Raw genomic sequence first — 54,263 nt, forward strand, 5'->3', positions numbered from 1 at the left:
CCCAGTACGTTCACCGTTTTCGACAAAAATTTGTAGTAGTCAGCGGCATATTCATGAAGCCGGTCTCTGCGGTTTTTGAGCTTTCGTATAATCTCCTCGCCATGCAGGTCGAAGATTTGCTTTGGCCAAACTTTGAATGCTTGTTCAATCACTTCATCTGTGAGGGCTGCTTGTAGTTCTTTGGCCTGATTCACCCAGTCTTCTTCAGAAGGTTCCGTCATAAAGTACCTGTCGAACCACCGAATTCTATAAAAGCCGTAGGCAGGGGTATAGTCTATTTCATCATGAAAACCCCTTAGTGCAGGCTGAGCCCATTTGGAAGCGGCCAGTTTCTTAAAGACACCCTCACCGGCAAAGAATACCACATCGCGATCGCGGGGTATTGGTTTATACAGCTTCTTATCGTCTTTCAGGTCATATTCAACCCATCTCCATTGGTCATCGTGCCTGTCCCAATCGCCTAGCCACATGTCGAAGAGCCTGTTTCGCACCACAAATACCTGATCGACCTTTTCATCATTGTCGTCTCTGAGTTTTTCGTACAGGTCTATGCTCGACTCTACATCGTCTCCGGCTCCAAAAAAGGATTCTTCAATGTGTTCTTTATTGGCGCGTTCTTCAAAAATGGCCATAGTGTTGGCAAAGTCTTCGCGGTATATGCCAAAACGGGGATCGTCCGGTATAAAATAAACCTTAGGATTGGCGTGGAATATTCCTGCAGCTTCGGCCAGGGGCGGAATTACAAATGGTGCATAGGGGTGAGAAGAGGAGATGCCATCTTGAACAATACTTTTTATGAAGGTGCGTCTTAGTTCGGGAGGCAAGGTCAAAGCAGGGTTTTTGTCCATAGATCGTAAGACATACTGTTTGCCGTCTTGAGCCTCCAGTCTCAGAGAGGTGGTTTGGTGTCCGCCTCCCTTTTTTAATATTCTCAATCCTCCTTTTACACTGCCAATATCAAAAACCGGCAACTCAATTGGTGTGGCCCATTCCTGCCGGTAGTTTTCTCCAAAGAGTGCTTCGTGCAGAGCACTACGGTTGTGGTATTTTAAGCTAGCGGCAAATACAGTGTCTTTATCCTTGAATTGATCGGTATCGAACTCGGCCAATAAGTCTTTGGGCGAGGGCTGCCATTCTCGTTCGGAGAGAGTGGCCTCATATAATGTTTTTGCTTCACCGTTTTCAGGGGTAATGAACCGGAGTACGACTTTGCCGTTGTGCAGGTAGTCTATTCGTGCAAACCCCATGGTGTTTTGGGCAAACAAGGCATCGCCTTTCTGTTTTACATGAGCATTGTTTTTAGCACCTGAACCGCTTACTACAAAGTGCATTCCTTCTTTTGCAATGTGTTCAAGGGCGTGTTCATGGCCTGCTGCATGTATAACATCGGGGTGTTGTTGCATGAGTTGCACCAGCCCATCGCGAAACTGCTTGTAAATGGGGTGGGTATTGTCTTGAATATTGCCAAACACTTTGCGATAGAGCGGATAAATTGAGCCCAGCCCCGGTAAGGGGAGGTAAAAATTCTTGAGTCGTTTGGAGGCCGTAAGCGGAAATAGGTGGTCTTTAAGGCTGAACACTCCTCCATGAATACCATAGGTATACATAGGGTGATGAGAGACCACCACCAGCTTCTTGTGAGTATTTCTCCTAATAATATCCTGAAGTTGTTCTCCGGCCTCGGCCAAAGACGATACGCCACAGTCGTTGCTGTTTTCGGGCTTTTTGCCCTTATGAAGAAACCACTGAGTGTCTATGGCTACAAGTGTAATGCCCTCGGAGAGATTAATCTCTACAGGGCCGGGGCAACCATTGGGAGGCAGCCAGATATTAGTGTTGTTAAGCGCCTTTTCTACATACCGCTGCTGAATTTTAAGCTATTCCAACCCATAATCTTTTCCCTGAGCCCAATCGTGGTTGCCGGGAATAAAGATGGTTGTGCCTGCAAAGCCCTTTACAGCGTTAATTTGTCCATCAATGGCCTTCTCCGCTTCGGCACGAAGCGGATGGTCGGCCGGAGGCATGCCCTTTGGGTATATGTTATCGCCCAGAAAAACTACTCCTGCATTTTCTCCTGCTGCCGTTAGCTCTTGTCTGAGCAAGGTGAGTACCGGGTTTTCATATGGTTCTCCCGCATCGCCAATTAGAAATAAGGAATATCGCGGAGGTTGACTTTGAAAAGCACTGGCGGTAAAACCAGCCAGCAAAAAAAATAGAATGAGCAGTGGCCTCGACATGAATTTTGTTTTGGTGGCAACAGAAATGTACATCTAAAGGTTCTATTGGCTGCGCTAATTTAAAGATAAACAGGTCTTATTAACTTTTACAGCCGAAAGAGGCCCTGCGTTAATTGCCGTTATTCAGTTTAAACCAAAGCAACGTGCCTCCATCGCCCTCAACTTCATTGGAAATGAACAAGTCGCCATTGGGGGCAAAGGCAATTCCTTCCGGTTGAGGGAAAAGACTTCTTTTCAGTTCAGTTAGATTCTTGGGTTTTCCATCTGTGCCAAAGACCATAAGAGCCCTTTTGTGTGCAGAGAGTACATAAGCCTCTCCGGTGAGTGGGTGAATGGCTATGCCCGAAGGATGAAACTTAAAGTCTTTGCCCACTACCTGTTCTAGTTGCTTATGACTCACCGAATAAATAGGGAGCTTGATGAACTTCTCCTCCTTTAGATCGAAGCCGTAAATAGCCTTCCCTTTCACTTTTACTTTATCCACATCGCCATCGTCTTTTAAGGCAATGAGCAGCAAATGTTTTTGGGCATCGTAGCCCAAGCCTTCTACATTATTGCCTACATGAAAAGGAGTGCTTATTTCTTCCACAACCCCTTCTAAGCCCACATGAAAACGGTATAGTTTGCCATTGCTTTTAATCACATAAATGTGATCTCCTATGCGCTCAATTCCTTCAAAATCGCCATCACCTCCAAAACGCACACGTTGTACAACTTTTCTTTTTTCCAGGTCAAACACATACATTCTGCCATTCTCATCGTTGTGCATAGCAAGTTGACCCGGGGCATAGTAGGTGAGTCCGGAAACCTCTTCCAAATAGTCTGGGAGCCTGTATACGGCTGTTGGAGAATCTAAGGAATAGGGTGGTTTTTGATGTTTTTGAGCCCAAATGGAGGTTCCCAAACTTAGGAAAAGGAGAATGACAAAGCAGAGTTTAGTTGGCATGACGATGGAACAAAAATAAGCTTTTGATCATTCCTAATAAGTGTTGATTTTCAGGTAAATTCAGACAGAGCACATATATTTAGTTCATAATCCGAAAAAGTGGCAGAATCGCTCATAGCTAAAGTTCAATCGTATTGTAAGGAGTTGCTCGAAAGAGAGCTTCCTGAAAAGTTTGTTTATCATAACTACAATCATACAGAACGAGTGGTAGATGCCGCCCGAATGATTGGGCGTGAGTCAGGGCTGAATGAGAAGGAGCTGGAGACGGTAACCATTGCTGCCTGGTTTCATGATGTGGGGTATACGCATGGCTGCGATTACCACGAAGCCACCAGTGCCAAGTTGGCTCGTTCATTTTTGGAAAAAGAGAAGGTAGAGGCTGCAAGAATAGAGGCTATTGAGGGCTGTATAATGGCTACACGCATTCCTCAATCTCCTAAAAACCTGATGGAAGAAGTGCTTTGTGATGCCGATTTGCACCATTTGGCTTGTACTGACTATGAAATGATGTCGGAGCGTATGCACCGGGAGATTGAACACGTAAAAGGCAAAGAGATTGACCCTTCTTTGTGGAACGAGATGAATTACAACTTCTTCAAAGACCATGAGTATTTTACTGAATTTGCCAAAAAACACCTGCAACCCATAAAAGAAGAAAACCTGCAACAGATAAAGAAAGCCAAAAAGGGAGAGTCTGACAGTAAGTATGTGAAGAAGCTCGAAAAAAAGCTGGCTAAACTGGAGAAGAAGGCCGAACAAAAGCCGGATAGGGGTATTGAAACGATGTTTAGGACTACCTCTAAAAACCATTTGGAATTGAGTGCTATGGCCGATAATAAGGCCAATATCATGATTTCAGTCAATACCATTATTCTGTCGGTGGTGGTTTCAGTACTCATCAGAAAACTATATGAATATCCGAACCTGGTAATTCCTACCATTGTGCTTATTGTGGTTTGTCTTACCACCATAGTATTGGCCATTTTGGCTACACGGCCAAATGTATCTTCAGGTGTTTTTACCGATGCAGAGGTTTTGAGCAAGCGTACTAACCTTCTTTTCTTTGGTAACTTTCATAAGATGGATCTGGATCGATACGAGTGGGGTATGCGCGAAATGATGAAGGATGGAGATTACCTCTATGGTAGCCTTATCAAAGACATTTATTTTTTGGGTGTGGTGCTGGGTAAGAAGTACAAATTGCTACGGGCATGCTATACCTTTTTTATGATTGGCTTTGTTATTTCAATCATAGCCTTTGTATGTGCCATGCTTCTCTTTCCTCCACAAGAACAAACCGGCTTCTATACCTTTTAGCTTGATTTTCTTGAACTTACTGGCTAAATAGGTTCATGTTAAAGAGTTATTTTCTGGTAGCCTTGCGTACCATACGCAAGCACCCGGGTTATGCCGGGGTCAATATTTTTGGACTTACTCTCGGTATTTCATCCTTCTTATTCATTCTCCTAATTGTTCGGTTTGAGCTTAGCTTTGATAAATTCCATAGTCATTCCGACAGCATTTACCGAATAAACAATGAATTAAGGCTAAGCAGTGGTAACTACAAGTATCCTACATGCCCTTCGGCCGTAGCACCTGCCCTTACCAGTCAGTTGCCGGAAGTGTTGGATTTTACACGTTTAAGTGGAGGAGGTCAGCAATTAGTTATTGAAGTAGGAACTGAGCTTTTTAAGGAAGATGATTCCTTCTTTGCCGACCCGAACTTTCTGGAGTTTTTCAATTTTGAGCTGCAACAGGGAAGACCGGCCGATGTACTCAATGCTCCCAACCGAGTGGTACTCACGGAGGCGGCCGCCATAAAGTATTTCGGCACTACTCAGGCTGTAGGGAGAACTCTGAAAGTAAAAGGCCAAAATGAGACAGAATATGAAGTATCGGGCATACTAAAGAATCTTCCGGGCAATACTCATATTCAGTTGGATATGGTGTTTTCCAATCTTACCCTTCGCCAAATGAACAATGGCAACATACTCAATAGTTGGGGTAATGATGGGTTTTATTCTTACATAAGACTTGCCAGGCCAGAAGACGTAACAATCGTTTCTAATAAACTAGAAGAGCTGAAGATAGCCAATGTGGAGGAGGCCAGGCAGCACATGTTTAACCCTGATTTTACGGCTCTGGAAGATATTCATCTCAGCTCCAACTTGCGCAATGAGATTGCTGTGAATGGTAGCATGGATTTTGTCTATATATTTTCGGCCGTAGGCTTGTTTGTACTCATCATTGCCGGAATCAACTATATGAATCTGGCAACGGCCCGGTCGGCCCGAAGAGCCCAGGAGGTAGGTATAAGAAAAGTTTTAGGAGCCTATAAAAAACAGCTTATCGCTCAGTTTTTGGGCGAGTCGCTTGTTCTTTCGGTGATCTCCGCGCTCTTGTCTCTGCTCATTGTAGGGCTGTTACTGGGCTGGTTTGCCAATTTGGTTAACAGGCCGGTTAGTACGGATATGCTCTATCAACCGGAGGTAGTGTTAATTTTAGTGGCCATAGTGCTCATTATTGGTCTGGGTTCAGGGAGCTATCCGGCCCTTTTTCTCTCAGCTTTTAAGCCCGTAGTAGTACTCAAGGGTAAGCTTGTTCCGGGCATGGGCAGCTCCGGCTTTTTTAGAAAAGCACTGGTCGTATTTCAGTTTGTTATTTCCATTGTCATGATTATTGGTACGGCCATCGTTTACAAACAACTCAACTTCCTTACAAGTAAACCTTTGGGTTTTCAGAAAGAACATGTGCTAATGGTTTCCAATACCAACCAGGCTATTACCCCAAAGCTTGAGGCATTTAAGAATGAACTAATTAAAAGTCCCGATGTGGAGGCCGTTACGGCCACTTTTTCTAAACCCGGTGGCCTTCGGCCTATAGTTTTTGTGAAATCAGAAACGGTTTCGGAAGAAGTTGATGGACTCAATCTGGCCGGTATCAATATTGACCTTAACTACCTTGAAGTAATGGAGATAGAGCTTCTGGAAGGCCGCAATTTCGATCCGTCCATTCCAACCGATTCAACAGAGGCTATTATTATCAACAAAAGAGCTTCGCGAGAGCTCAATATGGAGAATGATGCTGTGGGAAGGTTTATCGATGTACAAAATTTTGGTGGTCAGTGGCAGCGTAAACAGATCATTGGAGTAATCGATGATATTAATTTTGAACCCTTGCAAAGAGGTACGGAGTCTTGCTTTTACGCTTATTTCTTTCCCAATTTTCAGTACGTTTTTGTAAAACTCAGGCCAGAGGCCTCTGGTCAGGTAATCGAACACGTTCGGTCGGTTTGGTCATCCATGGCTCCTTCCCAACCTTTCGAATATTCGTTTCTGGCCGATGACCTGAATACGTACTATGAAAATGAGAAAGAGCTGGGGCAATTGGTGATTTTCTTTGCCGCCCTAGCCATTGGAATAGCTTGCCTGGGGTTGTTTGGCTTGGCCTCCTACAGCACCGAACAACGCATAAAAGAGATTGGTGTACGAAAAGTGTTAGGGGCCTCAATTGGACAGGTGTTGTACCTGCTATCGCGCGATTTTGCTTTGCTCATTGTTGTGGCTTTTGTTATTGCTGCGCCTGCGGCATACTACCTAACCGGTTGGTGGTTGCAGAATTTCGCTTTTGCTATAACGCCTTCGATAATTACTTTTTTGTTGGCAGGTCTGGTGGCTATGTGTATTGCTCTGCTCACCGTAAGTTATAAAACCTATCAGGCCGCGCGCTCAAACCCTGTTCGGGCCCTTCGGTCAGAATAGCGTGTCAATAATGAACAAATGTGGCCGATATTGTACACTTTGTAGAGCTGATGAAGCTGCCAAATGGCTAAAATCAATATATTCGCTATTGGCATATCAATTGTTAAACCCATTAGGTCAAAACTTAAACTAATCAGATGATAAAACTTCGCGACATCGACAAGTTCGTTGATTCAAAATACCAGAGAACCTTCATACTTAAAGGCATAGATTTAGATATAGAACAGGGTGAATTTGTAACCATAATGGGCCCTTCTGGGGCGGGTAAGTCCACTCTTATGAACATTATTGGAATGTTGGATGAGCCATCACAGGGAGAGTATTACTTCTTCGATGAACCTATTCACCGCATGAAGGAGCGCAAGCGTAGCGATTTACATAAGCATCATATTGGATTTGTCTTTCAGGCCTATCACCTTATTGACGAACTCACTGTTTACGAAAACATTGAAACCCCGCTCTTATACAAAGGAGTAAAGAGCAAGGAGCGTAAAAGCTTGGTGGCCGAAATGCTCGATCGCTTTCAAATGGTTGCCAAGAAAGATCTCTTTCCGGAGCAGCTTTCCGGTGGTCAGCAGCAGTTGGTAGGGGTGGCAAGAGCCCTCATTGGGCAACCTAAATTGCTTTTGGCCGATGAGCCCACCGGAAACTTACATTCCGATCAGGCAGAAGAAATCATGAAGCTTTTTCAAAAGCTCAATCAGGAGGGAATGACTATTGTTCAGGTGACCCACTCCAAAGAGAATGCCGCCTATGGCAAGCGTACCATCAATTTAGTCGATGGAGCTATCGATAAAGACGATAGACACTAAAAGGCTTTTCTTAAATTCAAGGGGCTGTTTTAAAGGCTGTTATACGCAAAGGCTCACAGAGATATAGCATAGGCAGGCTTTGAGACAGCCTTTTATTTTTGCCTGGCCGCATAGTTTTCTTTAACCTTCCAGAGCATCCACCAAGGTGTGCCGGGTGAAGCATGGTGCTCATAATGATAGCCAAAAAAATAACAGCTAATAAACGCCCACACATGGTTTAGTCGCTGACTTCCCGATTTGTGAGGGTTTTCGGGAGCGTGTTCACCCCGGTGGGGCAGGTAGGTGCCAAAGTAGAAAAGCTGCAGGGTGGAAAGCACAGCCGGGAGCATCCAGTATACTATCAGCCTATCGGCAGGAATCCATAGCTTTAGTACATTGAACGAAATAGCCATGAGTACAATCTGTTGCCATGAAATGTACTGCCTCAAAAAGCTGAAGTACCAGGCAAGAAAACCTCCCCTGTGGTAATCAGGGTCTTGGTCTGTAGCTACATGTCGGTGGTGTAAGTGGTGTTTTGGAAACAGTCTGTTGTAGAAATTATAGCTAAACAGTAATGCGCTAAGGTGACCGATAAAGTGATTTATTCTACTGTTTTTGGCCACTGTTCCGTGCATGGCATCATGGGCTGTAATAAAAAGGCCGGTATAGAGATGTGTGAGAATGGCTATCAGCAAATAGGTGATGAGTGCACGTGAATTTACCGGTTGTTGCAAAGCCCAGGTCAGCACACCAAACCAAAGCGCTATAATGATTAGCGCCACGTATATGCCCCTATTGCTTTTGGGTGTGACCATAACCTAAAGTTAGTAATTATAGCTTTTCTAAGTGGTTTTTAACCTCTTCCATAAGCCACATGGGGGTAGAGGTGGCTCCGCAAATTCCTACAGTCTCGTTTTGAGCAAACCACTCGGTTTTTACATCGCTTATTGACGATACAAAGTGGGTACGCTGGTTTTGCTCGGCACATATCTTATACAAAACCTTTCCGTTGGAAGATTTGGTGCCACTCACAAATACAATTACATCGAATTTTTTGGCAAACTCCCGTAGCTCTTTGTCGCGGTTAGAAACCTGCCGGCAAATGGTGTCGTTGGATTTCACGGCTATACCATTGGTTTCAAGCACCTGATTTATCTCGTAAAACTTATGGGTACTTTTAGTGGTCTGAGAATAGAGGGTAATCTCCTTCGGGAGTGCTGCTAAGTCTAGTTCTTCCAGGTCTTGAAAAACCACTGCCTCGTTGTTGGTCTGGCCTAGAAGCCCTACTACTTCAGCATGACCATGCTTACCGTAGATATAAATTTTTTCCTCCTTGTCGTAGCTGGTTTTAATTCGGTTTTGAAGTTTGAGTACTACCGGGCACGATGCATCGATGAGCTCAAGATTGTTTTGCATGGCCAGTTGGTAAGTGCTTGGGGGTTCTCCGTGAGCGCGGATAAGTACTTTGGCATTTCGCAACGATAATAGCTGCGTATGGTCAATAATCCGAAGTCCCTTTTGCTCTAATCGTTTTACCTCTTCATCGTTATGAACAATGTCGCCCAGGCAGTAGAGTTGACCTTCTTCATCCAGAATTTCTTCGGCCATTTCTATGGCATACACTACCCCAAAGCAGAAGCCGGAATTAATGTCTATATCCACGCTGAGGTTGAACATAATACATAAACTTAGAAGGGGTTCTTATGTTTGAAAATGTGGGGTGCTTAAGAAAGATTTTTTTGTAGGGCCTAGATGGCGTGAATGCGGTGCCTGAAATATATGCCCAGTAGCATGGTAAGCTTGCGGGTGTCGGGTATGCGAATTCGCTCTTCCTTAATGCGCTGCGGAGGACAGGCTTTTATTTTCTTGAAGAGTTTAAGGTAATATCTATAGGCCAGGTAAACCCCAAGCCTTGCTTCTGCGGGTAGCTTTCTGATTCCCGCCAGCGCTTCGTCAAAATCGTGTTGAATGTCTGCTTCTATGGCTTCTTTGGCCGATAGGCTAAAGTCGTTAAAGTTGACTCCCGGAAAGTAAACGCGACCACGTTCTTCATAGTCGCTTTTGATGTCGCGAATAAAATTAACCTTCTGAAATGCTGCTCCCAATTTTTTGGCGGGGGGTACCAACTCCTCATACAGGTGATTGTTGCCATTGCAGAATACTTTCAGACACATGAGTCCAACTACTTCGGCAGAACCATAAATGTATTCTTCGTAGCCTTCCTGATTGTAACTTGTTTCGCTAAGATCCAGGCGCATAGAATGCAAAAAGGCTTTAATGAGCTGATGGTCTATTTGGTATTGGTTCACAACCAGCTGAAAGGCATGTAACACTGGGTTTAGACTTATCTTTTCAGAAATGGCCTCAAAGGTATCATGCTCGAATTTATCTAGTAGGGCCAGTTTATCTTTAGAGTGAAAAGTATCCACTATTTCATCGGCATACCTCACAAAGCCATAAATGGCATAAATAGGAAAGTGGAGCTTTTTGTGCAGGGTTCTAATGCCCAGGGTAAACGAAGTGCTGTAGCGCTGAGTAATCAGCTTGCTGCACTCCAGTGTGGTTTGATCAAATAGCTCCATAATTAAAGATAACTAAATATGAGGTAAGAGGTTTATGAAAAATCTTTGGCCACCTCATTGGCTACTACAATTCCTGAAATCAGGCTGGGAGGTACTCCGGGACCGGGTACTGTTAGCTGACCGGTGTAGTAAAGATTCTTGAGGTGTTTATTTTTGAGTGCCGGTTTTAATATGGCTGTCTGCCGCAACGTATTGGCCAGTCCATAAGCATTGCCTTTGAAGGAGTGGTAGTCGTTTACAAAGTCGGTATGGGCAAAGCTCCTCTTATAAACGATGTGCTCGGCTAAGGTTTGGCCACAGTAGTCTTCCATTCGTTTCAGGATTAGTTCAAAATAGTGCTCCCTTATGGTGTCGGTGTCTTGCAGCCCGGGGGCTACGGGAATAAGGAGAAACAAGTTTTCACAGCCTTCCGGGGCAACGGTTTCATCGGTTTTAGAAGTAACCGAAGCATAGAACAGTGGTTTTTCTGGCCACTGTGGGTTGGTGTATATGTGATGGGCGTGGGGAGAGAAATCCGTATCGAAAAAAAGGTTGTGGTGCAAAAGCCCTTCGAGCTTTTTGTCGAGCCCAACATAGTAGAGTAAAGAGGATGGAGCGAGAACACGCTTGTCCCAGTACTTATCGGAGTAATTTCTTGTGGAATCGTTGAGCAGTTGAGTATCTACATGGTGATAGTCTGCCCCGGCAACAACCACGTCTGCCTGAAAATTACCTTTGTTGGTTTCTACATGAGTTATTTTTTGTCCGTGACTAACAATGGAGGTCACCTCATAATCGGTTTTTATTTCAACACCAAGTTCGGAGGCTAAGCTGCCCAGGGCTTCCACAATCTTATACATACCACCTTTTGGGTACCATGTGCCTAAGGCCATGTCGGCATAGTTCATCAGGCTGTAGAGCGCTGGAGTATTTTGCGGTAAAGCACCTAAGAAGAGTACCGGAAACTCCATAAGCTGAACCAACTTTGGATGCTTAAAGTATTTTCTGACATGCCGGGCCATGGACTGAAACACATCCATTCTTACCACATCAAAAAGTAGTTTCAAGCTGGCAAATTCTTTCAACGATCGGCCCGGTTTGTATACCAGTTGGTTAATTCCCACTTCGTACTTATAGGCTGCCTGCCTCAGAAATGCTTCCAGCCGATCTCCCGCACCTTCTTCCAGAGAGTCGAACAATTTTTTAAGCGCGTCCATTTTTGCAGGTATAGGCATGGCTTGACCACCTTCGTAAATTACCTGGTAGGAAGGGTCGAGTCTTATCAGCTCGTAATAATCGGAAACTGACTTGCCAAACCGATTGAAGAAGGACTCGAACACATCGGGCATCCAGTACCAACTGGGGCCCATATCAAAAGTAAAGCCCGACTCGGTAAATTGTCGGGCTCTTCCTCCAATGGAGTTATTTTTTTCTAGAATAGTAACACTAAAACCTTTGTCGGCCAGATTAATGGCGGCAGACAGTCCGGCAAAACCAGAACCTATAACCAGTGCCTTTTTCCGATTCATTTAGGCTAAACTAGCACTAGCCTCTATATGTTCTAAGTTTTTCTTTCAATTGCTTTCTGGCAATATGAATTCTATTCTTTACCGTACCAATAGGAATTTCGAGTCTATCGGCAATCTCATGATACTTAAACCCTCTGAAATACATCATAAAAGGAGTTTTATACACATCGTCCAGCGAATCTATCGCATGGTTAATGTCTTTCAGTGCAAAATTTCCGTAGGCTCCATTTTCAATTTTAGTATTGCTAGAGTTAATAAAATGAAGATTGTCGGTAGTGTCAATAAAGGTGCCTCTTCTTACCATTCGTTGGTAATTGGTAATAAAGGTGTTTTTCATGATGGTATATAACCATGCCTTCAGATTGGTGCCTTCAGAAAATTTCTCCCTGTTCTTGTAGGCCTTCATGAGTGTTTCCTGAAGCAAGTCGTTCGCATCTTCAGAATCCTTTGTGAGCTTTAGTGCAAATGGTTTTAAGGACTTGGTCATTTGCGTAATGGTGTAACTATATTCCAGAGCAGTCATAGTGTTTGCTTTAATGTTGAACAAATATTGTAAAACGTTAAACAAAAGTCAAGTATATTTTGTGGAAATATTTATTTCAAACGTTAAACAAAAAAATACGTTACACTCGTTTTGATTAAAATTTGGTTCAGTATTGCCATGAATCATTAAACACTTTGTGTTTAAGGGTATGTACATATAAATATTTTTAGAATGCCGTAAGCCGCACTTTACATCCTGAGTGCCACAGTTTATATACGGTGTAGGGAAGTGTTAGAGATTGAGGTAACTCAAAACTTTTACCAAAGGGGTGGTATCTATCTTATAGAAGTAAACCAACAACATGAGTTACAAGCTTTGACTTAAGAGCGTCTTATAAGAGCCGTTTGTGAAGACACAAATAATGTCTAAACGTATGTTATACGATTTAACTAGCTAACCCTCTAAAAATATTGGAGAAACTATCGGCTAACTGAGTGTCCCTGCTGCTCTTCTATGAATTCAAGCAAATGATTGGGGTTGGCTATCTGAACAATATTTTCTTTCAATTCCAAATCTTGTCCAATTACCTGGCTGCCGGCCACCAATATGGGGGTATCCGAAAAATTATCGGCCAGATTGGCCAGGTATTCTTCCGTAGAAATGTTTCGGTCTTTGGTGGTCATAATGGTGAGAAGGTAGTCAGGTTTATAGGCGTTGAAGGCCACTTGTAAATCTTGGAAAGGCATATTTTGACCAAGGTAGACCACGCGATTGCCTCGAGCACGAATAAGGTAGTTGGCAAACAAAAGACTTAGTTCATGCAGTTCGCCTTCGGGCAGAAAGAGCATATACTTCTTGGCTTCTTCATCATAGGTTTCGTATTGCCCGTCTATGGCTACGATTACTTTTTGCCGAATGAGATTAGAAATAAAGTGCTCTTGAGCCGGGTTGATGGAATCGGTGATCCACATGATTCCTATTTTGGTGAGGAATGGATAAATTATATTGAGCATGGTGCGCTCAAAACCAATTTTAAGTGTATTGGATGAAATTATTTTTTCGAACCGTTGTTCGTCAAGGTCTATCATGGCCAGAGTGAGGCCATAAATCTGATCGGCAAAACTGGTGGCCTTGTCGGCAATTTCCAAAACGGTTTCATGCATCTCCTCTTTGCTCATTTGAGCGATTTTGGAAATTTTGAATCCGTTATCTTTCAACAAAGACACGTTCAATATCAATTTCAGATCGTCCTGATCGTAAAATCTGATATTTGTATCTGTTCTTTTCGGGTTGATGAGCCCATATCGTTGCTCCCAAATTCTGAGCGTATGCGCTTTAATTCCCGAAAGGTGTTCTAAATCTTTAATCGAATAATTTGCCAATCCCCTACTCTTTATTTCCTTCTTCCTTCAAAAACCTTCTCGGCACGACAAATAAGCCGAAAGACACAGCATTTTCTTTCTGTGTTTGATGATGGGCCTTATGGGCTTCTGCTATAGCTTTGAGGTATTTGTTTTTGGGTTTGTCGAACCATTTTAACCTTCGATGTATAAGTACATCGTGAAGCAAAAAGTACGACATTCCATAAAGACTAATACCGCAGCCAATCCAAAAACGATAGTCTAGCTGTTCTACTCCCAGAAGAATGAGCGCAATGGCCGTACCTCCGAAGATGCAAGTAAACACATCGTTGAGTTCAAAGAATCCTTTGCCATGGGTGTGGTGAGTTTTGTGAATATTCCAAAGTACACCGTGCATCAAATATTTATGAATTACCCATGAAAAGGCTTCCATCAAACAAAAACCCATTAATGTCCATAGAACTGCGTTCCACATTTGCTTTTCAAACTCTATGTATTATCAATTGTTTTAAACCCTTCAAATTAAATTGAGCACGGCAAAGAAACCGGCTAGTATAAATAAAAGCTTAATAGCCAGAGGATTGTTTGACCGGGGAGCAAGAAAATTAAAGAGGTATTGAAGCCCAAGGCTCAGCACAAACCAGCCCACGTAGTTGGTCATTGGAATTTCGCTGCCTTTCCATTGCCAGAAGTCGTAGGTAATGGCCACAGGTTCTATGAGTAGGTCTAGCAGAGTCATTATAAGGGCTCCGAGCAGTGCCGCCACATGCAGCGACTTGGTGAGCTTTTTGGACAGCATGCCTGCACAGTATACCAGTACCACCCAGTTTAATCCAATGGCAAGAGGAACGTCCAGCAATTTCCAGCCCAGAGTGTTTCCGTATGTGTAGTGGCCGAATAATAGGCCTGTTTTTACGCCCACAACCTCGGCAAAAAAGCCAATTCCAAAGGTGAGAATTATGAACAGGAAGTAGCCCCTTTTCTTTTGTTCTTCGAAGTGGAGCACAATGGCAGCCGTAGCCAGCAGATTGAAAGGGGTAAGGCTCTGGAAAAGCGATTGTGTGCCTTGAAAGTATAGTCCTACTGCACCGGCCAGGTGCATGGCCACCAAAAGCCACAAGGCATTTTTTTGATTGACAAAAGGAAGTTGGTCTATCTTGGCAAGCATAGGGAGAGAAACTCGGTTGGCTTAAAAAATGTTTGCTCAAAAATAAAGGTTAATTTTGAGGCCAAAGGACAAAAAATGATTCTATATAACGTTACAGTAGCGATCGATAAAAAAGTGGAGAAGGAGTGGGTAAAATGGATGAAAGACATTCACATACCGGAAGTGCTGGCTACCAACCAGTTTTTAGATCATAAGTTCTTTAAGGTGCTCAATACGGACGATCCGGAATCTTCTTCTTACAGTATTCAATACTTTGCTGAGCATATGAACAACGTACAGATGTATCTGTCAATGTTTGCCCCTGAACTTCAGCAGAAGCATCACTTACAGTTCCCTAATCAGTTTGCGGCCTTTAGAACCTTGCTCGAAACGGTTTAATAGTTGGCTATTTGTTTGGCAGTTAGCGTGCAGTTAATCCACTCACCGTCTAAGTGAGCGCCTAGCTTTTTGTAGAAGTTAATGGCTGGTTCGTTCCAGTCCAGCACTTGCCACCTGACTTGCTTCGATCCGGTTTGTCGAGCTTCTTCCACAATGGCATCGAGAAGCTTTTGACCATAGCCCTTTCCACGGTGCGATTCTTTAACCACCAGATCTTCCAGGTATATGGCTTTGCCCTTCCAGGTAGAATAACGAAAGTAGTAAAGTGCCAGGCCCACAATTTGTTCATTTTCCGTTGCCACTAAAAATTGGAAAACCGGCTCTTCTCCAAACCCGTCTTCTTCCAGTTGTTCAAGGGTTATTTCTACTTCATGAAGCGCCTTTTCATAAACGGCTAGTTCTTTTATGAGCTCAAGTACAGACGGCAGGTCTGATTTTACACCTTTTCGAATTTTCATAGAGGCAAGTTAAGCCATGAGTTTGAGGCCTCCTAGCCAAACGACTCTTTAGGGTTGACGAGGCTTTGCAAGTGGGAGGGTATAAAAAAGCAGGTCCTTATATATAAAGACCTGCTTTTCATGAGTTTTTATGGTGTCATTAAATTCGTTCGAAACCGGTGTACATATGCAGAACCTCCGGAATGGCGATGCCATTTTCATCTTGGTTATTTTCCAAAATGGCTGCCATAATTCTCGGCAGAGCCATGGCACTACCATTTAAGGTGTGCAAAAGAATCGACTTTTTGTTTTCGTCTTTGTAGCGCAGTTTAAGACGGTTGGCCTGATAAGTTTCAAAGTTAGACACAGAGCTAACTTCCAACCATTTTTCCTGAGCGGCTGAGTATACCTCAAAGTCATATGTTAGAGCAGAGGTAAAGCCCATATCGCCTCCACAAAGTTTCAGAATTCGGTAGGGCAGGTTGAGGCTATTCAGTAGGTGCTCTACATGTGCACACATTTCGTTCAGCGCCTGATAAGACTCCTCAGGTTTTCTAATCTGAACAATTTCTACCTTGTCGAACTGGTGTAGCCGGTTCAAGCCCCTTACATGTGCCCCCCAGCTACCGGCTTCTCGCCTAAAGCAGGGTGTAAAACCAACGTTCTTCACCGGTAATTCGCTTTCGTTTAAAATCACATCGCGGTAAAGGTTGGTAATGGGCACTTCTGCCGTTGGAATCAGATATAGGTTTTCGGCCTGTACATGATACATCTGTCCTTCTTTGTCGGGCAACTGGCCGGTGCCGTATCCGCTGGCTTCATTTACCACTATGGGTGGTTGCACTTCGGCATAGCCTGCTTTTACAGCTTCATCGAGAAAATAATTGACCAGGGCTCTTTGTAAACGGGCACCCTTGCCCTTGTATACAGGAAAACCCGCACCGGCAATTTTTACCCCCAGGTCAAAGTCTATGATGTCGTATTTTTTAATGAGATCCCAATGGGGGACTGCCTGTCCGTGCAATTGCGGAATTTCGCCTGCCTTTTTAATCTCTTCATTGTCATCGGCCGAAGTACCGGCAGGAACCGATTCGTGCGGTACGTTTGGAATGTTGTACAACTTATGAGTGAGTTCCGACTGAATTTCATTCAGCCGATCGGCAAGTTCTTTGTTCAGTTGCTTGAGTTCTGCAGTACGTGTTTTTATTTGTTCTGCTTCTTCTTTTCTGCCTTGCTTCATAAGCGCCCCAATTTGTTTGGCTATGGTATTGGCTTCGGCCAAATTGGAGTCTAATTCCTGCTGTGTCTTTTTGCGCGATTCGTCTAACTGAATCACTTCGTTCAACAAGGCTGTGGCGTTATTGATGTTCCTTTTCTTAAGGCCGGCCACATATTTCTCTTTTTCAGCAAGAATGTTATTTACCTGAAGCATTAGTTTTTGAATTTGGGCGCTAAATTATCTATTTCGCCTGAATAAAAAGCCCAAAAACGGCCATAAAAGCTGCAAAACGAATAAAAACAATGGCTAAATTTTGAGAGTTTAAATGTTTGGTCTAATATTGCGTTGTCCTTAGATGATCGGATGCTTTCCAACAATCATCTCTAACTACAAATCATTTAACCGAAATCATTTTTAAAATCCTCAGATTCGAGGGTTCCCAATAAATTCATTTATGTATAACATCGAAGAACTGAAGCTCAGACTTCTTTCAGAGCTGAAAGAAATTGCTGAAAATCTTGGTGTAAAGAACTTCAAAAAGCTGAACAAGCAAGATCTCATCTACGCTATCCTCGATCAGCAGGCGATTACACCAGACGAAAAACTGCCCAAGAAGGCAGACTCCGACACCGGAGCCGACTCCCCTAAAGATGAGAAAACCACACAAGAAAAGGAATCTAAACCAGAGCCGCGCGAAAGGCGACCCAAGTCGGACAACAAGTCTGGCAGAAGGCCACGCAGAGAAAATGTGACGGATACTGCCGCAGCCAGCAACCCGAAAGAGGAAGCTCCTACCGAGGAAAAGAAAGAGGTTTCGAAAGAGAAGAGTGCTGAAAACCAGCCTGAAAAAGCAGAGAAAACCGAGCAGAACGAAAAAACGGAACGTTCGGAGAAAAAAGAAAACAAGCGCAAAAAGCAAGAGTACAATCAAAACATTAAAGATTTTGATGGCCTGATTGAAAATGAAGGTGTACTTGAAATGATGCAGGATGGCTACGGTTTCCTCAGGTCTTCAGATTATAACTACCTGGCCAGCCCGGATGATATTTATGTTTCTCCTTCCCAAATTAAGCTGTTTGGCCTGAAAACCGGTGATACGGTGAAAGGACAGATTAGACCACCAAAAGAAGGTGAAAAGTATTTTGCCTTACTGCGTGTTGAGTCTGTAAACGGAAAAACCACAGAGGAAATCAGAGACAGAGTACCGTTTGAATACCTGACTCCACTTTTCCCTGAAGAACAGCTTAAGTTGAGCACCAAGCCAAGCCTTATGTCTACCCGTATTTTGGACATGTTTGCTCCAATTGGTAAAGGACAAAGGGGAATGATTGTGGCTCAGCCCAAAACGGGTAAAACCGTATTGCTGAAGGAGATAGCCAATGCTATAGCAGAAAATCACCCGGAGTGCTACCTCATTATTTTGCTTATTGATGAGCGTCCGGAAGAAGTAACAGATATGGCCAGAAGCGTGAAAGCAGAGGTAATATCTTCTACTTTCGATGAGCAGGCCGAGAGACACGTGAAGGTGTCGAACATAGTACTGGAAAAGGCTAAGCGTATGGTAGAGTGTGGACATGATGTAGTTATTCTACTCGACTCCATTACCCGCCTGGCTCGTGCTTACAATACTGTGGTGCCTTCTTCAGGAAAAATTCTTTCCGGTGGTGTAGATGCCAACGCATTGCACAAGCCTAAGCGTTTCTTCGGAGCAGCCAGAAATGTAGAAAATGGTGGCTCGCTATCTATCATAGCCACTGCACTTATTGAGACTGGTTCAAAAATGGATGAGGTGATCTTTGAAGAATTCAAGGGTACCGGTAACATGGAACTTCAGCTCGATAGAAAACTGGCGAACAAACGAGTATACCCGGCTATCGATGTTCCGGCATCGGGTACCAGAAGAGAAGATCTGCTTATGAGCAAAGAAGAATTGCAACGCGTATGGATACTTCGCAAGTTTATGGCCGACATGAACTCTGTAGAAGCCATGGAGTTCTTGCTCGACAGAATGAAAGGTACTCGCGACAACAACGAGTTCCTGATTTCAATGAACGGATAAGATAAATAATTCGAAATACACGAAGCTGTCTGGAAGGCACTTCTCATTTACTCCCTAAGTAATGGAGACTAACCAGAATCTCTGGAGTAAATAATGAGAAATCTTTTAGACAGCTTTCTTTTTTCACTACCGTGCTGGAAGTGGCTTTGAGCTACGGTGGTTCAAGGTTTTAATATCCATTCTTTTAGTTCGTAGTGTAACGAATTCACCCTTCGCCAGTCTTTTAAGCATACGTTTCTCTCAAACCCGGAGCCGTATGCTTACAAACTACCTAAAAATTGCTTTCAGGTCACTGCTTAAGAACAGGGCCTACTCTTTCTTAAATATTTTTGGGCTAACCATTGGTATTACCTGTTCATTTCTCATATACCTCTATGTGCAGGATGAACTGACTTTTGATAGCCAACATACCAAAGCAGACCGTATTTTCCGGGTTGCCTGTGAATACTCACTTCCCAACAATGGAGGTACGGAAAAGTGGGCGGTTATGTCAGACTGGGTGCCGCAGTATTTTGTCAAAGATTACCCGGAAGTGTTAAAAGCAGTAAGATTTAGAAAGAGCCAGAATGTGGTGGTTGAGCGGCCGGAAGGTGTGGAGCGGTTCTACGAAGAGGTAGTATATGCCGACTCTGCTGTATTCAGCGTTTTCGATTTTCCTTTGTTAAAGGGCGATTCTCGCACGGCTCTCAATGAACCCTTTACGGTAGTGATCTCAGAGCACATAGCCCAGAAGTATTTTGGCAGTACCGATCCTATGGGCAAGGTGTTGAGCCTCCCCGACTTTAACACCCAACTTACAGTTAAAGGTATTTTGGCTCCAATTCCTCACAACTCTCATCTAAAGTTCCATGTGCTAGCCTCTTTTGAAACTCTAAGAGCTACCAATAGAACCTCTGAAAACAACTGGTGGAATTTTAGCACTTATGTGTATTTGGAAACCCAAAAAGGGACAGACCCTGAGGATTTGGAGAATAAAATAAAACGCATTTCTGCCAAGTATATACTGGATCAGGAAGAGAGTTCGGGCTATAGGCAAGAGTACTATCTAATGCCGCTGAAGGATATTCACCTGAAGAGCAGTTTTAGGGCAGAGTTTGCTCCGGGAGGCAACATGAACAATGTGAGGATATTCGCCCTCATTGGTCTGTTCATACTGCTTATTGCCTGCATTAATTTTATGAACCTTGCCACCGCGCGTTCGGTAAAAAGAGCCAAAGAAGTGGGAGTACGAAAGGTGGTGGGAGCCTATAAGAAGCATTTGATTGTTCAGTTTTTGAATGAGTCGGTGGTGCTTTCTTTTCTGGCTATGGTGCTTTCGGTGGCTCTTATACTTTTGGCTTTACCCTTGCTCAACGATTTTACTAATAAACAGCTTGTTTTCAATCCACTGTCAGATCCGGGGCCGGCAGTAATTCTTCTGGGCATCACCATGCTTGTGGGTTTGCTGGCCGGTAGTTATCCTGCTCTGGTGCTTTCTTCTTTCAAGCCTGTTGAAACGCTCAAAGGAAGCTTTCAGAATTCTTCAAAAGGGGCAATGCTCAGAAAATTTTTGGTAGTCTTTCAGTTCGTAATCTCTATTGCGCTCATTATTTCTACCTATGTGGTTTTTAACCAATTACAATACATGCGTCAATTGGAACTGGGTTTTCAAAAGGAGCGAATGATATACCTACCTACTCGTTTTGGACAGGGTACAGCTGAGAAATTTGCTGTGTTGCGCGATGAGCTAAAACAAACGGCTGCGGTAAAGGGCACTGCCCTGTCTAGCAATGTGCCCGGTGTAGAGCTTGGTAACAATGTTGTGAGACTGGGGTGGGACAATAATGCCGAATGGAGCGACATGCGCTTTTTGGCGGTTGACTATGATTTCATTGACCTGTACGGTCTGAAAATGGCCGCAGGCAGGGGCTTCGATCGATCCTTTCCCAGCGATGAAACGGAAGGGTTCATTCTCAATGAGTCAGGGGTAAAACGGCTAGGCTTCGACTCGCCTCAAGCCGCCCTGGGCAAACCTTTGCGCTGGCAGAACCGCCAAGGTAGGGTAATTGGAGTTGTTAGAGACTTTTACTTCATGTCAGTTCAGCAAGAGGTGGAACCTTTTATAATGGTAATGCTGGCCGACCGAACACCCGGTTATCTGTCGGTAAATGTAGCCACCGATGGGTTTGGTCAGGTGGTAAATGAAATTGAGGCCAGGTTTAATGAAATAATGCCAGACCGGATTTTTGAATACTATTTTCTTGATCAGGATTTTGATGAGCAATATAAGGCGGAAGCCAATTTCAGTCGCATATTTACTGTTTTCTCTTTTGTGGCCATATGGATTGCCTGCATGGGGCTCTATGGTTTGGCTTCCTACACTGCCGAGCAAAAGATGAAGGAGATTGGTGTTCGAAAAGTGTTGGGAGCTACCGTGGCCGGAATTGTGGCACTGCTATCAGGGGCATTTATAAAGCTGGTAGTAATAGCCTTTGTACTGGCCTCGCCATTGGCCTATTTTGCTATGGATAACTGGTTGGCGGGTTTTGCCGAACGTATTTCGATAGGAGCAATCGCTTTTATAATTAGCTTGGTTTTTGCGTTACTAATCACCTTGCTCACCATTAGCTATCAGTCCATCAGGGCTGCAAGAGCCAACCCCATAAAATCATTGAGGTACGAATAAGGAGAAGGTTTCTGTGAGGTATTGTCAGTTGAAATCCTATATCTTTAATTTTGGATTTCAACAGAGCCTATGAACCTACAACTCTTCTTTAAAGCCCCTCCAGAAATTAATGGTTTGCATGAGTCTGCACTGGGCAATAGCATTAAGCAGCTAAATGACCCTGGCTTAGATATTACCAAAACAGACATTGCCATTGTGGGCCTCACCGACAATCGAGGTACTCGGGTAAACGTGGGAGTTAGCAGTGCAGCCGATCGGATTAGAGAAAAGTTTTACCGGCTAAAGCGAAGCAGCAATACCTACAGGTTGGCCGATCTGGGGAATCTTCAGAATGGAGAAAATCATGAAGACACGGCCGAACGACTGCGCGAGGTTTGTGAACATTTGCTGGCCGCTAAAGTGATTCCTATAATTATAGGAGGTACCCATGATTTTGCTCTGCCGCAGTACCTGGCCTACGAAAGTAAGAAGGATCTAATATCGGTACTCAACGTAGACGCCAAGCTGGATGTGGAAGAGGAAGGCGATGCTAACGAGACCTTTCTTTCACGGCTAATTACCCATCAGCCCAACTTTATGTTTAGCTACAATCACTTGGCACACCAAAGCTATCTGGTGGAGGCAGGAGCCTTAACGGCCTTAGATAAACTCTATTTTGAGGCCTTGAGACTGGGCGAGCTACGCGAAAAATTCGCACATGCAGAACCCATTGTGCGCATGGCCAATATGATGACTTTCGATATTACGGCCATTAGGGCGGCCGATGCTACAGGCAACGCAGCCGCACAACCCTTTGGCCTTACCGGTGAAGAGGCCTGCCAGCTGATGTGGTATGCCGGCATGAATGAGAAAATGAGCTCCGTAAGTATAGCCGAATATAACCCCGACCTGGACGATCAACACTATTCTACGGGAGCCATAATCAGTACCATGATTTGGTACTTTATAGAAGGCTTTTATAACCGAAAAGATACAGGCCAATTTAACTCAGACCAGTACACCAAGTACACGGTGAGCTTTGAGGGTACTGACGATACCATGACCTTCTTTAAAAGTAAGCTCACCGAAAAGTGGTGGATGCTGGTGAATTATGGTGAAAACTTTATGGACAGGGCTTACATTCCTTGTTCATACGAAGACTATACTACCGCAACACATGGCGATTTTCCTGAGCGCTGGATAAAAGCTCAGGGCAAACTTATTTAAACCACACCATACAGATAGTTCAAAAGGCGGCCTCCCCACCATCCATGGAGAGGCCTGTTTTTTTGGATTGCCGACAATCCAAAAACCTCAACTGTTACACCAAAGATCAATGACGGCTGAAGTATTCTTTCAGGTATTGTTTTGCCGCTTCGGTTTTCATGTAGCCCGCAGCTGCCGATATGCCTCGAGGTGGATTGGAGGCATTTTCTAATTTATTAAAGGTGGCTTCATACATGGCTTTCTCGTACTCTTCGAACTTACCATCTTCTACATACCACTCAAAAACGCTTACCTCAGAGGCTACCCAGGGCAGATTGCCGCTATTCTCAATAATCTTTTGATAGTTTTCCAGCTGCACATCCATGTAGGTGTTTGTAGTTTCTGCATCGAAGGGAGGAAATATGGCGAACTCCAGTTCATCGAAACCTGTATATGACATTCTGTTCCAGAATTTTCGTTCGGTCATCTGATAGTTAGTGTACAAATGGGCTACCACTATGCCTCTATAATGGGTCTTTACGGTAGATAGTATGCGATCTTTAACTTCGTTGGCAAAGATCAATATTTCATCTTCAGTGGCTCCGGCTAAAAATCCATCGTCATAAATACCCCCGACTTGTGTAATGAACAGTTCAAACTCTATGGGCCATGGAATGTATTTCTCAGCCTTCATGAGTTCTGCAGCTTTGGCTTCGGCCTCTTTTTCAGGGAGGTAACGGTCTGCAAACCAGGTTTCGAATTCTGCTTTGGTTTTGAATACAGGCATGTCTATGAAAGGAGGATAAAAATTGACCAGAATGGTGGGCAGACCCAATTCTTTTTCGCGTAAGAAAAGCACGGTAGTTGCCCTGAGTTTAGCATCCAGAATGTCTAACGGATACGGTACTACAATTTCGCCACCGTTGGGGCCATCAAATGGAGGAACTGAGGTAAAGAGCGCGCTAGATTCATTAGCTCCAAAATTTTCAACCAGCTCTGCGTGGTGGCGCATCAGGTTGGTCATGTAATCGAATTGCGGATCGTTGAAAGGGTTTTCCTTCCCATCCGGATCGGCCCAGAAGAGTGCCCTTTTCTCAAATGAGGGCAGAGGAAGCCTCTCGGCTTTATCCGTAAATCGTTTCAGTACCTCCCAACTGGGAATAGTATCTGTTATTTTTCTCAGAATGGTCGTTAGGGAAGCGGTATCATAGAAGTTGGCTGGAAAGTCTTCTACAGGAATTTCAGGAATAATGTCTTCTTTTTCGGTACAACTCAAAGCCAGGGCCACTAGGCCGGCCAGTAGAAATTTGAATGTCTTTTTCATGGTTGGATGGATTTAATGATGCATCCAAGGTGGGCATTTTGATGGTGCGTGTTTTCGAAATGTCAGCCAGTGACAGGTTTCTGTAAGCCAATGAAGCTTTGAAGTAAGCCGAAGTTTAATATCGCTTTAGTTGAGCATAGAGATTCTCTTTAAAGGTTCGGCCCAATGGAATTTCATTGCCCCCAACCACTACTGTTTGTTCCTTTTCATTGATGCTTTCTATGTGGTTGCGATTCACTACAAAAGCACGGTGTATTTGTATGAACAAGCTTGAGTTGAGCTCTCTGACCATGGCCTTTACAGTATGTCGGGAAACCAGCTGATGCGTAGAGGTTACAATTTTGCAGTAATTGTCTCCGGCTGCTTCCAGCCACAGAATATCCTTGAGCCATACTTTTTGTAGTTTGTTGCCCGATTTTACAAAAAGCGATTCCTGATCGGTGGTTTGCGGTAAGGCGGTCGGGCCGGTGCGAGAGTTAAGTGCCAGGGTAATTGCGGCTTTTAGATTGTGGGTGTCAATAGGTTTTACCAGGTAAGATACAGGAGCCGACTGAGCCGCTTCAGATATGGTTTCAGTGTCGTTGTAAGATGTAGTGAAAATAACAGGCGGGCCTCCTGACTCGGCCAGTTTTTTGGCCAGACTAATGCCATTGTGTTTGCCGGGTAGTGAGATGTCCATCAGTACCACATCGGGATGTGCCTTTTCGATGGCGCTAAGGGCCATGTCGGCATGAGCGCACTCACCAGCTAACCGAAAGCCTGCTTCTTCTATGCTCAACTTGGTGTTTTCGGCATGGATTAGCTCATCTTCTACCACAAATACGGTCACCTCAGGCATGTTTTAAATATACTAAAAAGGTGCTTCCCTCATAGGGTTCGGATCTTACGGCTACTTTACCCCCATTCATTCGTACAAACTCATGGGCCAAATGCAAGCCTAAACCGGTTCCCTTCTCATTCTGTGTTCCCCTTCTTATTTTTTGCTCGTTTATGGAGAATAACTCGGCCTGCATAGGAGCGGGTATGCCTATGCCCGAGTCTTGAACACCTAGAACCACCCAGTTCTCTTCAATGGTTGAAAAAAGCTGTATGCGGCCTTGCTCGGTAAACTTAATGGCATTGGCCAGCAGGTTGCGCATTACTACAAAAAGGCTCCCCCGGTCGGCCATCACTTTATGATTATCATCTATGGTGCTATGGATTGAGAGCCCTTTGGCCAACGCCTGAGGCTCGTAGATTTGAATAAGTTCAAGGGCTACCGCTTTGAGCGAAAGCGGCTGTGGTTTAGGTTCATAGCCGTGTAGCTGATCAATAGACCATTGCAGCAGGTTGTCTAACAAATGACCGATGTTGTGTGCACTCTTGTCTAGTTCCTTACTCAGAGTTTCCAGTTTGTGAGTGTCTTTGCCGGCCATATAGTGTTTCATAAGTCGGCCAGAGCTTTGAAAGGCGCTGATATGGCTGCGGAGGTCGTGCGAAATAATGGCAAAGAATCGGTCTTTGGTTTTATTCAACCGTTCTAGCTCCGCGTTTTCCTGGTTCAGTTGTTTTTTACTCAGCGCAATTTTTCGATAGAAGTAGATAATGAGGGCGGCTAGAATAAGCGCACTGGCGAGCAGAGCAAGCAGAAGGTTGTGCTCTGAGTTTGCCTTTTCCAAAGCCAGGGTTTGAAGTGCTTTTTCTTGGTTGAGCTGAAGAATCTGAGCTTCTCGCTTTTCTGCTTCATATTGGGCGCTGAGCTTTTCAATTTGCTCTGCTCTTTCCAAAGAGTAGAGGTCTTTGTCTGTCTGTTGAAATAGCAGTGAATATTCATAGGCCTTAGTATAGTTGCCAACTGCTGCATAGGCCTCATAGAGGTTTTTATAACTGCCGGCCATTAGTGCTTTTGTGTTTAGCCTCTGCCCAATGGATAGTGCTTTGGCAGAAGTTTCTATGGCTTCACCAAACCGGTTCATTTTTAAGTAACCAAGCCCCAAATACATCAGAGCCAATCCCTCCGATTGCTCGTTGCCTATTTCCTTGTTCACTTCTGTGGCGCGTTTGGCATAAGTCATTAGCTCATTCCTGTTGTTTAACTCTGCATAGCACAAAGCCATATTGTTGTAGAGTTTGCCAAGAGAAAACAAGTCGTTTTGGCCGGCAAAAACCGGTTCTATACTTTTAAAATAGAGCAATGCCTGTTCATAGTTTTTTCGGGTGAGAGCCAGATTACCTAAGCCATTTTGCGCTTTGGCAGCGTTGAGGCTGTCTTTAACCATTCGGGCTTCATTGAGAGCCAGGGTAAAGTACTTAGCAGCCTGAGAGGTATCGCTTTGGTTGTCGTAGGTAATGGCCACATTGAGCAATGTGGAAGCCAGGTCGACCTCTTTTGAATCAATAGCTCCCCGAGCCACCAGATCTTCTTTAATTCGAACGGACTGCAAAAAATTTTGACTGGACAGAAGCCAGTCTTCAGCATACAGAAAGTTAACCCCCAGGTTGTTTAGTGTGTATGCCATGTTGAGTGAGTCGCCAATACGGGTATAGTAATCTAGGTTTTGTTGCATGTAGTTAGCGGCTTGCTCAAAGTCTCCTTTTATGGTATAGGCTATACCCAGGTATTGGACTCCCGTACTTTTATGTTTTGGGTTTGCTAGTGTTTCACCCAGTGCCATTACCTGCTCTGCATAAAAAATGGCCGAGTCTACTTTGGAGTAGACATATCGGCCAAAAAGTTGCTTGGCGGTATTGAGCTTAATGGTGTCGTTGGGAGCCTTTTCGAAGGCGATGCGCAGTTGTTGAATACTCTGTGCCGAAAGGTTTGGAGAAAAGCTTGCTGCAAATCCAAAAAAAATAATCAGGAGTGAAGCTCTCATGGTTAAAAAATGCCCTATCTAAAGTACAGATTTATTGGCTAATAACAGTGATAATGAAAAAGCCCTGGTCACCGTATGTGGCAGGGCTTTTCGCTGGGTCATTAAAATAAATGGTTTTTTAACGCTTTATGTAAACTCAATCAACTATGAATGTATATCTCTTCAGATATTGTTAATACTCTCTTTACAGAATATACCCTATGTGGATTCTGATTTTTTTAGAACTTTCTGAAGCAAAACATACTGATAATGAAAACTTTATTTAAGTATTGTGCCTCTCTAATACTCTTTGGCTTACTCTCTTGCCAAAATGAAGAGCAAAAGTGGTTTAAAGGAAATTTACATACGCATACCTATTGGAGTGATGGTGATGCATTTCCTGAGATGGTCTTGGACTGGTATAAATCCAATGGTTATGATTTTGTGAGTCTTACTGACCATAATATTTTACAACAAGGCGAAAAATGGAAGAAGATTCCTAAAAGCCATATCTATCAACAGGCGTTCGATGATTATCTGTCGGCTTATGGAACCGACTGGGTAGAGTATTCCAGAGATTCTGCCGGACTGATGGTGAGACTAAAAACAGAAGAAGAGTACTTGCCGCTTTTTCAAGACAAAGACTTTTTAATTATGCGAGGGCTGGAAATCACCGATAGTTACAATGGCAAGCCTTTGCACATGAATGCCACAAATGTAAAGAACCTGATAGAACCAAGGCATGGCAATAGTGTGGCCGAAGTGCTGCAAAATAATATCAATGCTGTGCTGGAGCAGAGAGAGGCAACCGGTCAGCCAATAATGCCTCATATTAACCATCCCAATTTTGGTTGGGCTATTTCACTCGAAGATATGATTGCCCTCAAAGGGGAGCGCTTCTTTGAAGTGTTTAACGGGCATCCTTCAGTAAATAACTATGGCGATTCAATTCGCCTGAGTACAGAGCAAATGTGGGATGCCATTAACATAGCTTATCTGGAAAGAGGGCAACCCATAATGTATGGTATTGCTACAGACGATAGCCACTACTACCATCAGTTTGGCCCGCAGTTTAGCAATAGCGGTAGAGGTTGGGTAATGGTTGAGGCCCGTGAACTTAACGGCAATGCAATTGTAGAGGCTATGGAAGAGGGTAAATTCTATGCATCTACCGGAGTTAAACTGAGCAACTATCGGGTAAAAGAGGGTACCATTTCGCTGACCATTGAAGCAGAAGAAGGAGTCACCTACAAAACGTCTCTGATTGGGGTGAGAAAAGGCAGGAAGAAAGCGGAGGTTTTGGCCATTAAGGGAGGAGCGGAAGTGCAGTTGGCCATTCCTAATGATGTGCTCTTTGTGCGCACCAAAATCGTGTCTTCCCGACTCAAAGAAAACCCTTTCGAAGAAGGAGACTTTGAAACGGCCTGGACCCAGCCTGTGGTACCACAGGGCCGGTAGTGTTAAAGGCATTATCTATTCAGGTGCCTCTTAAGAGGCACCTGAACTAATTGGAGTATTTGACCTTATCTTTCCCAAAAGAAAGGTGGCGCAATTCCGAGCGACCTCAAGTAAACATAGCCCTGAGCCCTGTGGTGTATCTCATTGTCGATAAAGTAAAATAACGTGTCGTAGTTGGCATTTTCATACTGACCAAAAGCGATTTCTACCTTCTGAAATCGTTCAGGAGCTATGGTGGGCCACGTTTTGTCGATCAGCGCTGTTACCTTATCCCACCGCTCTAGCAGGCCTTCTTTGGTTTGGGGCATTGTTTTGGTGTGGTCGAACTCTTCTACCTTTTCCCAGTTTCCGGTGGCTAAGCTTTTCACGCCAGGCTCAGCAATGTCAATCATTTCCATTACCATATGGGCGAAGGGTCGCATTCCACCAATGGAATGAGAAAAGAGCTTGTCTTCCGGAAAGGCTTCTATCACTCTTCTGGTTAGGTTTCTGTGACCTTGCCAGTGCCTTAGCATTACATCGGTTGAAACAAACATTTGTTCTTTGGAGGTTAGGGGTTGTGTTTCCATTTCTTTAGTGTTTAAAAAAAGTATGAATGAATTGATGGTGCCAAGTAAACAGGCTCCTGTGACAGCCCTATGTCAGTAGAGATTAATAAGGCTACTTTTTTTAGTGATTTATTAAATAAGGCTTAGGCCTCTGTTTTGGCTTAGGCATAGTGATCAATGCCGTTGGGGTTTGAATTGCTCCTTCCCGTGAAAGATTGTTTTTCTTATCTCCATCAAACTCTCTTGTCGAGCACTGCACATTGCTGCATGGCTGATAGGCTCAGGGGTTTTTCTGAAAACCCTGAAGGGTTAGCTTAATTACCGAAAAGGGAACTTCTTGAATGAAACCAGACCCGATGGATTTTTTTCATAATGGGCGATCGCCTGCTGGTTGTAGGACGAGCTGAAATATGGGGCCGAACCGTTAAGTGTTGTAGGAACATCTTGTCCTTCTAAAAAGAAGAACACCTCGGTAGTGCCGAGTTTTGAGTGTGGCTGAAAGTTGCCATACGCTTCCAGATCTGTCCAGTTGGTGTCGTTAACAGCAACTACATACACACGCCTGACAGGGCCGGTATTGTTCTCGTTTCTATAGCGCGCTACCTCTCTGAAGTTTGTATCGAGATGGCTTACTCCTTTTTGGCTAAAAGTCTTCCACATCATTAAAATGAGGATTGTGCCAACAGCTAATCCAATAAGGCGCTTTGCTTTCATAGTCTAATTGGAGAATAAGTAAAACCAGTCTTTTTTAAAGCTATCGAGGCGTAGATTATATTCTTGCAAGTAGAAAAAAAGAAGGATGACAAACAGGAGTAGGGCTAAGAATATGAAGTTGGCAATGTTGGCTCTGTGTTTCCACTTCAAGAGTGTTTTTGAGTCGTCCGGCTCTTTGTTCCACCAGAATGTAAAAAAGCAAATGAGTAAAAACTCTTGGTCTCTACCCATATGATTTCCATCGACCGTTGGGTCTTTTATATCAGGATGCTTCTTTCTTAGCTTTTCAATATCAGCTGTAGACTGGCCTAGATACCGTTGTTTTAAAGCGTCAGTTCCTGTGACATTGGGGTGGTAAAATGGAGATTGGGCTTTTTTATAAATCCACATGTGCAGAAAGATGCGGAATGCCGCAAATACCCAGAATATAGTGGTCCACAAACCCTGAGTCTGAAATAGAAATCTATCGCCAGCAGACATACGTTCGTAGTAGCTAAGCAGAGACTCGGTCATATCAGCCCTCTCGATTTAAGCTCAAGGTACTTATTAATAGTATTCACACTTAGCTGTTCTGGTGGTGTTAGAATGCTGTGGATTCCGTGCCGTTGCAGCTCTTTGGCAATCAGGCGTTTTTCCAGAAGTAGTTGTTCGGCAATACCCTTTGTATATACTTCTTCCAAATCACTGGCCTTACTTTTGGTCAACTTGGTTACTTCTGTGTTTTCGAAAAATATGCAAACCAGCAGGTGATGTTGTCTAATGCGTTTTAGGTAGGGAAGTTGGCGGTGCAAAGCCGATAGCGACTCAAAATTGGTATAGAGCAATATGAGGCTGCGCTGAGTGACCTTCCGTTTAATATTGGCATATAGTTGCCCAAAATCTGATTCTTTATAGGCTGTTTTTTGTTTGTAGAGGTGTTCCAGAATAAGGTTTAATTGCATGTTTCTGGAAGAAGCCGGCAAAATGGAGTTCACCTTGTGTTGAAAGGTGATGATGCCTGCTTTATCTCCTTTTTTGAGGGCAATGTTAGAAATTACCAATGAGGCATTGATGGCATAATCCAGCAAGCTGAGCCCTTCAAAAGGCATTTGCATTACCCGACCTTTGTCTATCACCGAATAGACCTGCTGCGACCGCTCATCCTGATATTGGTTAACCATTAATGCCGCTTTGCGAGCCGTAGCTTTCCAGTTCACCTTTCTGTAGTCGTCTCCCGAAACATAGTTTTTGATTTGCTCAAACTCCATGTTGTTTCCAATGCGCCTGATCTTTTTTACCCCAAAGGCCTGGAGCTGGTTAGACAAAGCCAAAAGCTCGTATTTGCGCATTTGTACGAATGATGGATAAACACTCACTGTTTTCTCAGTACCCAGTATGTAGCGTCTTTTTAATAAACCAATAGGCGTATTTACCAACAGGTTGATATTCCCGAAGTGATACTCCCCCCGTTTTGTGGGCCTTATGGAATAGTTAAACTCCTTAACTTCTCCGGTTTTTAAGGTGGTAGAAAATTGCTGATCTCTTATTTGCAGCTGCTCAGGTAGTTCATCGTACAGGGCAATACCCACCGGATTGGCGTAGTGGTTTTCCACCCAAACAGATACCTGATTTTCATCTCCGTTAGAGAATTTTTCGGCACAATGGCGTTCGGCCGAGAGGCCCTTTTTTGTAAGAAACAGCCAGCAATAATCTATAATTAAGAGTGCCAGGGAGAAATATAACAACAGGTCGGCTATTATACTCACCGCGGGAAGAAGGTAGGCAAATATATAGGAGAACACCAGCACAAAAGCCAGCGTGTGAAAGCGGGGTGAAAAATATAGAGCCTTGAACAAGCGCATTAGCGAGGTACTTCTACTTTGGCCACCAACTGATTGATTACCTCATCTACCGAACTGCCTTCCATTTCTTTTTCTGGCGTAAGTTGTATGCGGTGCTTAAGCACAGGAGCCGCCAAAAACTTAATGTCGTCAGGGGTTACGAAATCGCGACCGTTGATGGCAGCAAAAGCACGGGCGCCATTGAGCAGTGCGAGTGATGCACGGGGCGAGGCTCCCAAGTATATAGACTGATCGTTGCGGGTGTGATTTACAATCTGAGCGATGTATGAGAGCAGTTTCTCATCTACCAGAATCTGATGAATTGTTTGCCGATAGGCTTTGATCTCTTCGGCATTAAGCACCGGCTCAATTTGGCTTAGCTCATCTCCTTTTCGGTTGGCATGCCTTAGAAGTATTTCTGTTTCCTCTTCCAGGTTAGGGTAGTTAATTTCTATTTTAAAGAGAAACCTGTCGAGCTGAGCTTCAGGCAGGCGATAGGTGCCTTCTTGTTCTACGGGGTTTTGGGTAGCCAAAACCATATATGGAGCCGCCATACGATAGGTTGTACCATCTACCGACACTTGTTTTTCTTCCATTACCTCAAAAAGTGCAGCCTGGGTTTTGGCCGGGGCCCGGTTAATTTCATCGATGAGCACTATGTTGGAGAAAATAGGGCCTTTCTTAAATTCGAACTCAGAGCTCTTCAGGTTAAAAACACTTGTGCCGAGCACATCAGATGGCATGAGGTCTGGAGTGAACTGAACCCTCGAAAAGTCTACCGATATACAGCGAGCCACAAGTTTGGAGGCCAGAGTTTTGGCCACACCCGGCACACCTTCCAGCAAAATATGACCATCGGCCAAAATGGCTGTAATAATAAGATCGACCATTTTCTGTTGCCCAACAATGACTTTGCCTATCTGTTCGCGGATTTTCTCCACTCCGGTTTTCAATGGCGCCAGGTCTATTCTGCTTTCGAAAGATTCTTGATTCTCCATATTATTCTATTCCGTAAAATTCGTTCAATGTGTTTTCAATTTTCATCAGGTGCTCATTAGAAACACTTGCACCTGTTTCAACTTGCTTAAATAGTTCTACCAGTCGCTGACATACCTTCAGGTCTGCACCGCTTTTTTGGGCTAGTAGTTCTATAAATTCAGCGTTCCAAAGGGGGCGTAAATTGTACCTTCGGTATATATAGTCTACCCAGTATTTCATCCGCTTTTCGGCCAGTTTTCTATGGTCTCTTTGCCTGTAGTAGAGCCTGCCCAGGGTTTGGGTAAATTCAAGCGATGTGTTTTGCAGGGTGCCAATAACAGGGATAAGTCTTTGCTTACGCTTTGTACCAAAGAGCAGAAACAGCAAAAAGCCAATGAGCATTATGTAAGTAGCTGCACGAAGGTTTTCGTCTCTTAAAAGTACCCTTAGCGGTGTGGAGCTTTCCAGCCTGCCCAAATGATAATATTCGTTGTGTACCACCGGGATATTTTCGGGGAAATAATTGAGCAAGTGCTCGGTAAATTTGTAGGCTTGGTCATCCATCACCATGTAATTGGTAAAGGCCAATGGAGTAGAGCATAGCAAAATACTTCCTTCGCCAACCTTCCATCGAATCAATACAGGATTCCCCTGGGCATCTTCAGCCAGAACTTCCAGGTTGCTGTCTTCTACCTCGGTGAAATAACCCGTGGCAGCCAGTGAGGGTACGGTAATCGATTTTTTGCTTTGCGTGAAAGTTATAGAGTCTGAATGCTGCTGTCCAAGAATTTGCTCTACACTGGAAGAATTGAGCGTCCGTACACGGATGGTCTCCCAGGTAGAAATATTCAGGCTGTCGGCCAGTGCGCCCCCAAAATTATAGGCTGCCACAAGAATGGTAAAGCCCTGTTGCGCATGGCGCACCATAGCGTTAAAGTCGTTTTCATCGGTTGAGAATGACTGAGTCACAATCAGCAGGTTTTCTCCCAGAGTGTCTGTTTCTACCAACTCATACACGGTTCGGAATACGGAGGGTACAGGTTTACCCATAAAAAGATCGGGCATAAGCTCATGCACCAACTCGGCTCCGAATGGGTTTTTATCGCGGTGATGGAAAGTGGTAGTCCAATCTGTGGCCTGCTTTTGTGCGAGCTGATACAGCACAAAAATGGCAATAGCGGCTGCCGTAAATATGAGGTAGGCTCTATCCTTTTTCATGCCTCACATTTAGAGGGTCAACAATGGCTTTGCAGTAAGCCTCGGCTTTTTGTACATGCAGCTCAGAGGCATCGAAATGACCATACCAGGTATAGTCAAAAATAAAGCTCAGTCTCTCAAAATCGCTGGCCAGTGGCCTTTCTTTAAGCTCATAAAGGTATTCCATGTTGGTTTTCCCTTTACGAACCGATACGATTTCCTGTTCCCAGAGAAATTTTAGTGATTTAAGGTAAATGAGCCGGATACTAAGGCGCCAATCGTTTTGGTTTTTTGCTTGTGCAATGGCAGCATCAAAATCTACTTCGTGGAGCTGTGTTTCGTCTACCTCAAGTTTTACATTGGGCTTTGATGCCCTGAAAACTCCGGAAATCTCTGTGCCGGTAAGTTTTACAATGAGGAACACAAAGGCAACGAGTAAAAGAATTTTTATAAATAGATTAATGAGGCTGCCGGTATTTTTGGAGGCAACCAAACTGAAAAACCAAGCCTTGAGCCGGTTCCAAAAGCGTTGAAAGGCCCCTTCCGCAATAGGGTCGGCCACCTCATAGCTGTGTTCTTCTTGCAACTGTAGCCTTTTTTCAGTGTCGAACGTACGCACTGAATCTCCACTTTGTGCCGCAAGAGGAGCACCAGCTAAAAGAATAAGTATTAAAGAATAGATCAGTCGATTAATAATGTTCATCATCATCGGCCGCAGCCTTGTCCATCCCCTCAATTTGACTCATGAGCCCACGCGACTCCCTTCGTTCTACCAGGTTGAAATACTGAAATGCAATGGCAATATAAGACAAGGAATAGAGCAGTATAGAACCAAAAGTTTCAAACACTGAAAAAAGTATACTTAAGGCTTGCTCACCGGTGGTCATTTGAGTAACGGCAGATAAATCGCCATCAGAAAAAGTGGTGGTAATCGCCTTTACACTGAACAGTAAGGTTCTGGGTAAGCCAAAGAAGAGGCTAATCACATAGCCGATTATTCCCATTACGATTACCAGACCAAATGTGCTCCACCATTTTCCTTTAATAAGGGTAAAAGCTCTACTGAAGGTGTCTATTGGGTTGTTTTCTTCAAAGAGTATAATGGCAGAACCCAGGCTGAGCACAATGCCTATGTAAATGGCTGGCAAAACAAGAAAGAACATAGCTATAATTATGGCTATGTACATAAGAATGTTAAAGCCCAGCAGATTAAAGAACTTGCTGCCCAAATTTTTAAGCACCATAGCTGCCGATATTTCATTGGGAGCGTGGTTTTGGTAGGCTTTCATGTAGCTAAAAGTAATGATTGGGACCAGCGTGGCCGTAACGAGTGTACTCAGCAGAATAAGCCCGTAGAGTTTGAAAAAGTCTAAAATCATACTAGCCGTTACATCTTCCGGACTGAACCCGAGAAAGCCAATGCTCAATTGGTTGGTAAGTATGTTAGTGAGTAAAAGTATAGGGCCGGCTATCATCAGTTGAATCTTGATGTAGGGCCATGCATTTTCTCTTAAAAAGGTAAAGGTTGCGTTTATTTTGTCGCTGAATTGCCTCTTTTTATAAAACTCAATTTGAGGTGAATACGCCATTTTTATAAAGTTTTCTAGGGTAAAGAATAATGTAATATACCATTGAAATTAACGACAACACAATAATGGTTGCTTTAAGCACATTAGGCATACCAAAAAGCCGGGTAACGAACGACTCCAGAAAGCCGGCAATAATGAATAATGGCACTAAGCCCAGCACTACCTTGGCCCCCTTTAGGGCGCCTTGACGCAAAGAGTGTAGCCTGGGCAAGGTACCGGGAAACATCCACGAATTGCCCATTATTAGCCCAGCTCCTCCGGCCATTATTATGGAAATAATCTCTATTGTGCCATGTATCCAAATGGTGAGTACGGAAGTAAGCAAAAGCCCTTTAGAGTAAAAGAAGTACTGAAAAGACCCCAACATTACACCATTTCTGAACAGCAAATAAACGGTGCCTACTGAACAGGCAATACCAAAAGCAAAGGCTACAAAAGACACCCGAATGTTATTGAATGTGATGGCAAAAAACATATCGGTTTGGGCCATAGAGCCATAAATACCCATAGGTTCGCCTTTTTCTATATTGTCAAGCGTGAGATTAACGTAGGTGTCTCCTAAGATTAAGCGAACAAAGCTTTGATCTTGAGCAGCCGAAAACGCTCCTATAATGCAAGAAACCAGAAAAAAGAGGAAGGAGGCCATGAACTCTTTTCTGTGAGCCCAAAAGATTTCGGGCAGTTCATATTTCCAGAAACGGACAAAACGGTTTTTGCGCTCTTTTCTATTTCGGTAGATGTCCTGATGAACCTTGGTTGAGAGGTTGTTCAGGTAGGAGGTAACATCTGATTTGGGGTAATGCGTGCGGGCAAAGGCCAGGTCATCGGTAAGCTGAATGAACAATGAGGCTAGTTCATCCGGATCCTTTTTTTCCTTAGACGAAATCAGGCTTTCGAACTTTTCCCATTTACTTATATTTGCCTTCACAAAAACCGATTCCCTCATTACAGATTCGTATTTAAGCCAAAAATTATTCAATAAAGATTCATATGCAAGCAGTAAGTATTCAAACCTCACAAAACATTCAGCTTGACTATGAATTGGCAGGTATAGGTGAGCGTATTTTGGCGTTCGTTATCGACATACTCATTATTCTTAGTATCAATTTGGTGTTGAGTTTTATATTCTCCAAAACCGGTATAGAGAGTATAGCCCTGAATGTCATTATCTACATTATTTCATACCTCTATAGGTTTATCTGCGAGGCCACTTGCAACGGACAGACTGTGGGTAAAATGGCCCTGAGTATTAAGGTGGTTAAAATCGATGGTAGCTCCCCGTCATTACCGTCTTACTTTTTGAGAATGGTAATGGAGGTGTTCGATTTTTTTATTGTGGGCTTGGCTGTGGTACTGATTATTCTCACTCGCAAGGGGCAGCGGCTGGGCGATTTAGTGGCCGGCACCACCGTAGTGAAAATGCGGAAAGTTTCGGCCACGAATGTGCAGAACAAAGCCATTATGGACAAAGTAGATGAAAGCTATGAGCCGGTTTTCTTTGAGGCCAGTCACCTGAGGGACCACGAAGTAAGGCTCATTAAGGCCGCACTTAAGGCTTTTAGAGAAGATGCGAATCCCGTGCCCATAGAAAGGCTGGAAGAAAAGCTAAAAGAGAAGTACAATATTCATAGCGAACTACCTACCGTTAAGTTTCTTTATACGCTGCTGCGTGACCATACCTACTACATGACTCGCTGATATGCCTCTGAAATCATATACCAAGGCACAATTGGCGCTTAGAAATGGCCAGGACAAACCAGAGGTTTGGGTGGCCTATAAGGGCCAAATCTATGACGTGAGCGATTCCCGGCTTTGGAAAACCGGCAAACACTATGAGCACTGGGCCGGTCAGGATTTGACAGATGAGTTGCCAGATGCCCCTCACACGGATAAGGTGTTTGAGCGGTTTGAGCTTGTTGGTGTATTAGTAGATTAGTTGATCATTCAACGGGCCGTTGGACAACGATGCAATAGTGCTAACAACTATTGACCGATCTTCATTGGTGATTAATTTGTTGTCAGCACCTAAGAGGACGCCTAGGACTTACTACGAGATACAAATTCTGATGACTATAACGCATGCCTCCGGCTGAGAAAGGAGCACTGACTCTTATACGATCAATAAATAACGAATAACCAATCAGCTATTTACCGCCATTAGCTGATAAGTCGGCCAGGCAGTTAGCATCCAGATCTGGTGGGCTGCTCATGCCTAACAAATCGCTGAGGCCGGAAGTACTTTCAACCGAGAAATACATCAGGCAGTCTTCTGCAGTACAGTGAGCACCATTGGCACTGTCGTGATGATTGGTTTGCATAGGGCTGCCGTTGTTAACCAGGCCTAAAAGATGACCTACCTCGTGAGCCAGTACGGTAGAAGTAAGGAGTGAAGTGGAAACCTGACCTACTCCACCGGAGACCTCTTCTATTCGTTTCTGGAATAGAACTATTGAAGTGTTTCGGTGAGCAACGCCAAGCACATTGTTGTTTTGGTCGTAGCTACCATCGGCCAGATATATGTAAACGGCCATCTTAGAACCGTTGGTAAATTGGGTGCGCTTTTCATCTTCCATAGCGCGTAGCTCTGAAATACTGTAGCTGCTTTGGCCGGGAGCTTCTACCTCAGTAACGTTTACGGTTATTCCGGCAGGTTTATTGAGCCGGTTGTTTAGAAAGTTTTGCAAATAATTGATGCTCTGACCAGGAGGCGCGTAGCCGGCTGCATACTGTACCTCTACTACCAGAAAGTTGTAGTTTTCTGCCGAGAGCAAATCATTGGCTGAACTACCTACCGGACCAATATTTTTTGCATTATCCGGTTCATTGCCTCCCGAAGGATTGGCATCGTCACTTTTACTACACTGGGTAAAAAGCAGGCATAAAGTGCCAAGAAGTACAATCTGTAAACTCTTTATCTTTCGCATAATTACAAAACGGCCAAAAACGGTGGTTGTTTATACCTTTGAGGCTTCAATTTTCGCTAAAATGTTGCTTTCTCCAAAAAAGGAGGTCTTGTTTCTATGCCTTACCAAATAACTTTTTAGCCTCCCGGTCAATAAATACTTTACCCACCAATGCTGTAGATGTAGAGGCAATAGCAACTGCCCACCAAAAGTGTTGTCCGTTGAGAAGTCTGGTGCCTGTTTCGGCCCAAAAAGCGCAATAGAGCCCCACCACTGACCAGCTCATGAAGTAGAAGTGCCTGGGGTACCAATTTTTGTGTTTTTTGGTAATAGCTGGTACAATACCTGCCACAAGAGTTGCCAAACTAATGAGCGCAAAAAGATGAAAGAGAGAAGGTCTATTGCCAAAGTTGTAAATGAAAAAAGCAGAACCATTGAGAAGCAACATGCTGGTTACATATATATATCCCCATTGTTTATGCCTTTTTGTGCCTTTGCGCATAAAAATTACTGTGGCCCCGGTGGCCATGGCCAAAAAGGCCATAGCCGTATGGAAGAGGCCAATTGTTGAATGAATCATATCTGAGTTTTTATATTAATTTCTGTAAGGAGTAAGTGATTAAGGAGGAAATGAAAAACCCTAAACCCTGAAAGGAGGACCTCCCTGGTTATCAACTTTCATCATTCATGCCTGCCTTTTGGAGGCAGGTTTCAGAGTCAGGGCCAATGTTGCATTGCCTATTTTACTCTCTTTAGCTGCATTTCCATGGTAGGGTACCAGGTACTGCCATCCATAGAGAAAGCGCCTTTTTCGGTCCAGGTGTCACCTTCGATGGTTATTACATAGCGTACCTCGCCCTGCGGAACTTTGAACCCCCAAACAAACTCACCTTTATCATTAAACTCCCCTTTGGCCATGGTAGAGTGTCCTTGCATTACCAGAGAGTGAAAATCGTAGTGTCCGGCATCGGCATTGTAGTAAACCATGGCCATAGCATGGTGCCCCAGAGTGCCGTTGGAAGAGCCCTTACCTTCAACAATCAGTGCCATGCCATCCAGCCGCTGCTCAACTTTCTCTACTACGGTGAAGGTGATTTTCTGCCTGGTTTGTTGGTCCATCTGCCAACCTTCCCCTTTCCATTCACCTACCCAACCGGATAGTTTTTGCATTTCATCTTTTGAAATGCGGGCGTTTTGAGCTTGAGTCTTCTGACTAATCAAGGAAGCTGCAACAATCATCATCCCTAGGATGAAGTGCTGCATGGAATGGAGTAATGGAGTTGTTTTCATGATTTTATTCTTAAACTGGTTTATATTATAAACTAACTATTTAAAATTTTTTAAGGCTTGAGGTATTGTTGAATATTCTTCACGTAGTTCTCGAACGCATCGACACCCGTTTGGGTAATCTTGCAGGTGGTTTTGGGCTTCTTCCCTTCAAATTTCTTTTCAACAGAAATATAACCGGCACTCGAAAGTTTGTCGATCTGGACGCTCAGGTTGCCGGCAGTGGCGCCTGTCTGCTCCTTAATGTATACAAAATCGGCACTTTCTACACTAATGAGCAGGGACATAACAGCCAGCCGAAGCTGTGAGTGCAATAAAGGATCGAGTGCTTCAAATGGCATTCTTCTTTGCGTTTGATTTCATAATGTAACCCGGAATCAGGTAGCCGAAAGCCACTCCCGAGGCCATTAGTAGCATTTGCTGGTTTGGGTCTACCCTAAAGGCCGCCAAAGCTAATAACCAAAAGATGACCGCACCAATTCGGAGGGGCAGAAAGTTCATCATGGCACCAGATACGGAGGTGCCAATGCCTGCAAAAAGCAATATGAAAGGAACCACACTCCAACCCAGTAGCTGCCCATTAAAAATGATGGTGAACATGCCTATCCCCAGGCTTGCCCATAGCCATCCATACATTTTATCGGTGTAGTTGTGTACTTTGGCCGTTCTGCCATCCTTACTCCCTTTTACCATGGAAACAATAGCTCCTACAACGGTAAGGCTCCATCCGGCATAGGGGTATTCAAAGCTGGTGTAGGAGGCCGCAACATAGTGGAATACACTCGCTACAATAGTTATCCAACCCCACAACAAGAAATAGAAGCTGTTATCTGTATAGCGCTTTCGGGCTTTACCAATCATTTGCTGAATTAAATCCAGGCTTTCCTGAGGGGATAGTTCTTTGTCTTCCATGGTTGAAAATTTTACAATTATAAAGTAGTTTATATTATAAACCAAATGAATACACGATGTATCTGGGTTTCAGGTTTCGTTCGAATAACTATTTTTGATGCTTTCTAAGAAATATGGCGAAAGTTCTCATAGCAGATAGTGGTTTTACCAAAACCGATTGGCGGTTAATTCAAAGCGATGGTTCTATTGAGCAGGCCCGAACGGCCGGTATTAATCCTTATTACCAGACCGAGGAGGAGATGCTCACGGTAATCAAAGATTTATATGATCAGATTCCGGACAAGATCCATGAGATATACTTTTATGGAACAGGTTGCTCTTCCGGAACCAATAGAGAGAAAATTGCCCGATTACTTGCTAAGTACTATCCCACGGCCAAAATAGATGTAAATCATGATTTGCTGGCTGCTGCCCGTTCGCTTTGTGGGGAGGAGCCCGGTATTGCCTGTATTATTGGCACCGGCACCAATTCTTGCCTCTACGATGGTCGCAAGATTATCCAAAATGTTCCTTCTTTAGGCTGGGCCATTGCCGATGAAGGAGGAGGAACTTACCTGGGAAAGATGTTGGTAACTGACTACTATCGCAAGGACATGCCCGCACACCTGAGAGAAATTTTCAAAGAAACCTTTGGTCTCACTAAAGATAAGTTCCTTACCCATATTTATCAGGAGCCAATGCCCGGTCGTTTTTTGGCCAGCTTCGCTAAGTTTATAGGTCAGCACATTGCCGAGCCGTACATGCACTCATTGGTTTCAACCGGGTTCGATACCTTCATTACCAGAAACGTGATGAAGTATGAAGGCTACGATACGCTTCCGGTGCATTTTACAGGTTCTGTAGCTTATTACTTCAGTAACATTCTCAGAGAGGTAGCTCAGGATAAGGGAATTTTAGTGAAGCATGTTTCGGAGTATCCGATAGCTGGACTCACGTTGTTTCATAAGTAGTGGTTGAGTATTGATACAAAGTAGCTAGGCTCGAGTACTTTCTGTTTCGTCCATGATAATTTAACTGAATAGCCGCTACAATATTCGCCAAGACTTAATAGTTCAAGAACAAACTTTCTGGCTTGCTGTTACCTGCTCCCCTCCTGACCAGGAGGGGATTTTAGATTCGAGATTCCTTATTACTTACTCTTCTTTTCTCAAGCCTTTCAAGTAATTTGATAGTTCTATTCAAGCGCTTGTTGTCTACTCCTGCGTTGGTAATTGATTTCAAGAGTTTGCAGAACTTATTATCAAATTCTGATCCTAAGTCTAAATCTAGAATCGAACCGGATCCTCCAATTGCTCCTGAGTTTGTGATCAAATCCACAAAACGTTCATAATCTTGCTCATAAATGGATTTGATAGCTCTTTTAATTAATCCAGAATGAGCTCTTAGACCATTGTTGTTTAGTTCAGAATAGACTAATAGGAGATTTTGGCAAATAATCTCTTGATCAGACTTCTCAATAATTATTGGTTTTTTCCGGAATCTAAACACCTCAATACTTTCTACTTAAAATCTACTCGATACTACTTGTCATCACCCCCAAAATCGTCTTGATTCCGTTTCTATAATGCCCCATACGTATGTTCTCATTTGGGCTGTGCTGGTTATTATCGGGGTTCACCAGAGGAACCAAAACCGCGGGTATATCAAGCTTGTTTACAAAGAATGCTATGGGCACGCTGCCTCCGGCCAAACGGATTCTGGCTACTTCCTGCTGATGAACATTTTTTAAGCTGTGGTAAAGCCACTCTCCCGTTTTCGAATGAATGGGTGTATTAAAGGCTTTCCACATTTCCGAGGGGTCATGGTCAAACCGAATGATTTTATCATGTGTCAATCGCTCCTCTTCCGAAGGGTCACGGTCTTCAATAAGATAATACCCTTGCGCCAGAATATGCTCTTTAACCAGCTTTACCAACCGGGTACCGTCACTCTCCGGTACCAACCGAATATCCAGAGTAGCTACAGCTTTTTCAGGAACTATGGTTCGGGCTTCTGCCCCCACCCAACCCGATCGAAAACCTCTGATGTTTAGACTGGGGTATTGCATAGCCTCCTGATAATTGGCTCCAACCTTATCGGTTTCGGCAATTCCCACCCTCTTTTTAATCTGAGCGACATCGTCTGGTACGGCCGCTAGAATTTCCTTGATTTCAGGGGTAAGGTCAATACCGTCATAAAAACCGGGAATAGTAACCTTGCCACCTTCGTCTTTCATAGAAGAGAGCAGTTGAGCCAAACGCAAGGCCGGGTTGGGGGCATAATTGCCAAAATGTCCGCTGTGCTGTGGTGTTCTTGGACCATAAACTGTTAGTTCAATGCCGGCAATACCTCTACACCCAAATACCAAAGTGGGTGAATTGGAGTCGTGAACCGGTCCGTCAAAAATTACCATATGATCTGCCGAAAGTAAATCGCCAAACTGGTCGATAACCTCAGGCATGCTTTTAGAACCTTGTTCTTCTTCCGGGTCGAGAATTACCCTCAGGTTGAAAGAAGGCTCAAGTCCTGCAGACTGTAATGCATCGAGTGCTGCCAAAAACATGATAATGGGCGACTTATCATCAGAAGCGGATCGGGCAAAAACTCTATATTCATCAGGTAGTGTATTTGTAATAGTTTGCCAATCAACGGTTTCATATGAGCCATCAGCCAGTGGTCTTTTTAAAACCGGTTGGTATGGATCGGCCTGGTTCCATTGACGGGCATCTACCGGCTGGCCATCAAAATGCATGTAAACCAGTACAGTAGGAAGCGATTTTTGAACTATGCGCTCAGCAAAAAAGGCCGTTCGGCTGGTGCTGGGCAATCGTTGGGTAGAGAACCTTCTTTTTTCAAAAGCCAGCTCCAGAAACCTAAGGTTGTTTTCTACGTGCTCCTCGATAAGAGCATTGTTTGGAATAGAAAGGAAGGCGCGTAGCTCTGGAATGGAAGCCAGGGCATATTCCCTGCTAAGGGTTTCGTATTGATTGGTACTTAGCTTTTGCGACTTTAAGGGGAAACAATACAGCCATAGAAATAAAACTATAGCAACTCTAATCGGGGATTTGAAAACCATATGCATTAAGTTTGAATGGAATTTAGACCTTTTTTGAAAGAATTAAAATGAACGTAACCGAGTCAGAGTCCAATCATAATCACCTGGAGCAAATGTCTGTAAAGGAGTTGCTTGTAAACATCAACCGCGAAGATCAGACGGTAGCACAGGCAGTTGAGAAAGTGATTCCCCAAGTGGAGGCCTTGGTGAAAGAGATTGTACCGCGAATGGAAAAGGGAGGCAGGCTATTCTACATAGGTGCTGGCACCAGTGGCCGACTGGGGGTAGTTGACGCCTCTGAGTGTCCTCCAACTTACGGAGTGGAGCATGGAATGGTGGTTGGCTTGATTGCCGGAGGCGATGGTGCCATCAGAAAGGCCGTGGAATTTGCCGAAGACGATGAGGAGCAAGCCTGGAAAGACCTTCAGGAATACATGATCAACCATAAAGATACCGTCATCGGAATTGCTGCTTCTGGCCGAACTCCCTATGTGATTGGTGGAGTGAAAAAGGCCAAAGAACATGGTATTCTCACCGGATGCATTACCTGTAATCCGGATTCTGCTTTGGCCTGGGAAGTTGATTACCCCATTGAGCCCATTGTAGGCCCTGAATTCGTTACTGGCAGTACGAGAATGAAAGCGGGAACAGCTCAAAAATTGGTGCTCAATATGATTTCAACTACGGTAATGATTCAGTTGGGCAGGGTAGAAGGCAACCGTATGGTAGATATGCAGCTTTCTAATAATAAGCTGGTTGACCGCGGAACTAAAATGGTGATGGAAATGCTACAGGTAGACTACCCCACAGCAGAGAAACTGTTGAAAGAACATGGCTCTGTGAGGAAGGTGATTGATTTTATAAAGAACTCCTGACATGCACCAAATTGAGCCTTACTATTCCTGGCTTAAGTATTACAATGTGGCTGATGATCCTAACTCTCCTTATTCCGGAAAAGAGTATAATTATGAACTCTATTCCGAAACCATCTATGGCTATTATATAGATCCGGCCTGGGATTTTATGGGTTCGGAAACCCTCTTTATTAAAATCCTTTATGTCGATTATAACCGGGGTTTTATCATCATAGAGTTCATCGGGGAGTGGAACGATGCGCTGAACAATGATATAATGCACTTAAAGCGCAATATTGTTGACCATTTCAACTACCATGGAATTAATAAGTACATTCTTGTAGGGGAAAATATTCTCAACTTTCACGGCTCTGACGATAGCTACTACGAAGAGTGGTTCGATGATATGGAAGATGGCTGGATAACCGCCATTGGTTTTCGCGACTTTGTAGTGGATGAAATGAAGAACTATAATGTGGATAGTTATATCAACTTTGGTGGAGACCTGGAGGTATTGGAGTGGAGAACCTTAAAACCTGTTGTTCTTTTTGAGCGCATACACTCCATTATTGGTAGAAGAATTGGCTTGATTTAAACGCTCACTTTTAAGGGAGTGCGCTAAAAGGGAGCTGCTTAACCATCTACTTCAGCCACCAAAGGGATGAGGTATCGCTTCTTGTTTTCCAGATCCAGACACAGCGCACGTGTGCGCTTTACTTCCAGCTTGCGGAAGTACCTTTTTCTAAACCGAAATTCAGCTAGGAGCGGCAAGCTGGCAATGGTTGACCTTTCTGAGTTTGCTTCAAATTGCTTCAGGGCTATCATTAAGGCAGGATCGGCCGAGGTGCTTGCCTTTGGATTTTTCATGTGCCGGGCAAGTGGTCCAAGTACGGTGTTTGGAAATACCTCTGGCCTAAGCAGCGGAAGCATTAATCGTCTAAACTCATTTTTCCAGTGCAGTCCATGTGGTTTCAGGTTTCGGTGTTGTTCGTGCACCCTCCGATGGGCTACTTCGTGCACATAGGTGATTAAAAACTGGTAAGGATGCAAGTCTTCATTGACAGTTACTGTATGACTTTTGGCCCGCGGGTCGAACCGATAGTCGCCTAGTTTTGATTGCCTTTTTTTGGAAAGCCTGAACTGAAATGGCTGATCTTCATAGAGTTGTATGCAATAATCGAGAGCCTCCTTTGGCACTTTTCTTGTTATTAATTGAACAAAAACATCTCTCTCCATGAATCGATTATTTGCCTTTTTCCTTCCCTTTCTTCTTTGCCACACTTCTCTAAATGCTCAATGGTTTTCCCGACTGAGCGTAAGTACAGACACTTACAGCATTGGAAATATTAATAGGTCCAAAATAACGCAAATCTATGTAGATGAAAGTGGTTTAAATGAAAACCTCGAATTACTTCCCTACCTGCAGAAGGTGCGCCTGAGGTTGTATGATCTGGGCTATTCCATTAGCCGAACGGAGGAGTCTGCCAACTTTACCCTTCGCTTGGAGGTGTTTGTAAGTGCACCAATACTCAGGCAAACGGAAGATTCTTACACCATACGGGGTGAGTCTCAAACCATTGAAAAAAAGACTGCCGAAGGAAAGAAAGAGGCCATTACTATTAGAGGTAGCGATCGCTCGGTTCCTGTTATCAGAGAAGAGATTTATTTTCAAAAAGTTATTCGAATGAAGTTATATCAGTTAAACAACAACAGGCTCATTTGGCAGGCCGAATCGATTATAGCTGATGAGACCGACAAGCACGGTAACTATGCCGATATATTGGTATATGAGCCCTTGCGTTATTTTTTGAAAACCACACCGGCACATCCCGTAAGGAATGCCTATACACGCAGACACAGGCGTATAATTGCTGAGCTATTTACTGTGCCCAAGTACTAGGTGTGAGTAGCTAAAACCGGAATTCGCGGCTATATCTCCAAATGGCACTCAACAGCAACAGTGTTCCTCTTTGTGTTTAGAGCAAAACCTTCAATAGATTGGCACTCCAACTTATTTCTTTCTGAATACCAGCTTTATCGGTACTCCCTCAAAATCGAAGTGTTCTCGGATTTTATTTTCCAGATAGGCTTCGTAAGGAGCTTTAATGTACTGCGGTAAATTACAGAAAAATGCAATAGTTGGAGTGTGGGTTGGCAACTGAGTGATGTATTTAATCTTCACGTATTTGCCCTTAATGGCCGGTGGAGGGTATCGCTCAATTTCCGGCAGAATTGCATCATTGAGTTGTGAGGTGCTTACCTTTCTTTGTCGGTTTTCAAAGACCTTAACCGCCAGTTCTATGGCCTGAAAAATGCGTTTCTTTTCGGTTACTGAAGTAAAGATTTTAGGTATCCATGTGTTTTGGCCTAGCTTTTCGTCTATTTCAGCCACAAACTTGTTCATGGTGTTGGTTTCCTTTTCAATCAGGTCCCACTTATTAATCATAAGCATAATGCCTTTCTTATACTTTAGGGCAAGGCTAATGATGTTGACATCCTGAGATTCCAGGCCACGGGTGGCATCTACCATTACCACACAAACATCGGAATCTTGTAAGGCTTGCAGAGCCCTCATTACGGAGTAAAACTCAATGTCTTCGTGTACTTTGGATTTTTTTCTGATTCCGGCCGTATCGGTAAGAATAAAGTCTTTTCCGAACAGTTTATAGCGGGTGTTGATGGAGTCGCGCGTGGTACCGGCAACATCGGTTACAATAGTTCGCTCTTTGCCAAGCAAGGCATTGACAAACGATGACTTACCGGCATTCGGGCGGCCCAGAATGGCAATTCGGGGTACATCGGCCTCAGGGTTGTCTATGCCTTCGTCTTCAAAGTGCTTCACCACCTCATCGAGTAATTCACCCGTTCCCGACCCGTTGGCGGCCGATATAGGGAATACCTCTCCGATGCCTAAAGAATAAAATTCATGCGACTGAAAGGACCATTCCTGGGTGTCGGCCTTGTTGGCTACTATATAGATAGGCTTTTCCAGCCCACGCACTACTTTGGCAAAATCTTTATCCAACCCGGTAAGCCCGTCATGACAATCTACCATAAACAGGATCACCGAAGCTTCATTCATAGCTTCTACTACCTGCTCGCGAATAGCTCCTTCGAAAACATCGTCTGAGCCGGTAACATACCCACCGGTATCAATTACTGTAAAATGCTTGCCGATCCACTGGCCATAGCCATAGTGTCTGTCACGGGTTACGCCACTTTCATTGTCCATAATGGCCTGCCTTTTCTCCACCAGTCGGTTAAAGAAAGTTGATTTACCCACATTGGGGCGGCCCACTATTGCGATTATATTTGCCATCTCTCTGTTTTCAATTACGAATTAAGAATTGCGAGATTTCAGTTTTACCTTAATGCTGCCTAAAATTCTTAATAGTTCTTCACATTTCTCCAGGAGGCTTTCTGCTTTTGAAACTCTAAATTCTTCTATGCCTCTTAGCCATGAGATCCATTACTTTGTTTCTCTCGCTTCCTGAAAGGAAATGCTAATTCTATGCAAAAATCCCTGTCTTATTGAGCTCCAATAGCTTCTTCTACATCAGCCCCAACGGGAACTCCGGATCGCACTAATTGATTAATCAAAACTCGATCTGTAGACTCAGCTCTTAGGTTTTTTGCTATTCTCAAGATTTCTAATGCAAACGCATAAGACTTCTCTTGAATAATATTATATCTCTTCATTGTGTGTATTCGTAGTCTCCGAATTCCCTTGACTGAAAATTCGTAATTCTTAATTACTATACCCGAACCCCTTGAGTTTCTGTTCTTTCTTTCTCCAGTCTTGCTCAACTTTCACAAAGGTCTCTAAATGCACTTGTTTTCCGAAGAACTTCTCCAATTCTTCTCGTGCTTGTATACCAACTTTTTTTATGGCTTCCCCCTTGTGGCCAATTACAATGCCTTTCTGACTTTTTCTTTCCACGTAGATGTCTGACATTATTCTAATGATCTTTTCATCTTCCTTAAAAGAGTGAGTTACCACCTCACAGCTGTAGGGAATTTCCTTTTTGTAGTTGAGGAAAATTTTTTCCCTTATGATTTCATTCACAAAGAAACGCTCGGGTTTGTCTGTGAGCTCTTCTTTGGGGAAATAGGCGGGGTGCTCTGGAAGTAACTCAATGATCATCTGGAAAAGGCTTTCTACGTTGAGCCCTTCTAGTGCAGATACCATTATCTCGGCATCGAAATCGTACATTTCTTTCCAGTAGGCCATTTTGTCTTCAGCCTGAGACCCTTTGGCCAGATCTACCTTGTTCATGACCAAAATTTTAGGAATGTCCAGATCTTTTAAGAAGTCCAGTTGCCTTTCGCCATCGTATTTTTCGTAGAGGTCTGTTACAAACAGCAGTACATCGGCATCTTCAAACGAGCTGTTTACAAAGCTCATCATGGTTTCGTGCAGTTTATATTCCGGCTTAAGAATTCCCGGAGTATCCGAATAAATTACCTGAAAATCATCTCCACTCAAAATGCCCATAATTCTGTGTCTGGTGGTTTGCGCCTTAGAGGTAATAATGCTAAGTCGTTCGCCCACAAGGGCATTCATTAATGTTGATTTGCCAACATTGGGTTTTCCAATAATACTGATGAACCCGGCTTTATGTGGTTTGTTAGACATTGTTAAAATTAATGGTCAAAGGTACTTGTTTAGAATGGAAATGTCACATACCTTTGTAGCCCACTTCGGAAATCGTCTGAAGATGTTTATATCGCGGGATGGAGCAGTTGGTAGCTCGTTGGGCTCATAACCCAAAGGTCGCAGGTTCGAGTCCTGCTCCCGCTACTGAATAGGACACTAAGAAATTGGTGTCCTTTTTTTGTGCCTTTTGGTTGATGAAATCAGGGTTTCCAGCCATTAAGGCAGTGATCAGTGGGTTGACTGTTGTAGTTCGATATCCTTTTTCATCAAACGTTGGTTTTTTAGGAATATGGAACGGGTAAGCTCTGTCTTCGTGTCCAAATCCATATCTCTTAGAGAGTCGATGTTTTTGAGTACTAGGTAGGTGTCACTTCACCCAGGTATCATTCTGTTCGTCAACCCCTTTTCTTGGCTTAGTGGTTCAGTAGTTCGATTTCTCTTATGCGCATGGATTTGCTCCTCTCCAAGACTTCCTGCTTGACATGTCCACCAAACACCATGTATTCCGCTTCGTACTATCTCTTGGTTTAGATCAATAGTTTCTTACAGATCTCTTTCAGATATTTTTTCTGTCTTTCTGAACCTGCCGCAGCTCTCTCGTAAGCAACTCGTTAAACAGAGCCAATTCTTCTGGTTGATACCTTTGGTTGTATAACTGTTTTGCAGGCGTAACTGTAATGCATAGTTGATATATGAATATGGATTTAATAATTTATAATTGAACTATTGAATATGTAAATACCTTCTTATTTAATTGATTAAGTCTTTATCATTACTAATTACAATGGCTAAACAATAAACAGGTTTGATATTTTAAGGAGATTCATTAGGTTAGCATTTCTCAACCACAATAAACACATGACTTTTTTGAGATTGGATTTTTACTCTAGTACCCTATTGGTGAAGATAGGGGTCAGTGTCTTGTTTTTATTAACATCTCTAACTACTCGCTCCCAAACCCATATTGACCAAGACCCAATTAAGGTAAGTGTAATCAGTGGGTTGACTGCGGACGAGAGTCAAGCTAAGCGGTACGAAGTGGCTACCGTAGTTACCAATTCTCATCATTGGCAGTATGGTGGCTCAATGATTGTTGAGCTCTTTCATCAATATTATGGAAGTGGATATGAAAAGTATTTTGTAGAGATCAGTCATTTACAGGGAAATCAAAATACGTCTCCGGCCGTCTATTTGGTCGAATCGACAGGAAAATACCACAATGCTATGGTTTCAGTTGGACCCTCTTCCGGCACCAACACGTTTAGGTCTGGTTATGAGAATTTATCTTACCCCGTCTATATAGATGTCCGGAACTATTCGAACTACACTGTTCGAATTACTTACTTAAGGAGTAGGGTGGATACAATTACTTATGACAACCAGATCGTTATTCACACTTCACCGACATCCTGGGATATATCCAACTTTACTCCTCCAAGTACTAGCCTTCCTGTTAATGGTGTCGACCCTTTTATTGAATACACGGCAAGTAGAATATGGAGATTGGGTGAGTTGAATGGTGCGAATTTTATTCTGAAGCAGCAAACAAATGGTTTTAATGCTCTGATTGTTGACGGTATTAATGGGCAGGTCAATCTGGGTAATGGTAGTTTAAAAATAGACTATGAGGGAGGGGTTAATGCAGGAGGTGATCTCATGGTACAAGGAGATATTGAAGCTTCTAAAGTAAGAGTTACCGCCACCCCGGGTACGTTTCCGGATTATGTGTTTAAGGAAGGATACGAACTCTTGAGTATAGAACAGCTCGCTGCTTACATTAAAGAACATGGCCACTTACCCAAAATGCCTACAGCTGAAGAGGTGGAGGCGGATGGTCAGGACTTGGGGCTTATTCAACGGAAGCTACTGGAGAAAATAGAGGAGTTGAGTTTGTATATAATAAAGTTGGAAGGAGATAATAACTCACTTAGAGTTGTTGTAACAAAGCTGAACAAAGCTCTCGATGATCTAAATAAAAGACTTGAATTGCTTGAAAATAAATCTGATGTCAAAAAACAAAATTAAACTCGTTTTACCCGTACTTTTTGGTTTGGTGAGTCAATTATGCTTTTCCCAGAGTTTAGTTGACAATATACCTCCATCGCCTTCGGCTGCAAGTATAATCAATGCCTCCCAAATAGAGGCATCGAAGTTTACTGGAAGTCCTAATATTGGAATTCCGTTAGCTCAAGTTTCTTTTATGGACTTGTCATTGCCTGTTGGCTTGACATATGACGCTTCAGGAATAAGAGTCAATGATGTGCCAGGTTGGGTTGGTACTAATTGGGCACTTAATGCTGGAGGTGTCATTACCAGACAGGTGAATGGTCAAGCTGATGATGCACCAATCTCCGGCTATATGGCAGTATATCCACCTTATGAGAATAATGGAATATCAAAAGTGGATGATTTGGTGTCATTTGATAAAGGAGAATTGGATGGACATCCCGATGTGTACAACTATAGCTTTCCAGGTGGATCAGGCAAGTTTTATATTAATTCGAACTATGAGGTTATCGTTAATCCATATCAAAAAATCAGAATTGAGCTTAAAACAAATAACACCATAGATGATGGTTTTGTAATTACCACTCTAGATGGGGTTAAATATACATTCGATGTTGATGAGATAACTCAAGTTGGAGCTACGGCTAACAATCCATCTGATCAGTATGTTTCGGCATGGTATCTCAGTAAGATAGAGTCATCTAAGTATGAAGGAGCAAATATTAATTTACATTACGTAACCGTCCCTTTATTGTCGGATGTGGTGAAGATTAAGTCTTACTCCTCAACAAGGAGGTATAGATCTGGCGCTCATTACCCGTCAGGAAGTACCATTCAGGTTAGCGAGAGGTTTGCTTCCTACCAGTCTAAAAGACTAGATAGTATTTCATGGGGGAACGGCTCTATGGTTTTTGTTTCTACTACCAGTAGGTCAGATTTATCAGGAGATAAAGTTCTGGATAAAATACAAGTTAAGGGACCTACAGGAGACCTAATTAAGGAGCAGAGATTTACATATGGTTATTATAGCGGGGCGTCCAATAAGCTGAGGTTAGATAAGGTGCAGGAGTTTGATAGTGGAGGACAAAGCTTACCGGCTTACGAATTTACCTATGAAACATCCGCACTGCCTGCTTATAACTCTACGGGCCAAGACTATTGGGGGTACAACAATGGGAAGACTTCCAACTTGAATTTGCTTCCTACTATGCGTGTAGCTGAGTATATAGCTCACCCTAACGTAACCTACGACATACACTATCAGATAGGGGATGCAGATAGAAACCCTAGCGAGTCTTATTTAATGAGAGGTATACTTCAGTCAATCAAGTATCCTACGGGAGGGGTTAGTGAATTTGATATGGAGGCCAATCGCTTCACTTCAAGGCTAGCCTATCAATTTCCGCTGCAGTTTATGTCTGACATGACATGTAATCTTAATGATTTAAACTGCGATTTTGAGAATAACTTTGATTATGTAAGAAATACCTTTGGAGACCAAAATATTGATTATGCGTTTGCAGTGGCTGTGGCAGAATCGGGACCTGAGCAAACAGCCAATACAGAAATCACCTCCTTTACAATACCTCAGAACCAGATAGTATCTTTTGATATTGAGATAATGAACTTCAACTCATCTACTGTTGATGCGAGCCTTGAGAAATTTGAGAATGGGTCGTGGGTAACTGTATTTAATAAAACCTCAACAGATGAGGAAAGAGTACAGCTCAACTCTGGTGTATCTTATCGTTTAAAGTGCTATGTATCTGGTGGAGCAGGTGATAAAGTTAAGATGAGGGCTGATTGGATAGTTCCAACGGGCGATACTGTGCTTTTGGGGCCAGGCTTGAGGATTAAAGAAATAAGGCAACGCGAAAGTGTTGGAGGGCCGGTGTCTAATGTAAGAAGATTTGAATATCTGGACGAACAGGGAAATGAGAGTGGGGTACTGTTTCAGGAAAATATTTTTGCTTACCGTAAGTTCGCAAAAGACAATCCGAATACAGCTACTGAGACAATTTTTCCAATCTTAGTCCATTCTTCTTCTTCCAGGTTTCAGCACAGTGGGCCTGGAGTTGGTTATGAACGGGTAACGGAGCTCTTTGGAACAAATGGGGAGAATGGTAAAATTGTTGATGTTTATAACGCGAATCCATCTTCGATATTAAATAGCCTATCTCCTGAACATACACAGATTTATGCACCACAGCAGATGCCCTTTGCTCCTTCTTTTTATACCTACTGGCGATTTGGGCAGCTTCTGGAGTCCACTACATACAGGAAGAAGTATACTGGTGAATTAGGGGCAGACTATAAGAAGGTTAGCTTCACAAAAAATACCTACGACTATCAGGCCGGAGATCTAATCAAAGGTCTTGCAGTTGCTTCAGTCAACGTGGATGACCACACGCAGGATGTAAACCTTTCAGGAAACCATTTCTACGAGGAAATTAACTACAGAATGGTGGCGGTATGGGAAAAATTGATTAAACAAGAGGTGACAACTTATAGTGATTTAGAAGATCCTCATACGGTAATTACGGATTTTATCTATGAGACGGTTCCAGATCACCTTCAGGTTAGATCCAAAACGGTGACAAATGCTGATGGTAAAAAATATATAAGTGAATATTGGTATCCACAAGACTATAGCAGTAATTATCCCGGTGTAGCTCAACTTCAGAGTAGTTTTCTTCACGGTGAAGTTATAGAACAGTTACAGATGGTGGAAATGGGAGGGAATAGAACTATTACCAAAGGTACTCTAACACATTATAATACAACTTCCCTACAGCCAGAAAGAATATATACACTCAAGAGTTCGGTAGGAATTTCAGAAAGCTCCTTTTTTAAGAGTAAAACTTACACCGGTACGGGAAGCAACAGGGACTCTAACTATGAAGAAAGAATTAGTTTTACTTATAATAATGGTAGATTGGTTCAGCAGCAACTTACAGGGGGGGCACCACAAAGCATTGTTTGGGGATATAATCTTGAATTTCCCGTAGCCAGAGTTTCGAATGCCAATCTTTCAGATGTAACCGTGGTCATTAGCCAATCTATTTTAGATAACCCCTCTAGTGATGCTGCTTTGCGTACAGAACTGAATAAACTCAGAACGGCAACAGCCCTTAAAAATGCTCAGGTAACTACAATAACATATAAGCTTGGGATTGGAGTGAGTAGTGTTACTAGTCCTAACGGCTTGATCACTTATTACGAGTACGACACTTTTGGTCGGTTAAAGTACATAAGGGATGATAGCGGGAATATTTTAAAGAAGAACGAGTACGTATATCAGCAAAATGCCAACACCACAAACAATTAGAGAATGACACACACGAAGATAAGATATGCAACAGGGGT

At 43.4% G+C, this 54,263-nt stretch carries 51 protein-coding genes and 1 tRNA gene (1 of these 52 running past the window's edge); 17 read left to right on the forward strand and 35 right to left on the reverse strand.

Going from position 1 to position 54,263, the window contains the following annotated elements; translation table 11 throughout:
- The 3 genes from IE164_RS05675 to IE164_RS05685 form a co-directional block, all read right to left on the reverse strand.
- On the reverse strand, window positions 1-1,688 hold the 5' portion of the coding sequence (locus IE164_RS05675) for a bifunctional metallophosphoesterase/BamA family protein (RefSeq protein ID WP_189629201.1). It extends 1,444 nt beyond the left edge of the window; the window shows 1,688 of its 3,132 coding nt (coding positions 1-1,688); its start codon is at window positions 1,686-1,688; its stop codon lies off the left edge, out of view.
- 189 nt (window positions 1,689-1,877) lie between these two features.
- Window positions 1,878-2,237, reverse strand: coding sequence for a hypothetical protein (locus tag IE164_RS05680; protein WP_189629202.1), 360 nt, complete (start codon window positions 2,235-2,237; stop codon window positions 1,878-1,880).
- Window positions 2,238-2,346: 109 nt separating this feature from the next.
- Entirely contained in the window at window positions 2,347-3,183 is an 837-nt protein-coding gene (locus tag IE164_RS05685) for an SdiA-regulated domain-containing protein (protein WP_189629203.1), read from the reverse strand.
- Between the two features lie 99 nt (window positions 3,184-3,282).
- Here IE164_RS05685 and IE164_RS05690 point away from each other — a divergent pair, with 99 nt between their 5' ends.
- From IE164_RS05690 to IE164_RS05700, 3 genes are all read left to right on the forward strand, one after another.
- The gene (locus tag IE164_RS05690; RefSeq protein ID WP_189629204.1) at window positions 3,283-4,500 is read left to right on the forward strand and encodes a Pycsar system effector family protein; all 1,218 of its coding nucleotides are present in this window, start codon (window positions 3,283-3,285) and stop codon (window positions 4,498-4,500) included.
- 35 nt (window positions 4,501-4,535) lie between these two features.
- Window positions 4,536-6,944: an ABC transporter permease gene (locus IE164_RS05695; protein WP_189629205.1), complete on the forward strand. Its 2,409-nt coding sequence runs from the start codon at window positions 4,536-4,538 to the stop codon at window positions 6,942-6,944.
- 137 nt (window positions 6,945-7,081) lie between these two features.
- A complete protein-coding gene (locus IE164_RS05700; RefSeq protein ID WP_189629206.1) occupies window positions 7,082-7,756 on the forward strand; it encodes an ABC transporter ATP-binding protein in 675 nt (224 codons plus the stop codon).
- A gap of 92 nt (window positions 7,757-7,848) precedes the next feature.
- On the opposite strand, the gene IE164_RS05705 is transcribed toward IE164_RS05700, so the two are convergent.
- From IE164_RS05705 to IE164_RS05740, 8 genes are all read right to left on the reverse strand, one after another.
- Entirely contained in the window at window positions 7,849-8,550 is a 702-nt protein-coding gene (locus IE164_RS05705) for a fatty acid desaturase (protein ID WP_189629207.1), read from the reverse strand.
- 16 nt (window positions 8,551-8,566) lie between these two features.
- Window positions 8,567-9,412: a 4-hydroxy-3-methylbut-2-enyl diphosphate reductase gene (locus tag IE164_RS05710; RefSeq protein ID WP_189629208.1), complete on the reverse strand. Its 846-nt coding sequence runs from the start codon at window positions 9,410-9,412 to the stop codon at window positions 8,567-8,569.
- Window positions 9,413-9,483: 71 nt separating this feature from the next.
- Window positions 9,484-10,317 carry a phytoene/squalene synthase family protein gene (locus IE164_RS05715; RefSeq protein WP_189629209.1) on the reverse strand — a complete coding sequence of 278 codons (834 nt, stop codon included), beginning with the start codon at window positions 10,315-10,317 and terminating at the stop codon, window positions 9,484-9,486.
- 32 nt (window positions 10,318-10,349) lie between these two features.
- Complete coding sequence (gene crtID, locus IE164_RS05720; RefSeq protein ID WP_189629210.1) at window positions 10,350-11,825, reverse strand: bifunctional phytoene desaturase/3,4-desaturase; 1,476 nt, start codon at window positions 11,823-11,825, stop codon at window positions 10,350-10,352.
- 16 nt (window positions 11,826-11,841) lie between these two features.
- Window positions 11,842-12,348 (reverse strand): RNA polymerase sigma factor, encoded by a 507-nt coding sequence (locus IE164_RS05725; RefSeq protein WP_189629211.1) that lies wholly within the window; start codon window positions 12,346-12,348, stop codon window positions 11,842-11,844.
- A 440-nt stretch (window positions 12,349-12,788) separates the two neighbouring features.
- Window positions 12,789-13,691, reverse strand: a complete 903-nt coding sequence (locus tag IE164_RS05730; protein ID WP_189629212.1) for a MerR family transcriptional regulator — start codon at window positions 13,689-13,691, stop codon at window positions 12,789-12,791.
- Window positions 13,692-13,695: 4 nt separating this feature from the next.
- Window positions 13,696-14,145 (reverse strand): sterol desaturase family protein, encoded by a 450-nt coding sequence (locus tag IE164_RS05735; RefSeq protein WP_189629213.1) that lies wholly within the window; start codon window positions 14,143-14,145, stop codon window positions 13,696-13,698.
- 42 nt (window positions 14,146-14,187) lie between these two features.
- Complete coding sequence (locus IE164_RS05740) at window positions 14,188-14,838, reverse strand: carotenoid biosynthesis protein (protein ID WP_189629214.1); 651 nt, start codon at window positions 14,836-14,838, stop codon at window positions 14,188-14,190.
- A 75-nt stretch (window positions 14,839-14,913) separates the two neighbouring features.
- Between IE164_RS05740 and IE164_RS05745 the strand changes: the two genes are divergently transcribed.
- Window positions 14,914-15,216 (forward strand): DUF4286 family protein, encoded by a 303-nt coding sequence (locus IE164_RS05745; RefSeq protein WP_189629215.1) that lies wholly within the window; start codon window positions 14,914-14,916, stop codon window positions 15,214-15,216.
- Here the strand turns inward: IE164_RS05745 and IE164_RS05750 are convergent.
- Together IE164_RS05750 and serS are read right to left on the reverse strand one after the other, a co-directional pair.
- Window positions 15,213-15,674 (reverse strand): GNAT family N-acetyltransferase, encoded by a 462-nt coding sequence (locus tag IE164_RS05750; protein WP_189629216.1) that lies wholly within the window; start codon window positions 15,672-15,674, stop codon window positions 15,213-15,215. The genes IE164_RS05745 and IE164_RS05750 overlap by 4 nt on opposite strands.
- Window positions 15,675-15,813: 139 nt before the next feature.
- A complete protein-coding gene (gene serS / locus IE164_RS05755; RefSeq protein ID WP_189629217.1) occupies window positions 15,814-17,085 on the reverse strand; it encodes a serine--tRNA ligase in 1,272 nt (423 codons plus the stop codon).
- Window positions 17,086-17,326: 241 nt separating this feature from the next.
- Here serS and rho point away from each other — a divergent pair, with 241 nt between their 5' ends.
- The 3 genes from rho (at window position 17,327) to IE164_RS05770 (ending at window position 22,802) form a co-directional block, all read left to right on the forward strand.
- Window positions 17,327-18,931, forward strand: a complete 1,605-nt coding sequence (gene rho / locus IE164_RS05760; RefSeq protein ID WP_189629218.1) for a transcription termination factor Rho — start codon at window positions 17,327-17,329, stop codon at window positions 18,929-18,931.
- Window positions 18,932-19,187: 256 nt separating this feature from the next.
- Complete coding sequence (locus IE164_RS05765) at window positions 19,188-21,596, forward strand: ABC transporter permease (protein ID WP_189629219.1); 2,409 nt, start codon at window positions 19,188-19,190, stop codon at window positions 21,594-21,596.
- Window positions 21,597-21,665: 69 nt separating this feature from the next.
- The gene (locus tag IE164_RS05770) at window positions 21,666-22,802 is read left to right on the forward strand and encodes a formimidoylglutamase (RefSeq protein ID WP_189629220.1); all 1,137 of its coding nucleotides are present in this window, start codon (window positions 21,666-21,668) and stop codon (window positions 22,800-22,802) included.
- A 106-nt stretch (window positions 22,803-22,908) separates the two neighbouring features.
- On the opposite strand, the gene IE164_RS05775 is transcribed toward IE164_RS05770, so the two are convergent.
- The 3 genes from IE164_RS05775 to IE164_RS05785 all read right to left on the reverse strand — a co-directional run bounded on the left by IE164_RS05775 (window position 22,909) and on the right by IE164_RS05785 (window position 26,960).
- Complete coding sequence (locus IE164_RS05775) at window positions 22,909-24,105, reverse strand: hypothetical protein (protein WP_189629221.1); 1,197 nt, start codon at window positions 24,103-24,105, stop codon at window positions 22,909-22,911.
- A gap of 115 nt (window positions 24,106-24,220) precedes the next feature.
- On the reverse strand, window positions 24,221-24,943 hold the full coding sequence (locus IE164_RS05780; protein WP_189629222.1) for a LytR/AlgR family response regulator transcription factor: 723 nt from the start codon (window positions 24,941-24,943) through the stop codon (window positions 24,221-24,223).
- A complete protein-coding gene (locus tag IE164_RS05785) occupies window positions 24,936-26,960 on the reverse strand; it encodes a tetratricopeptide repeat-containing sensor histidine kinase (RefSeq protein ID WP_189629223.1) in 2,025 nt (674 codons plus the stop codon). Before IE164_RS05785 ends, IE164_RS05780 begins: the two co-directional genes overlap by 8 nt.
- A gap of 249 nt (window positions 26,961-27,209) precedes the next feature.
- On the opposite strand from IE164_RS05785, the gene IE164_RS05790 reads away from it, so the two are divergent.
- Window positions 27,210-28,397: a PHP domain-containing protein gene (locus tag IE164_RS05790; protein ID WP_189629224.1), complete on the forward strand. Its 1,188-nt coding sequence runs from the start codon at window positions 27,210-27,212 to the stop codon at window positions 28,395-28,397.
- A gap of 65 nt (window positions 28,398-28,462) precedes the next feature.
- Here IE164_RS05790 and IE164_RS05795 read toward each other — a convergent pair whose 3' ends face one another.
- The 9 genes from IE164_RS05795 to IE164_RS05835 form a co-directional block, all read right to left on the reverse strand.
- Window positions 28,463-28,966, reverse strand: a complete 504-nt coding sequence (locus IE164_RS05795; RefSeq protein WP_189629225.1) for a DinB family protein — start codon at window positions 28,964-28,966, stop codon at window positions 28,463-28,465.
- 297 nt (window positions 28,967-29,263) lie between these two features.
- Window positions 29,264-29,659, reverse strand: coding sequence for a hypothetical protein (locus tag IE164_RS05800; RefSeq protein WP_189629226.1), 396 nt, complete (start codon window positions 29,657-29,659; stop codon window positions 29,264-29,266).
- A 3-nt stretch (window positions 29,660-29,662) separates the two neighbouring features.
- The gene (locus IE164_RS05805; protein ID WP_189629227.1) at window positions 29,663-30,172 is read right to left on the reverse strand and encodes a hypothetical protein; all 510 of its coding nucleotides are present in this window, start codon (window positions 30,170-30,172) and stop codon (window positions 29,663-29,665) included.
- Window positions 30,169-31,500, reverse strand: a complete 1,332-nt coding sequence (locus tag IE164_RS05810) for a DUF58 domain-containing protein (protein WP_189629228.1) — start codon at window positions 31,498-31,500, stop codon at window positions 30,169-30,171. The genes IE164_RS05805 and IE164_RS05810 overlap by 4 nt, the downstream gene beginning before the upstream one ends.
- Window positions 31,500-32,477: an AAA family ATPase gene (locus IE164_RS05815; RefSeq protein WP_189629229.1), complete on the reverse strand. Its 978-nt coding sequence runs from the start codon at window positions 32,475-32,477 to the stop codon at window positions 31,500-31,502. The genes IE164_RS05810 and IE164_RS05815 overlap by 1 nt, the downstream gene beginning before the upstream one ends.
- Window position 32,478: 1 nt before the next feature.
- A complete protein-coding gene (locus tag IE164_RS05820) occupies window positions 32,479-33,675 on the reverse strand; it encodes a DUF4350 domain-containing protein (RefSeq protein ID WP_189629230.1) in 1,197 nt (398 codons plus the stop codon).
- Window positions 33,662-34,363 (reverse strand): DUF4129 domain-containing protein, encoded by a 702-nt coding sequence (locus tag IE164_RS05825; RefSeq protein WP_189629231.1) that lies wholly within the window; start codon window positions 34,361-34,363, stop codon window positions 33,662-33,664. The genes IE164_RS05820 and IE164_RS05825 overlap by 14 nt, the downstream gene beginning before the upstream one ends.
- Complete coding sequence (locus tag IE164_RS05830; RefSeq protein ID WP_189629232.1) at window positions 34,344-35,243, reverse strand: DUF7847 domain-containing protein; 900 nt, start codon at window positions 35,241-35,243, stop codon at window positions 34,344-34,346. Before IE164_RS05830 ends, IE164_RS05825 begins: the two co-directional genes overlap by 20 nt.
- A complete protein-coding gene (locus IE164_RS05835; protein WP_189629233.1) occupies window positions 35,221-36,189 on the reverse strand; it encodes a stage II sporulation protein M in 969 nt (322 codons plus the stop codon). Before IE164_RS05835 ends, IE164_RS05830 begins: the two co-directional genes overlap by 23 nt.
- Before the next feature lie 44 nt (window positions 36,190-36,233).
- Between IE164_RS05835 and IE164_RS05840 the strand changes: the two genes are divergently transcribed.
- A complete protein-coding gene (locus IE164_RS05840; RefSeq protein ID WP_189629234.1) occupies window positions 36,234-36,941 on the forward strand; it encodes an RDD family protein in 708 nt (235 codons plus the stop codon).
- A 7-nt stretch (window positions 36,942-36,948) separates the two neighbouring features.
- Window positions 36,949-37,179, forward strand: coding sequence for a cytochrome b5 domain-containing protein (locus IE164_RS05845; RefSeq protein ID WP_229838547.1), 231 nt, complete (start codon window positions 36,949-36,951; stop codon window positions 37,177-37,179).
- 208 nt (window positions 37,180-37,387) lie between these two features.
- Here IE164_RS05845 and IE164_RS05850 read toward each other — a convergent pair whose 3' ends face one another.
- The 5 genes from IE164_RS05850 to IE164_RS05870 form a co-directional block, all read right to left on the reverse strand.
- Complete coding sequence (locus IE164_RS05850; RefSeq protein ID WP_189629236.1) at window positions 37,388-38,167, reverse strand: peptidase; 780 nt, start codon at window positions 38,165-38,167, stop codon at window positions 37,388-37,390.
- A gap of 94 nt (window positions 38,168-38,261) precedes the next feature.
- The gene (locus tag IE164_RS05855) at window positions 38,262-38,726 is read right to left on the reverse strand and encodes a DUF2306 domain-containing protein (protein ID WP_189629237.1); all 465 of its coding nucleotides are present in this window, start codon (window positions 38,724-38,726) and stop codon (window positions 38,262-38,264) included.
- 158 nt (window positions 38,727-38,884) lie between these two features.
- The gene (locus IE164_RS05860) at window positions 38,885-39,436 is read right to left on the reverse strand and encodes a hypothetical protein (RefSeq protein ID WP_189629238.1); all 552 of its coding nucleotides are present in this window, start codon (window positions 39,434-39,436) and stop codon (window positions 38,885-38,887) included.
- A gap of 50 nt (window positions 39,437-39,486) precedes the next feature.
- On the reverse strand, window positions 39,487-39,774 hold the full coding sequence (locus IE164_RS05865; RefSeq protein WP_189629239.1) for a winged helix-turn-helix domain-containing protein: 288 nt from the start codon (window positions 39,772-39,774) through the stop codon (window positions 39,487-39,489).
- Window positions 39,764-40,345 (reverse strand): hypothetical protein, encoded by a 582-nt coding sequence (locus IE164_RS05870; protein WP_189629240.1) that lies wholly within the window; start codon window positions 40,343-40,345, stop codon window positions 39,764-39,766. The genes IE164_RS05865 and IE164_RS05870 overlap by 11 nt, the downstream gene beginning before the upstream one ends.
- A 113-nt stretch (window positions 40,346-40,458) precedes the next feature.
- On the opposite strand from IE164_RS05870, the gene IE164_RS05875 reads away from it, so the two are divergent.
- The gene (locus tag IE164_RS05875) at window positions 40,459-41,295 is read left to right on the forward strand and encodes an N-acetylglucosamine kinase (protein WP_189629241.1); all 837 of its coding nucleotides are present in this window, start codon (window positions 40,459-40,461) and stop codon (window positions 41,293-41,295) included.
- 560 nt (window positions 41,296-41,855) lie between these two features.
- Here the strand turns inward: IE164_RS05875 and IE164_RS05885 are convergent.
- Window positions 41,856-43,400, reverse strand: a complete 1,545-nt coding sequence (locus IE164_RS05885) for a M20/M25/M40 family metallo-hydrolase (protein ID WP_189629243.1) — start codon at window positions 43,398-43,400, stop codon at window positions 41,856-41,858.
- Window positions 43,401-43,447: 47 nt separating this feature from the next.
- Here IE164_RS05885 and murQ point away from each other — a divergent pair, with 47 nt between their 5' ends.
- Both murQ and IE164_RS05895 read left to right on the forward strand, forming a co-directional pair.
- A complete protein-coding gene (gene murQ / locus IE164_RS05890) occupies window positions 43,448-44,254 on the forward strand; it encodes an N-acetylmuramic acid 6-phosphate etherase (RefSeq protein WP_189629244.1) in 807 nt (268 codons plus the stop codon).
- A 1-nt stretch (window position 44,255) separates the two neighbouring features.
- Window positions 44,256-44,828 carry a hypothetical protein gene (locus IE164_RS05895; RefSeq protein WP_189629245.1) on the forward strand — a complete coding sequence of 191 codons (573 nt, stop codon included), beginning with the start codon at window positions 44,256-44,258 and terminating at the stop codon, window positions 44,826-44,828.
- Between the two features lie 38 nt (window positions 44,829-44,866).
- On the opposite strand, the gene IE164_RS05900 is transcribed toward IE164_RS05895, so the two are convergent.
- Window positions 44,867-45,469: a transcription elongation protein SprT gene (locus IE164_RS05900; protein ID WP_189629246.1), complete on the reverse strand. Its 603-nt coding sequence runs from the start codon at window positions 45,467-45,469 to the stop codon at window positions 44,867-44,869.
- On the opposite strand from IE164_RS05900, the gene IE164_RS05905 reads away from it, so the two are divergent.
- Complete coding sequence (locus IE164_RS05905) at window positions 45,468-46,133, forward strand: hypothetical protein (RefSeq protein WP_189629247.1); 666 nt, start codon at window positions 45,468-45,470, stop codon at window positions 46,131-46,133. The genes IE164_RS05900 and IE164_RS05905 overlap by 2 nt on opposite strands.
- A 111-nt stretch (window positions 46,134-46,244) precedes the next feature.
- Here IE164_RS05905 and der read toward each other — a convergent pair whose 3' ends face one another.
- The 3 genes from der to era all read right to left on the reverse strand — a co-directional run bounded on the left by der (window position 46,245) and on the right by era (window position 48,869).
- Window positions 46,245-47,552: a ribosome biogenesis GTPase Der gene (gene der / locus IE164_RS05910; protein WP_189629248.1), complete on the reverse strand. Its 1,308-nt coding sequence runs from the start codon at window positions 47,550-47,552 to the stop codon at window positions 46,245-46,247.
- A gap of 209 nt (window positions 47,553-47,761) precedes the next feature.
- Complete coding sequence (locus IE164_RS05915) at window positions 47,762-47,932, reverse strand: four helix bundle protein (RefSeq protein ID WP_189629249.1); 171 nt, start codon at window positions 47,930-47,932, stop codon at window positions 47,762-47,764.
- A gap of 49 nt (window positions 47,933-47,981) precedes the next feature.
- Entirely contained in the window at window positions 47,982-48,869 is an 888-nt protein-coding gene (gene era / locus IE164_RS05920; protein WP_189629250.1) for a GTPase Era, read from the reverse strand.
- 92 nt (window positions 48,870-48,961) lie between these two features.
- On the opposite strand from era, the gene IE164_RS05925 reads away from it, so the two are divergent.
- The 3 genes from IE164_RS05925 (at window position 48,962) to IE164_RS05935 (ending at window position 54,225) form a co-directional block, all read left to right on the forward strand.
- Window positions 48,962-49,034, forward strand: a tRNA-Met gene (locus IE164_RS05925).
- An 894-nt stretch (window positions 49,035-49,928) separates the two neighbouring features.
- A complete protein-coding gene (locus IE164_RS05930; RefSeq protein WP_189629251.1) occupies window positions 49,929-50,915 on the forward strand; it encodes a hypothetical protein in 987 nt (328 codons plus the stop codon).
- Window positions 50,896-54,225 (forward strand): hypothetical protein, encoded by a 3,330-nt coding sequence (locus IE164_RS05935; RefSeq protein WP_189629252.1) that lies wholly within the window; start codon window positions 50,896-50,898, stop codon window positions 54,223-54,225. Before IE164_RS05930 ends, IE164_RS05935 begins: the two co-directional genes overlap by 20 nt.
- The last annotated feature ends 38 nt before the right edge of the window (window positions 54,226-54,263 follow it).

It is taken from the genome of Roseivirga thermotolerans (assembly GCF_014653175.1).
Taxonomy (GTDB): Bacteria; Bacteroidota; Bacteroidia; order Cytophagales; family Cyclobacteriaceae; genus Roseivirga; species Roseivirga thermotolerans.

Coding starts and splice junctions, on each gene's coding strand:
- IE164_RS05740 (WP_189629214.1), bottom strand. CDS start 14,838: ATGCTTGCCAAGATAGACCAACTTCCTTTTGTCAATCAAAAAAATGCC.
- IE164_RS05805 (WP_189629227.1), bottom strand. CDS start 30,172: ATGACCGAGTCTCTGCTTAGCTACTACGAACGTATGTCTGCTGGCGAT.
- era (WP_189629250.1), bottom strand. CDS start 48,869: ATGTCTAACAAACCACATAAAGCCGGGTTCATCAGTATTATTGGAAAA.
- IE164_RS05855 (WP_189629237.1), bottom strand. CDS start 38,726: ATGATTCATTCAACAATTGGCCTCTTCCATACGGCTATGGCCTTTTTG.
- IE164_RS05705 (WP_189629207.1), bottom strand. CDS start 8,550: ATGGTCACACCCAAAAGCAATAGGGGCATATACGTGGCGCTAATCATT.
- crtID (WP_189629210.1), bottom strand. CDS start 11,825: ATGAATCGGAAAAAGGCACTGGTTATAGGTTCTGGTTTTGCCGGACTG.
- IE164_RS05900 (WP_189629246.1), bottom strand. CDS start 45,469: ATGGAGAGAGATGTTTTTGTTCAATTAATAACAAGAAAAGTGCCAAAG.
- IE164_RS05725 (WP_189629211.1), bottom strand. CDS start 12,348: ATGACTGCTCTGGAATATAGTTACACCATTACGCAAATGACCAAGTCC.
- IE164_RS05870 (WP_189629240.1), bottom strand. CDS start 40,345: ATGGAAGACAAAGAACTATCCCCTCAGGAAAGCCTGGATTTAATTCAG.
- IE164_RS05865 (WP_189629239.1), bottom strand. CDS start 39,774: ATGCCATTTGAAGCACTCGATCCTTTATTGCACTCACAGCTTCGGCTG.
- IE164_RS05785 (WP_189629223.1), bottom strand. CDS start 26,960: ATGAGAGCTTCACTCCTGATTATTTTTTTTGGATTTGCAGCAAGCTTT.
- IE164_RS05680 (WP_189629202.1), bottom strand. CDS start 2,237: ATGTCGAGGCCACTGCTCATTCTATTTTTTTTGCTGGCTGGTTTTACC.
- IE164_RS05895 (WP_189629245.1), top strand. CDS start 44,256: ATGCACCAAATTGAGCCTTACTATTCCTGGCTTAAGTATTACAATGTG.
- IE164_RS05850 (WP_189629236.1), bottom strand. CDS start 38,167: ATGCGAAAGATAAAGAGTTTACAGATTGTACTTCTTGGCACTTTATGC.
- IE164_RS05750 (WP_189629216.1), bottom strand. CDS start 15,674: ATGAAAATTCGAAAAGGTGTAAAATCAGACCTGCCGTCTGTACTTGAG.
- murQ (WP_189629244.1), top strand. CDS start 43,448: ATGAACGTAACCGAGTCAGAGTCCAATCATAATCACCTGGAGCAAATG.
- IE164_RS05915 (WP_189629249.1), bottom strand. CDS start 47,932: ATGAAGAGATATAATATTATTCAAGAGAAGTCTTATGCGTTTGCATTA.
- IE164_RS05935 (WP_189629252.1), top strand. CDS start 50,896: ATGTCAAAAAACAAAATTAAACTCGTTTTACCCGTACTTTTTGGTTTG.
- IE164_RS05885 (WP_189629243.1), bottom strand. CDS start 43,400: ATGGTTTTCAAATCCCCGATTAGAGTTGCTATAGTTTTATTTCTATGG.
- IE164_RS05800 (WP_189629226.1), bottom strand. CDS start 29,659: ATGAAAGCAAAGCGCCTTATTGGATTAGCTGTTGGCACAATCCTCATT.
- IE164_RS05765 (WP_189629219.1), top strand. CDS start 19,188: ATGCTTACAAACTACCTAAAAATTGCTTTCAGGTCACTGCTTAAGAAC.
- rho (WP_189629218.1), top strand. CDS start 17,327: ATGTATAACATCGAAGAACTGAAGCTCAGACTTCTTTCAGAGCTGAAA.
- IE164_RS05810 (WP_189629228.1), bottom strand. CDS start 31,500: ATGCGCTTGTTCAAGGCTCTATATTTTTCACCCCGCTTTCACACGCTG.
- IE164_RS05840 (WP_189629234.1), top strand. CDS start 36,234: ATGCAAGCAGTAAGTATTCAAACCTCACAAAACATTCAGCTTGACTAT.
- IE164_RS05770 (WP_189629220.1), top strand. CDS start 21,666: ATGAACCTACAACTCTTCTTTAAAGCCCCTCCAGAAATTAATGGTTTG.
- IE164_RS05860 (WP_189629238.1), bottom strand. CDS start 39,436: ATGAAAACAACTCCATTACTCCATTCCATGCAGCACTTCATCCTAGGG.
- serS (WP_189629217.1), bottom strand. CDS start 17,085: ATGCTTCAGGTAAATAACATTCTTGCTGAAAAAGAGAAATATGTGGCC.
- IE164_RS05780 (WP_189629222.1), bottom strand. CDS start 24,943: ATGCCTGAGGTGACCGTATTTGTGGTAGAAGATGAGCTAATCCATGCC.
- IE164_RS05835 (WP_189629233.1), bottom strand. CDS start 36,189: ATGAGGGAATCGGTTTTTGTGAAGGCAAATATAAGTAAATGGGAAAAG.
- IE164_RS05735 (WP_189629213.1), bottom strand. CDS start 14,145: ATGTGGAACGCAGTTCTATGGACATTAATGGGTTTTTGTTTGATGGAA.
- IE164_RS05795 (WP_189629225.1), bottom strand. CDS start 28,966: ATGGAAACACAACCCCTAACCTCCAAAGAACAAATGTTTGTTTCAACC.
- IE164_RS05695 (WP_189629205.1), top strand. CDS start 4,536: ATGTTAAAGAGTTATTTTCTGGTAGCCTTGCGTACCATACGCAAGCAC.
- IE164_RS05700 (WP_189629206.1), top strand. CDS start 7,082: ATGATAAAACTTCGCGACATCGACAAGTTCGTTGATTCAAAATACCAG.
- IE164_RS05715 (WP_189629209.1), bottom strand. CDS start 10,317: ATGGAGCTATTTGATCAAACCACACTGGAGTGCAGCAAGCTGATTACT.
- IE164_RS05790 (WP_189629224.1), top strand. CDS start 27,210: ATGAAAACTTTATTTAAGTATTGTGCCTCTCTAATACTCTTTGGCTTA.
- IE164_RS05820 (WP_189629230.1), bottom strand. CDS start 33,675: ATGAAAAAGGATAGAGCCTACCTCATATTTACGGCAGCCGCTATTGCC.
- IE164_RS05685 (WP_189629203.1), bottom strand. CDS start 3,183: ATGCCAACTAAACTCTGCTTTGTCATTCTCCTTTTCCTAAGTTTGGGA.
- IE164_RS05745 (WP_189629215.1), top strand. CDS start 14,914: ATGATTCTATATAACGTTACAGTAGCGATCGATAAAAAAGTGGAGAAG.
- der (WP_189629248.1), bottom strand. CDS start 47,552: ATGGCAAATATAATCGCAATAGTGGGCCGCCCCAATGTGGGTAAATCA.
- IE164_RS05710 (WP_189629208.1), bottom strand. CDS start 9,412: ATGTTCAACCTCAGCGTGGATATAGACATTAATTCCGGCTTCTGCTTT.
- IE164_RS05905 (WP_189629247.1), top strand. CDS start 45,468: ATGAATCGATTATTTGCCTTTTTCCTTCCCTTTCTTCTTTGCCACACT.
- IE164_RS05815 (WP_189629229.1), bottom strand. CDS start 32,477: ATGGAGAATCAAGAATCTTTCGAAAGCAGAATAGACCTGGCGCCATTG.
- IE164_RS05830 (WP_189629232.1), bottom strand. CDS start 35,243: ATGGCGTATTCACCTCAAATTGAGTTTTATAAAAAGAGGCAATTCAGC.
- IE164_RS05875 (WP_189629241.1), top strand. CDS start 40,459: ATGGCGAAAGTTCTCATAGCAGATAGTGGTTTTACCAAAACCGATTGG.
- IE164_RS05775 (WP_189629221.1), bottom strand. CDS start 24,105: ATGAAAAAGACATTCAAATTTCTACTGGCCGGCCTAGTGGCCCTGGCT.
- IE164_RS05825 (WP_189629231.1), bottom strand. CDS start 34,363: ATGATGATGAACATTATTAATCGACTGATCTATTCTTTAATACTTATT.